The sequence below is a fragment of the Membranihabitans maritimus genome, assembly GCF_021729145.1.
Classification (GTDB): Bacteria; Bacteroidota; Bacteroidia; order Chitinophagales; family Saprospiraceae; genus Membranihabitans; species Membranihabitans maritimus.
On the sequence record NZ_JAJSLW010000015.1, the window covers coordinates 71829 to 128559 of the forward strand.

The following is a 56731-nucleotide window of genomic DNA, read 5'->3' on the forward strand; positions in this document are numbered from 1 at the left end:
TACCGCCAATGCATTTGATGCCTGGACTCCTGAGCAGTACGAACAATATATACGGGATATGATTGTTTTCGGTGCAAATAGTATGGAGAATATTCCTTTTTCGGAAGATAGTCCTATTCATTTCACCCTTTCAAACTGGGAAATGAATTTGAGAGTAAGTGAAATTTGTGATAAATACAATATGGATTATTGGATTTGGTCGCCAATAACATTTGACCTAAATGACAAAGGGAAAGCAAACGATTATCTCAAAGAATGCGAAAGGTTTTACAGTGAAATATCCAGATTGGATGCTGTATTTGTTCCCGGGGGTGATCCGGGTAATAATCCACCGGAATTAGTGTTGCCAATGATGGAAAAAATGGCTGCATTGCTTCGTGAATACCATCCTGAATCTACAATGTGGTTATCACTTCAGGGGTTTACCGATGAAGCCAGTAAATATGTCTATGATTATATGGAAGCTCAGGACCGAAAATGGATGGGTGGATTGGTTTCCGGACCAAGTAGCCCTCCTATGGAAGAAACACGAAAGGCCTTACCTGACTCCTATCAGTTACGGCATTATCCCGATATTACCCATACGGTTCGATGTCAATATCCGAACCGTTGGTGGGATCCTGCGTTTAATTTTGTATTGGGGCGTGAGCCAATCAATCCCCAACCGCTTCGCTACCATAATATTTATTTACATACTCAGCAATGGACGGATGGATTTATTACATATTCTGATGGAATTCACGATGATTTAAATAAAATGATCTGGTCACAATTGGGTGTTGATCCGACATTGGATATCCGGGTTATAGTTAAAGATTATGCCAACTATTTCCTTGATTCCGAAGCTTCAGAGGAAATAGCTGACGCCCTGTTTGCATTGGAAAGGAACTGGGATGGTGCTATAAAATACAATGGTGCAATTGACGCCACTTTGGAACGTTGGCAATCTATCAATGAAAGAAGGCAATTGGATAAGGTTTGGGAACATTGGCGATGGAAAATGTATCTTACCCGGGCGCTTCTGGATTCATATGTGAGAGATCGTTTTATATATGAAGAGCAATTGGAAAATCAGGCCAATAAAGTGATGAGGGAAAGTAATGAATGGGGTGCTGCTAAAACAATGGATTCAGTTCGGTTGATTTTGGCCAGAAGCAAGGAGCTTTTTGATAAAGATGTACGGAGAAACCGCATTTTTCATCTATCAGACGATTTATTTGAGGTTATTGGATTTCAGCCAAGTGTACCTCTTTACCGAGCTCGAAATCCGGAAAGAGGAGCTTATATTGATTTTATAGACCGTCCATTGAACAATAAGTGGTGGATAGAAAAGGAGTTTGAAAACATGGAAGGTTGGAACGAGGACCGAAAACAGGAAAGATTAAAGGAAATAGGTTTATGGGAAAATCCCGGGGAGGGAAGTTACTATGACGATATTGGGAATGTGTATAAGAGCCCACACGTCGTAAAATTGAATGCGCCACAAAACGATTATTTATTTGAATTAAGTGATAACCCAGGATTTGACTGGTGGGATTCAGGGTATAATAAATCCCGACTTTCATGGATGATAAATATGAGGTGGCCACATGCTGTACAATATAATAACCTGGATCCGGAAGCTACCTATAAGTTGGTATATACCGGTGTCGGAAGGTCATATATCCAGGCTGATGGTGTAGACCTTAGGGGAATAACAGAACCTAAAGTAACGGGGGAGAAGGTCACGCTTGAAATTCCGGCAAAAGTGACCCAAGATGGAAAATTGAAAATTACATGGAAAGGTATAGACGAGAGCCACCTCAATTGGAGACAACATTCAAGAGTGAATGAATTGTGGCTAATTAAAAACAATTAAATTTCTTTATAATATGCGTGATTTAAAATGGTTATTATTTGTGTGTCTGGCAGTAGGTTTAAACACGGTTAGTGCACAAAGTTTTGTTGATGAAGAATATTTGCAACCTATTTCTATCAAGTATCCGTTGAAAGGATCTAATGAAGAAATGGAGTTGCAAAAGATTTTAATAGATCGTGATGATAATGTTTATGCGCTTTCGGAAGAAGCTATGTATGTGATTTTAGATGGGCAATTGGTGAAAGATGACAGGTACTTACCATTACAGGGCATGGTTCCGAAGGATTTGACGATACAAAGTGAAACGGGAAATTTGTATTATTTATTTGATGATCATTATTTGTCAAATGCCCATGCAGGTGTGCCTTATGGTGATTTTGACAGTGGAAAGTTTGAACAAATTGCTGTAAGTAGTTCCGGTAAAGTTCTCGTAACCGGAGGACATGAATTTCAATTATTTTCGGAAGAATTTGCTACTTCCGGGCGTGAGCCCGATGCAATACTCGAGGTGAAAGCACATGGTGATGACTTTTTTATACGTACGGAGTTTGGTATTTCTAAATATGAGGACGGAAGGTTTACTCCGGTCGTAAGCAAAGGTGGTATCCTTAGTTGGGAATTTGGTGAAAACCAGCTATTTGTATCCACCCATGAAGGTATATTTTCTGTTTCTACTGATAATTGGAAAGAAACAATGGGAGCGGTCTCCAGATTGCCGGTTTTGGAAGTTACATGTATGGATTTTTCCAACGGTAAATTGTGGGCGGGCACGGAGATTGGTGCATTTTCTACTTCTGACTTTGAGAAATTCAATTATTTTCAATCAGGACGCTGGCTGCTCCAGGACGGGGTGATAGATATAGCTATTGACTCGAAAGGAAATACTTATGCTTTGACAGAGGGAGGTATTTCTGAAATCAAGTATAAATCTATGACGCTCGGAAAGAAGGCGGAATATTTCCATGACAAAGTACGAAAACGGCATCTGCGGTTGGGATTGATAGGTGAAACCAGGTTGAGAAAAAGGGGAGATTTGACTACAGCAGAATTAATCGATACGGATAACGATGGTTTGTGGACTTGTTTTTATCTTGGAAGTGAAGTATTTAAATATGCTACAACCGGAGATCCCCAGGCAAAGAAAAATGCACTGGAATCCTTTGAGTCATTCGAGCGTCTTATATCAATCAATCAATTAGATGGATTTCCATCAAGAACTTTTGCACGTAAAGGTTTTAAGGTCTCTGACCATGAGAGGTGGAGGGATAGTCCACAAGACGGGTGGGAATGGAAAGGTCATACCAGTAGTGATGAATTTGTAGCCTACCTGTGGGTGGCGGGTATTTTACACAGACACCTCGATTTGACGAAAGAAGAGGAAGAACGAGTAACTATTTTTATAGATGATATTATGACCCACATTATCGAAAATGACTATTATTTTGTTGATGTGGATGGAGAACCTACCCTGTGGGGAAGATGGAATCCAGAATATCTAAATATGTATCCGGAAACAGTAGTTGATAGGAAATTGGGTAGTATAACTCTTACGGCGGGATTACAATTGGCCTATGAATTAACCGGGAAGGAAATTTATAAAGAAGAGGCCTTCCGTTTGTTCGAGGACCATGGTTATCTGGATAATATCAAGATCCCATATGATAAAATCGATTATACACCGGATGTCATATACCAGGGGCACAATATGGGAATGGGTGGATGGAATCATTCCGATGATGAAATGTCTTTTCTTACCTATTGGGTTTTATACCATTATGCATTTAATGAAGATTTGAAATCAATTTACAGTGATGTAATCGACGACCACTTTGAAATTGAAAAACCCGAGCGAAATTCTCTTTGGAGTTTGATTACCTATGGAACTACCGGGAAGATTGATTTACCCTCTGTTAAATGGCATTTGAGGGAATTTCAAATGGATATGATACGCTGGAATTCGAAAAATTCACATCGTAAAGATCTTGATTTTTTAGAGCCGAATTTCAGAGAACAATCAATTAAAGAGGTTTTGTCTCCGGCTGAGCGAAAGACAATGCGATATAATGGTAATCCTTTCGATCTCGATGGGGGAAGTAATGGAAAGAGAGAATTGGCTGGAGACGAATATTTATTACCTTACTGGATGGGAAGATATTTAGATGTTATTATTCCTGAAAAGAATTAAACCAATACATTATGTCACAAACTTCAAAAAGGCTGATATCCCTCGATTTTTTTAGAGGATTAACTATTGCGGGAATGATAATAGTTAATACTCCAGGATCCTGGGATTTTGTTTATCATCCATTACATCATGCAGAGTGGAATGGAATAACGCCTACTGATTTTGTATTTCCGTTTTTTGTATTTATTGTAGGTGTTTCAATTGTGCTGGCCTATACCAAACAATTGTCAAAAGGAAGGGAGCCGAAGGAAATGGTCCCTAAAATTTTCAAGCGGTCCATTATCATATTCGCATTAGGTGTATTTTTAAATTTATTCCCCGAATTTGATTTTGCTAATGTTCGTATCCCCGGTGTGTTGCAGCGGATATCAATTGTATTTTTAGTTTGTGCCCTATTATTCCTTTTTACATCGAAGCGAACCCATTGGATTGTGGGAATAGTTTCTCTTATATTTTATTGGTTGGTAATGGTATTGATACCTCATCCGGATTATGGAGAGGTATTGCTCGAACCGGGCAAGAACATAGCTGCATGGATCGACAGTAAACTTGTTCCCGGAAGTATGTACCAGGGTACCTGGGATCCGGAAGGCATCTTAAGTACTATTCCTGCGATAGTAAGTGGTATAACCGGTATGTTGGCCGGACACCTTATTGTAAGTGACCGTACAGATGATCGAAAGGTGATATGGCTAATGACAGGTGGTTTTGTGGCATTTACCCTTGGCTCAATATGGAATTGGTTTTTTCCTATTAACAAGAATTTGTGGACAAGTTCCTATGTTTTATATACATCAGGATTGGCTTCATTAGCCCTGGGTATATCCTACTTCTGGATCGATACACTTAATCAAAAAAAAGGGACTTTCCCTGGCGTTGTTTTTGGTTCAAATGCTATTACTGCATATGTTATTTCAGGAGTGCTTCCGATTTTAACACATTCAACAATGTTTGGGGAAGAAAGCATACGTTCATTGTTTATGAGTGGAGGAACAGGGTTGGGCTTAGGCCCGTATTTTGTATCTTTCCTATGGGCATTATTGTTTTGTTTTCTTTGTTATATCCCCGTTTATTATTTGTATAAAAATAAGATATTCATAAAGGTGTAAAAATTGTAAGTTTACATACTTTTATCACCAAAAAATTGTAAAATGAAATCGCTGTTGTTATTTAAAGTAATACTATTTAGTCTTTGTTCCTTTTTATGTTTCAATTCATCGAATGCCCAACAAACGGATAGCCGTGCTGAAAAGCCAAAATTAATTGTCGGAGTAGTTGTTGATCAAATGAGGTGGGATTTTTTATACCGTTATCAGGACCGTTATACTGAAGGTGGATTCAAAAGAATGTTGCGAGAAGGATTTACCTGTGAAAACACTCATATTGATTATGCACCCACTGTGACGGCGTGTGGCCATACTTGTGTATATACGGGAAGTGTTCCATCTGTGCATGGAATAGCCGGTAATAATTGGTATGATAAAGCTTTGGGAAGAGATGTATATTGCGCAGAAGATACGGTAGCCCAAACTTTGGGTGTACCACATTCGGGTTATTCAAGATCCCCGGTTAACTTATTAACGACTACCATTGGCGATGAACTAAAGTTAGCCAATAATTTTAGAAGTAAAGTTGTAGGTGTTTCATTTAAAGACCGTGGTGCTATTTTCCCTTCCGGTCACTTATCGGATGGAGCTTATTGGTTCGATAATGAATCGGGAAATTTTGTATCCAGTACATATTATTTCGATGATCTACCGGAATGGGTTAAAGAATTTAATGCGCAAAAGTTACCGGAAAAATACCTTAGTCAAACATGGGAGACATTATACCCTATTGATACTTATAAACAAAGTACTGAAGATAACAAAGATTATGAGAACCGTTTAGGTGGTAAGGAAACTCCGACTTTTCCCTATGATCTGGAGACTTTAAAAGGGGATGAGTATGGTTTATTGAAAAATACACCTTTTGGAAATACTATAACATTTGACATAGCCAGGGCTGCAATAGAAGCTGAAAATCTTGGAGGCGGTGAATTTACAGATATGCTGACTATAAGTTTTTCTACTCCCGATGGTTTGGGTCATACAGTAGGCCCTAATGCTATTGAAATAGAAGATACATATTTAAGGATGGATAAAGAATTTGAAGCTTTTTTTGAATACTTGGATGAAAAGTATGGTAGGGACGGGTATCTATTTTTTATAACGGCTGATCACGGAGTTTCTCAATCGCCAGGATTTTTGAAAGAAAAAGGACTGCCTACTGGCGTATACGGAAGTGAGGTTGTAGAACAGATAAATGAGAAGGTATCCGAAAAATACAATATTGAAAAAGTAATCGAAAGTTCAGCAAATTACCATTTGTACCTTAATTGGAAAAATGTTTATAATTCTGATGTCGATATTGATGAACTCTACGAATTTATTTGTCACTTGGTACGGCAACATCCCGGAATCGCAGATGCTGTACCCATGAAGGATTTGGGTGAGGCAGCATTGCCGAGACCTGTCCGGGAGAAATTTGTCAACGGTTATAATGCAAAGCGGAGTGGTGATATTGCCATATTGTTTCAACCCAACTGGAAAGGAGGCAGATGGAGTGGGGCTACTCATGGCTTGTGGCATCCTTATGATTCTCATATTCCGTTGGTTTGGATGGGGTGGAATATCAAGCAGGGGCATACTAATAGACAAATAGGTATGACTGATATAAGTCCTACATTGGCTGCTATGTTGAAAATTCAAATGCCAAGTGGAAGCATTGGTCACCCCATTCTTGAAATTACCGATTGACCAATATTTTAGTTGGGGTTTTAATGAGGGGTTCCATGAAATCTATTGCGGTGTATTGCCTGGAATAATGGTAATACAAAACTTTCTGTATTTGATATTTTCGCTCCAATGCATAGTCAATATACTATTAGTAATGGTGAGAATTTGCAAATGCATAAATGATAAATTTTTAGATTTTTACTTCAGGTAATTTTGAATTAGCAATGGATTTTAAAATAAACAGTGGATTAGGTTGTTTACTATGTATTGGATTGATATTTGGATGTGCCGAACCGGAAGATCCCGATATAGAACCGGCAGTCCAGGAGGCGCCGGATCTCGTCAGGGTAATGTATAATAATCCGGACATTACTACAGATTTAGGTGTAGGATTATGGGCATGGCCATTACCTATGGATTATGATGATGATGGGGATTATGACATGGTTGTTTCCTGTCCGGATGCGCCATTCAACGGTATTTATTTTTTTGAGAATACTACGGGTGATGTAGATATGCCGGTGTTTGAAAAACCGGTAAAGATTCACGAGGAAGGGGATAAAAACATCGATGTTTCTTTCATAGATGGACAACCCAGGATTTTAATCCCCGGAAAGGAAGTGTTGGGATTTAAGCAAGGTGAATTAAAAATGGTGGATTTGTTTCCCAAGGAAGAAATCCACAAAGAATTAAAAAAGGATCGTCCCAGATTTGATCAATGGAAGTATGTAGATTATGAAAATGATGGGGATTACGATATAATCGTTGGGGTTGATGACTGGGGGGATTATGGTTGGGATAATGCTTTTGATGATGAAGGCCATTGGACAAATGGTCCTTTGCACGGTTATGTGTACCTCTTGGAAAATAAAAATGGTGAATTTACGAATGCCGGTAGGATTCAGGCCGGGGGAAAAGATATAGACGTCTACGGGGCCCCTGCACCAAATTTTGCGGATTTTGACGGGGATGGAGACCTGGATATAATATGTGGTGAATTCCTGGATCGAATGACCTGGTTTGAGAATACGGGGTCACGGGAGAAGCCAGTTTATGCGGAAGGGCGATTTCTTGAAAATGCAAATGGGGTGATACGTATGGATCTTGAGATGATCGTTCCTGTAGCCATTGATTGGAATAAGGATGGATTTACAGATCTTATAGTGGGAGAAGAAGATGGACGTGTTTCTTTCCTGAAGAACACCGGTGCCGTTGAAAATAATATGCCTGTTTTTGCTGATCCCGAGTTTTTTCAGCAAAAACCGGGTTATTTAAAATTTGGAGCCCTTGTAACTCCTTTTAGTGTCGATTGGGATGGTGATGGGGACGAAGATATTATCGCCGGGAATACAGCTGGTTACATAGGTTTTATAGAAAATCTAAGTGGTGGAATTTCTCCTAAGTGGGCAAAGCCAGAGTATTTAAAAGCAGACGATGAAGTGATCAGGATAATGGCAGGTGAAAATGGATCCATCCAGGGGCCTTGTGAGGCAAAATGGGGGTATACAACATTATCTGTAGCCGACTGGAACGGAGATGGATTATTAGATGTTTTGGTCAATTCCATTTGGGGAGAAATTTTGTGGTATGAGAATATTGGGACCAAAACGGCCCCCAGATTAACAATTGCAAAGCCCATCCAGGTGGATTGGAAGGGTGGTCAAACTCCCAAACCCGATTGGTTTTGGTGGGATCCGGAGCCTGGAACCCTGGCTACACAATGGAGAACAACACCCTATGCAATAGATTGGAATGAAGATGGGCTTATGGATTTGGTTATGATGGACCATGAAGGGTATTTATGCCTTTTTGAACGAAAGGAGATGAATGGTGATTTAATATTGGAACCAGGTAGCCGAATTTTTTATGATGATAAATACAGCGCATATAACCAAAAGAATGAAGTCATGGATAGTACGGCAGGTGCGCTGCAATTCAATCGCCGTTTACACGGGGGAAGTGGTCGTCGGAAGTTTGCCATTACTGATTGGAATGGAGATGGAAGAAAAGATTTAATCGTAAATAGCTTCCTCAATGTGGATTTAATGCTCAATACTGGACAAAATGATGGTAGTATTATCATATCGAACCAGGGCAAAATGGCAGAAAGGGACCTCGTGGGTCATACTACGAGTCCTACTGTAGTTGATTGGGATAATAATGGAATCCCGGATTTACTCATAGGAGCAGAAGACGGATTGTTCTATTACATGGAGAATAAAGATTATAAAAAACCTCAATAAATAATATTTTACAATGACATTACAAAAGAGTAATATCAATAGAATTTTAGAAGTAAAAACTGTTTTTTTGCTTTTTCTCTTTACAATTATATCGATGACGAAGGTTCAAGCCCAGGAGACATATGCTGAGAAACTCGGATATCCCAAGGGTGCCAGGATAATAATTCTTCATGTGGATGATGCCGGTATGTCCTGGGATTCAAATAAAGGAACGCGAGATGCCATCGACAGAGGTATGGCTAATTCTTTTAGTGTAATGATGCCTTGTCCCTGGGTCCCGGCCATTGTAAGGTATATCAAACAAACTCCTACTTCTGACGCGGGACTACACCTGACCCTGACATCGGAATGGCATGATTATCGATGGGGACCTTTGATGGGGAAACCTGCTGTGCCCGGGTTAGTAGATCCGGAAGGTTGCCTTTGGCGTTCCGTCGATCAGGTCGTAAAAAATGCCAGTCCTGATGAAGTGGAAGCAGAAATTCGAGCGCAAATAGACCGGGCATTGACCATGGGATTCGAACCTACTCATCTGGATTCACATATGGGGACATTATTTGCGGATCCTGATTTTTTACAGAGATATATCAAAGTTGGTGCCGAGTATGAAATTCCGGTGATGTTTCCCGGTGGCCATAATACGGTTTTGCGGGAAGAATACCGAATGGAAGTTATGCATGAGTTGAAAAAAAGTGGAAAATGGAAGGATGGCATGGATGTTCCTGTTCCGGAAATTTTGGATCAGGCACCTGGAGTAGGTCAGAAAGTCTGGTCAATGGGGCTACCTGTATTGGATGACCTACACAATATAAGTTACGGTTGGGGTTTTCCTTCTGAACTCGAGCCAACTGACGAAAATATTCAGAAATTTTATACGGGAAAATATTTGGAATCCTTTAAAATGCTACAGCCTGGATTGACTCTTGTTCTTATGCATTGTACCCACCCGTCTGAAATATTCGATAGTATATCTTCTTCAGGGGTACGAAGAAAGGGTGATCTATTGGCAATGATGGATCCTAAGTTGAAGAATTATATTGAAAAAGAGGGAATTATCCTCACTACCTGGAAGGAAGTTATGGAAAGAAGGAAAGCAATTAAATAACGAGTAACGAATTATTCCCATCTTCAATATTTGCCTCAATTAACTATAAAATAATCATACTACAACTATAGAATAAAATAAAAAATTATGGAAAGCAAACAAACAAATCAGGTATATCAGTTGTACGCAATTGTATTATTGCCACTACTTCTGTTCCTCACATCAATTTCAATCTCTTGTAATCGTAGTGAATCTGAATCTGAATCGGGAACAACACCCGGAACAGAGGAATTAGATGGACCCACCAGGGACTTTGTATTTAATGAAGGAAATAAAGATTTTGCTCAATGCCACGCTTCCACCGTAGCACAATTAAATAATGGAAGTTATATAGTCGCCTGGTTTGGGGGAAGCCATGAAAAACACGATGATGTAGGAATATGGATATCAAAGGGTGAGCCGGGCAATTGGAGTGATCCGATTGAACTTGAAAAATTGAGAGAGGATCCGCATTGGAATCCTGTTTTATTTACTGCGCCGGACGGAAAAGTTATTTTGTATTTCAAGGTAGGTAAAGAAATACCTACATGGGAGACCTGGTATACCGTTTCCGATGATAATGGAACTACCTGGTCAGAAGCTAAGGAACTTGTTCCCGGAGATCGGGGAGGAAGAGGTCCTGTGAAAAATAAACCCATTATTCTTTCTAATGGGGATTGGTTGGCTCCGGCTTCCCATGAAGAAGGACAATGGGATTCTTTTGTGGACATAAGTAAGGATGGTGGTAAAACATGGAAAGCCAGTGAATATATTCCGATGGACCGTAAGAAATACGAGGGAAAAGGATCTATCCAACCAACATTGTGGGAGTCTGAACCCGGTCACGTTCATATGTTAGTCCGGACTTCAGAAGGCTTTATTGGAAGAAGTGATTCCGATGATTATGGAGTTACCTGGTCTGAATTATATGAGACATCTCTTCCTAATCCCAATAGCGGAATTGATTTAGTGAAATTGGAAGATGGTGCCCTGGTCCTGGCTTATAATCCCGATGACAAAAATTGGGGAGACCGTGCTCCTTTGACCCTTGCAGTATCAGAAGATAATGGAAAAACATGGCCGTATAAACACGATATAGAAACAGGTGTGCCTGATGATGAATTTTCATATCCTTCTATTATCTCTGCCGGTCGCGACAAGGTTGCTGCTGTCTACACTTGGCAACGTGAAAAAGTAGCTTTCTGGGAAGGTACTGTTGATCAAATCAAAAACCTTTCTAAAGAGAATCAATAATGAAAAGTAATCGGCAGAAGTGGTTGGCGATTTTGATGACCATGCTTACCCTTGGAACAGCCTGGGCTATACGGGGAAGGTTTGGACATGAATGGGGAGCTGCCTGGGCGGGCTCTCTGGGAGTAGTGAGTATGGTCCTGGCATCAGGTAGAAAAGATTGGATAAAAAACTGGCCGTCCATAATGGCAATAGGTGCAATAGGTTGGGGAATGACGGGAATGATCAGCTATGGAGTGGTTGTAGGATATGGAAAAGGCACAGAGTTCTTCAATGTATCCTATGGACTTTTGGGATTGTTTGTAATAGGTGGTTTGTTTGGATTTCTCGGAGGTGGATTGACGGGAATGTTATTGGAAACATCAGAAAAGAAAAAGCCGGACTGGGCAATGTTGGTTACTCAAATGGTAGCCGGGGGCTATCTGGTCTGGGGAGGTCTTATTTATCAATTCGAGTTGTTGATGACGCCACCCCGTTCGGAATTATGGGCGGGCTGCCTGGGAGCGGCAGCGGCTTTAGCCTGGTATATGAAGCGCAATGGATACAATCGTTCCTGGAATGTTGCATTTTATTCGATGGTAGGCGGGGGTTTTGGTTTTGCCTTTGGTAATTTCCTGCAAACCATGGGATTCGTGAGTGGTATTTCCTTTAATTGGTGGAATGTTATGGAGTACTCTATTGGTTTTTTTGGTGGACTTGGAATGGCTTATGGAATTTTTAATCAAACCTGGCCTGAAATGCCAAAATTGTCAAATTCTGCTAATTGGTGGTCAGGGGCATTGATATTTTTATTTGTTCCTGCTTTGGTTATTAGCTTTGCCTTTAATCACGAGAAGTTAGCTGAGATGGCAGAACGGTTATCCATGTCGAATGTCGAATCCTATATTGTCAGTCAATGGATACAGGTAGCTATTCTTAGTCTTTTAGCATTATTCGTGATTGGAACCCAGTTTTATAAAATTATTAAGGGGAGTGCTAATTGGAAAAATGTATTTTATGTTTTAGTAGCTAGTTGGTTGTGGTATTTCTTGCTCCGAACCATATCATCAGGAACATTTTATGAATACCGTTTTACATCAGATGATTTGGGAATTCCCAATATTATTATTGTTCTTTTGGTATTATGGAAGACCCGTCCCTGGACGCCTTTTGTTAACCCGGTTTCAGATAGAAAACTTAAAACCCAATTAACAAAGGTCTGGGGCGGAGTTATAGCCGTTCTTCTTATTTTGGCTGCCATAGCAAGTTCAAGTCATGATGAAATGCATGGGGCCAATAAAAGATTCGGAGATCAAACAGAAAAAACAGAGTAAATTTATATGAAGTTATTATTCAAAGGGATTTGTTCAATTGCTTTTATATTATGTTTCTTGGAGCATTCGTATTGTCAAATGAATACCGAACCGACCCGGATAATGATCAATCCATTGGAATCCGGTGCTGAAGGTGTGGCGGTAACATGGCGGGTCCCAATGCAGGTAGACGTAGGAAATATCCAATATGGAATTGCCACTCCCCATCCTGTTGAAGGTTTATCTGCATTTAATAAGGCAGAAGCCCAAGGCAGAATTGATACTGTTGATTACAATGGTGTGACGCTTGTATCCAAGAATTACCGGGTGAAAATCAACGACCTTTTACCGGGGAATAAATATATGTACAGAGTAGGAAGTGATCAATATGGTTGGAGTGAGTGGATCCAATTTAATTTACCTTCAGAAAATTCAGATTCTACTTTTACCTTTATTTATTTAGGGGATCCACAGAACGATTTGCATAGTCAATGGTCCAGGGTTATACGGCAAGCATATGCTACAGCCCCTGACGCTTACTTTATGCTATATGCAGGTGACCTGGTAAACAGGGGATACAATGATAAGGAATGGGGGGATTGGTATCGTGCAGGCAGTTTTATCCATCGAATGATCCCGTCGATTATGACTCCAGGGAATCACGAATATACCGATGTTATATTATCACCGTTGTGGAGAACCCATTTTACCCTTCCGGAAAATGGCCCAACAGGAGAGGAAGAATTGTACGGAGCTTGTTATTTTATCGATTATCCTTCTGTGAGAGTAATTTCACTGGATGGTGAACAAATTGATGAGGATCCTGAATTGCGTTTAAAACAGTTAGAATGGTTGGAAAATGTGCTTGAAAACACTATTCAGCCCTGGACAATATTGACACTGCATTACCCTTTCTATAGTACTAAACCCAACCGTGACAATCCCAAATTGCGAAAGGCTTTCAAACCTGTATTGGATAAGTACGGGGTGGATCTTGTATTGCAGGGACACGACCACGGATATGGAAGGGGGATGGTAAATGAAACAGGTCCGGGAAATAAGGGTACGATGTATGTAGTGTCAGTTAGTGGACCAAAGATGTACGACGTAGGAAATGAAGACTGGATGCAGGCCCGGGGAGATAATATTCAACTATTTCAGGTAATTAAGACCCAAAATGACCGCCTGATTTATAAAAGCTATTCAGCTACTGGTAAGTTATTCGATTCATTTATTTTGGAGAAGTCAACCGATGGCAACAAATTAATAGAGAATTAATTAAAAGAATATTTTATTTAACTACCATAGATTTTATATCTACCATATGAAGCCTCAAAAACCGATTTTATTATTTCTTTTGCTAATCCCTATTATATGTTTTGGACAATGGAAAGAGGACAGGCAGCCCGGATTTATGATTAAGCCCTATTTGCAGTTTTCGACACAGAACCAAATGAGTATCCTTTGGGAAACATCACATCCATCTACCTCCATAGTAGAATATGGGGCTGGCCGATTCAATGTTGAAAAGGCAATACTCGACCAACACGTTTCGAGTGATGAGTTCAATACTATGCATGAAGTTACCTTGGATGGATTAAAGGTTGAAACGAATTATTTTTACAAGGTTACTTCAGTGACTGCTGCTGGAGATACACTACAGTCAGAAGTTTTGCCCTTCAAAACTGCTGTTAAAGCCAATACACCCTTTGCCTTTACGGTTTTCAGCGATTCACAAAGTAATCCTGAAATATGGGGGAAAATCACCAATCAGGCATTGAGGGATCGACCGGATTTTGGTCTTCACGCCGGGGATCTCGTAGGGTTGGGCTATCGAAAACACGAGTGGGTTAATCACTTTTTCGCCCCGTCTAATCCCTATATGAAGCAAATTCCCCTGTTTACGATATTGGGTAACCACGAGCATGATGCTGCTTTTTACTATCAATACTTAAAAAATCCCGAGCCGGAACATTTTTACCAATTTACCTATGGGAATTCGGAGTTTTTTCTGATTGATACCGACCAATACCAGGAACCCGGTACTGAAATGTACCATTGGCTGGAGCATGCGTTGGCCTCCTCTGATGCTACCTGGAAATTCGTAATACAACATCATCCGCCCTATACTACGGAAGAAAATGACTTTGGGGATACAAATTACGAACTTTCGCTAAGAGGAGATGAAGAAGCACAGATGTTGATACCCTTGTATGAAAAATATGGCGTGGACATTGTTTTTTACGGTCACATACACATGTATGAAAGAACATGGCCGCTGTTGAATAATAAACCTGTTGAAAAAGGGGGTGTTTTATATCTGAATGTTGGAGGTGCAGGAGGAAAACTGGAACAAGCTTCTCCTACGAGAGCCTGGTTTACCAATAAAACCCGTACTACCCATCATTATGCCTATGTTGCCATTAATGGGCAGACACTACAATATCAGGCCATTGATGAAAAGGGGGATTTATTCGACTATTTTGAATTAAAAGAAAGCCGTAAAAAGATTTCTTCAAAAGAATTGCCCCCTGTTACGCCTTTTCCTGAAAGATCACGAAGGATTTTCAGGGATACGATGCATGTACATTTGAGAACGGTGAATGATGGAGATGTGATTTATTATACTACTGACGGCTCAGCTCCTTCAGAATCGAACGGAGATGCAATGAAAGACTTTATCCTTCTGGAGGATTCACGGACAATACGAGCAATGGCTAAGAATGATCATGGGCAAAGTGATGAAGTCAAGATAAGTTATACGAAAAGTCCTTTGATAACTGGTGAAAAATTAACTAATAATTTTGAACTGGGTTTGAACTTTGAATACTTTACGGGGGAAATGAGGGACGAGAAACAACATATTTCTCATCAGTTGACATTGGAAAATTCCGGGAAAGTAGAAGATTTTGATTTTGATAAAATACCACATAGAGGCAGACATTGGGGCGTGTCTTACAAAGGTTTTATTGAGGTTCCTGAATCGGGATATTACAAGTTTAATGGTCATGGGTATCACATTTTTCGTTTTTATCTTCATGATGAATTAAAAATAGAAGAGTATAAACGAGAAATTGACGGCACTACGGAAGTTTATCTGGAAAAGGGATTACATCCTTTTGAACTTGAGTACCAGACCCATCGATACTACAATTATATGCGATTTGAATATACAGGCCCCTATGGTATTCATCAACCTATTTCGAATTTGAATTTTTATCGTAAAAAATAGTCCTTGTGAGATCTCAACAGTTTATACTATTTTCGATTATATGTATTTTATTGTTTTTATCAGGATGTGTCTTGAAAAATAAGGTTAGTAATCCCGAAAAACAATGGGAAATACTAGTCACAGCTCATCGTGGTCTGCATGTAGACGTTCCTGAAAATTCTATTGCCTCGATTCAGCAGACTATTGAAAATAATATTGATATTATAGAGGTTGATGTAAGGATCAGTAAGGATGGAATACCTGTTTTGATGCACGACGAAACGGTAGATCGGACGACGAATAGGACTGGACCGGTTGCTTCTTTTACGAAAGATGAGTTAAAGAAGATGCGCTTATTATATAAGGGGAAGGAAACGGAATACCAGATTTTGACTTTTGAAGAAGCATTAAATTATGGCAAAGGCAAGATCTTGTTTGATATAGATATTAAGACAGAGCAAATTGGGAAAATCATTCAAGTTGTTGAGAAAACAAATGCCTCAGCAAGTGTTTTTTTCTTTGATAGCGATTGGGATGTATTGGAGAAAGTCTATGCAGCCCACTCGGATTGGAAAATTATGCCGCGTTCGTATAATAAAAAGGAAGCATTGGAAGCATATGAAAAATTTAATCCCTGGGCTATTCACGTTGACCCTTCTTTTGCGACTCCCGAATTGTCGGATCTTTTACATAGTAAAGGTGTCCGGGTATGGATCAACTCACTGGGAGAGGTAGATGATGATTTGAGATTGGGGAAAGAAGACAGTTTTTATGAATTATTAAAGACCAGGGCGGATATTATTCAAACAGATTTGCCAGTGGAGGTTAAAAAGTTAACTGCGAGTAAAGTTATTGAAATTCCACGGAACTAAATATTTTCATAGCGGTAGCTTCGTTACGGCACATCCCGTATAGATTGAATCGGTTCATAGAATCCAATTCTATATACATACCAGTGATTTCCTGTCTTGGTTGATAAGGGATTACTATCAAGGCATCGTACCCGTCAATGGTTGTTTTTACGCGACTGTGGGTTTCTTCGGTTTCATTACTGAGTCCATAAGAATACCAACCATAATCAAATGTAAGGGTGTCCCGGCCGTTCGTAATCCCTCCGACGTACGAATCAATTCCCTGAACCTGGAACGGGTCCCAGTTGTTGGGTACTGTGAGTGAAAATTTTTCAAAATCTATTTCTTTGGGGATTAAAAGTACCTTCTCGCAGCTTAATGTAGAGACTAAAAGTAAAATTATTGAGTACTTGACGATTCGCATACTGTATATTTTATGGTAATAAGACGTAAAAAGACTGTGAAAGGTTGGCAAGAAGAGGGTACGTTTTACTGTTTTAGATTCAATTTTTTCCCAAAACCTGTTCTTGTCCACTATTGTCATTTAATTGATCAAGAGCTCAAGGAGAAGGTATAGGCTGAGGGAGTGTAAGGGGAATATACAAGGCTTCTTCCTGGAGCTTTATCGGGATAAAGCAAAGGGAGGGAACGCCGTTGATTGCTCTTGTCTATCCACGCTTGAGAATAGGTATTATGTAGTTCTCAGTTGAAAACAGCGATCCTTTTCCTAAAAGGAGCTCTAAATAGTCCTTTATGTATTTGCCACTTTTAGTAGAATCTTACTATTCTCATGTGATCTGAATCATAAAAATTCTTCAAATGAAGAATAATTTACCATCAATTATTACCGTAAACTTTGATACTAGAGAGGGCTTTATTAATTTGCCGCCATAATTAATGGTTTTGAAAGAAGTATGGCTATGGAAAGTCATTCACCAAAAACCTGTACGGACAAATAATTAGGGATTATGAAGAAATGTTTTTTAATGATTTTGGACGGTTGGGGAATAGGTCCTGAACCCAAAGTAAGTGCAATTGCCCAGGCGAATACCCCATATACGGATTCATTATATGAAAAATACCCCCATGCAGAATTAGTAACGTATGGCATGGACGTAGGATTACCTGAAGGACAAATGGGCAATTCAGAAGTTGGCCACCTTAATATAGGGGCAGGAAGGATAGTGTATCAGGAACTGGCTCGAATCAACAAAGCGATTCAGGAGAATACACTTAAGTCGGAAAAAGAAATAGGAGCCCTTATTGATTATTGTTTGAAGAATAATAAACCTGCCCATATACTTGGTTTATTATCTGATGGCGGTGTTCATTCACATATCGATCACGTGAAAGCTGTAGTTGATATATTGGTCGCGGAAGGTATTGAGGTGTTTTTACATTGTTTCCTGGATGGCAGGGATACTGATCCGGAAGGAGGAAAAGGATATTTAGCAGATTTGATTGGTCACATTGAAAATACCAGTGCTAAAATAGCATCCATTACCGGAAGGTATTATGCGATGGACCGGGACAACAGATGGGAGCGGACAGCTTTGGCGTATAATGCCATGGTGAAGGGGGAAGGTAAATTGACACATGACCCGTTGACTGAGGTACAGGCCAGTTATGATGAGGGGGTGACAGATGAATTTATAAAACCCTTGATATGTGCGGATGATCAGGATAATCCAATAGGATTGATCAGGGAGGAAGATGCCGTATTTTTTGTGAATTTCCGTACAGATCGCCCCAGACAGATTACGAAAGTACTTACCCAGGAATCATTTCCCGACTACAAAATGAAAGCCTTGGATTTGTACTTTGTAACGATGACGAATTACGACCAGACCTTTGAGAATTTACATGTGGTTTATAGCAAAGAAGATATTAAGAACACTCTGGGTGAATTTTTGTCTGCATCTGGGAAAACCCAGGTGAGAATTGCGGAAACGGAAAAATATCCTCATGTAACTTTTTTCTTTTCAGGGGGAAGAGAAAAACCTTTTGAGGGTGAGTCCAGAATCCTAATTAATTCTCCAAAGGTGGCTACCTATGACCTGAAACCGGAAATGAGCGCTTTTGAAATTACAGAAGCCATCGAAAATGAAATAGAAAACAATACGCCTGATTTTATTTGCCTGAATTATGCCAATGCAGATATGGTAGGACATACCGGGGATTTTGATGCTGCTGTGAAAGCTGCGGAGACGGTGGACGAATGCGTGAAAAGGGCTGTTGGAAAAGCATTGGAAAAGGAATATACCATAATTGTTATTGCAGATCATGGAAATTCGGATTATATGATCAATGAAGACGGTTCTCCGAACACAGCCCATACCAAAAACCCGGTACCTGTAATTTATATCGATGACCAAAAAATCTTTTCCAGGATAAAAGATGGAAAGTTAGGTGATTTGGCCCCAACTATTTTGACGATTATGGGTTTAGATATACCTGACGAAATGACTGGAAATGTATTGGTTGAAAATTAATTTGTTTATATTTTTTATTGGCTTTATCCTTTCACAGGGGTGTAACCCGGGCACAGAATCAATTATAACTGTAAAACCTGAAGAGACGTTCAGCCTTTCAAAAGCTGTAGTCGATATATTTGAAGCTGGTATAGAGGATAGTATTCAATCCTCTGTGACAAAAACGATAATGGTCAATGAGACAAATCCTGAGAAAAAGCAATTATCGGATTATAACATAAAAAGTGACCTGGCAGATATTAACGACTTTGATTTTTCATCACTTCGATGGTTTGAGGGATATGATTTGGTAACTACAGATAGCTCGGGATTTGAGATTCATACATATTCGACTGAAAATACAAAAGCACCGGCCGATAAGGTCAAGATTATTTATGGTGCTGATGGAGAAGTCGTTGAAATCAATATTCAGGAAGAGAAAAAGAGCCTGGTGTCAAGGCAAAATTTTGCCATAAATTGGAAAGTCGAGTCAGGGTATTCAATTTATAAGAAGTCATATTTGTTATTTAAGGATCCAGCTACCTTTGAAATGAAATTGGATTATTGAGATGATATTGAGGTATCTTCTTATGAGGTGTTAATATTTTATCTTGATTTTAAATAGTCAAAGTACAATCAATGGAGTTTTGTGTTAATTTTGCATATTTGTGAAACATCAACGTACAATAAATCTTAGTTATGAGCATCGTAGAAATGAAAGTGCCTGTCATAGGAGAATCGATATCTGAAGTTACTTTGTCGGAATGGTTGAAGGAAGACGGAGAATACGTATCAATGGATGAGCCAATTTGTGAATTTGAATCGGACAAAGCTACCCTTGAATTTCCGGCCGAAGCATCTGGGAAACTGATATATGTTGCCGGTGAAGGAGATGATTTGGAGATTGGAGCGCTGGTTGCCAAGATTGATACTTCTGTATCTTCTCCGGAAAATGGAGGTGCAGATTCTGTTAGTGATGAGACACAGGAAGAACCTGCTGCGGAGGAAAAGAAAGAAGAAACTAGTGAGGAAAAGCAAAAAGGATCTGACAGTTATGCCATGGGGCATCCTTCACCTGCTGCTGCTAAAATTTTATCCGAAAAAGGGATTGACCCAGCAGCTGTGAAAGGGACTGGGAAAGATGGAAGAATTACGAAGGAAGATGCTGAAAAGGCTAAGAAATCTGAAAAATCCCAACCGCAGGAAAAGAAAGAAGAATCCTATCCTGATTTTACACCTAAGGAAGCGTTTTCCCGAGAGGAACGTAAGGAGAAAATGTCTCGTATGCGACGCACAATAGCGAAGCGTTTGGTATCTGCCAAGAATGGAACGGCTATGCTTACTACATTTAACGAAGCAGATATGACGGAGATTATGAAATTGCGTAAAACTTACCAGGAAAAATTCGTTGACAAATACGGCATCAAATTGGGTTTTATGTCCATTTTTGCGAAGGCTTGTGCACAGGCATTAATGGAAATGCCGGATGTAAATGCCCGAATCGATGAGGATCATTTGGTATATCACGAATATGTAGATATCTCTGTAGCTGTTTCGACTCCCAACGGGTTGGTTGTCCCGCCTGTTCATAACGTTGAGTCGCTTCAATTTCATGAAATAGAATTCAAAATTAAAGAATTGGCAGAAAAGGCACGAGAAGGAAAACTCTCGTTGGATGAAATGACTGGTGGTACTTTTACCATTACGAATGGAGGAATTTTTGGTTCCATGATGAGTACGCCCATTCTCAACGAGCCACAATCTGCTATCCTTGGAATGCACAATATTGTCCAAAGACCTATTGCTGTGAACGGTGAGGTGCAAATTCGGCCAATGATGTATTTGGCCTTGTCGTATGACCATCGTGTTATTGATGGAAGTACTTCTGTTACATTTTTGGTAAGAGTTAAGGAATTACTTGAAAATCCAGTCCAATTGCTTATGGGATTGTAATTTTTCATTGAGCATATGGACATTGTGCCTTTTATGTAGGGATAGTAAAATTTACTATAATTTTTATACTTTTGGTCGCTTTATGGATTAAATTCATTCCATGGCTGATTTTACCTTCCCTTTGATGATTTCCGGTACCTGGTTGATTGCGACACTGGCATCTTTTATCCTGGGAATATCCAAGTCAGGTATTAAAGGAATATCGATTGTAATCGTGACACTCCTGGCACTTGCATTTGGAGCACGGGCCTCCACAGGAATTCTTTTACCCCTATTGGTAGTGGGTGATGCTTTTGCTGTTATTTATTACAACCGGCATACGCAGTGGAAATACATAGTTCGTATATTACCCTGGATGGTAATCGGGGTGATACTTGGTACGTTGATAGGTAATGAATTACCCCAAAATGCTTTTAAGCTGGTAATGGCTGGTATTATATTATTTACGGTGGGTATGATGTACTGGTGGGACCGGAAAAAATCAAAAAATGTTCCAACACACTGGGCTTTTGCGGGATTCATAGGTACTTTAGCAGGTATCACTACGATGATAGGAAATTTGGCAGGAGCATTCTCGAATATTTATTTTCTGGCGATGCGATTGCCTAAAAATGAATTTATAGGGACGGCCGCCTGGTTGTTTTTTATCGTAAATATCTTTAAGATTCCCTTTCATTATTTTGTTTGGGGGACAATAGATGCTGATTCATTAATGATTAGTGCCAGGCTTCTTCCCGGTATAATCATAGGATTGTTTTGCGGTGTCAAATTGGTTGAAATGATAAAGGATAATTTCTATCGAAAGATGATACTGGTTCTTACGGCTGTTGGTGCCTTATTGCTTTTTTTCCGATAAAATATTTCTATTAACTATGGATTTGCATTAAAACATATTCCAGTTATTTTGCAGAAACTGGCATTTCAACTACGAAGATACCCCTTATTTCATCAGGTCCGTACCCAAAGGCCTTGTCTTTTGGATAGTGCTTTTGTAAAGCATCCCAGGTTTCATTTGCTATTGTTTCATTTGGCTTTCCATGACACTGAAGGCAAAGCGGATTGGTAATAATTGGGTAATAACCTACCATTATATCATTTTGTCTTTGTATAGAAGGAAGTACTTTTTCGCCGGAAGAAAGTAAAGCTTTGGCTTGTGAAATGTACTTATTTTCGTGTTCGTTAGCCTGGTTTTCAGGATTTCTTGGACGGTCACTCACTCTATGAATATTTGCATTTACTTCATTGGATAAGCTATCTGTAATGGGAATAGCTTTGATGTTACAGAATTGAACGGCATAGGGCACCCCTCCTTTGCTTATAGCTTCGATTAATTGTCCTCCTAGTGCTTTTTGGGCTTTATTTGCCAAATCTTTTCCTCTGTCTAAATACGCCACCATACGCTTCTCCGACATTGTGGAGTCATCCTTTTTTTCACGGGAAGTGCAGCCCTGAAATAAAATAATTATAGAACTAATTAATAGAAAGAACTTTTTCATAATGAGCCGTTGAAGTATTTATAAAAATAAGGAAATTAATATATTTTTCTAATACAGGCCCGGATTCACTTGCAAATAATTCAGTGCTATCTACCGCTTCCGGGGAGCCTTTTTGCCCAGAAAGGATATGAATTCCAACGATTTTCTTTATTGTAAAATTGGTCACGAAGACTTACGTATTGATGGTAGTGTTCTTCTATATTCTTTTGATAGTGATTTGAGTCTGACGAGAAGTTATTGGATATAATATTTTTAATGTGCCTGGCTGCATGAAATGAGGAAGTCATCGCAAATCCTATACCCATAGATGAAATTGGATCGAAAGAAGATGCAGCATCTCCTACAGCAATAAAATTATTAATTTGAGAAGTGTTTGTAATACGGGAAGAAGCATCTTTTATCCACAGTTCTTCTTTAAGAGGCGGGTGATTGAGGGAATACCATTTTTTTATTTCCCGGGTTTTTGATAAATTTTTAGTCCAGTATCCGATTTCATTGAAATGATTATGGGCGATTATTTTTGCATCGGAAAAAAATACAATTATCCTTTTTCCTTTAGGCAGATGAGAGGTATACCACCAACCTGATTCTGTAGATTCTATGCATTGTACCTTAGGATTTTCAGTAGCTTTATTTTCATCAAAGAATATGCCCACTCCCATTAATGTGTCCAATCTTTGGGTAGGTACTTTCAAATGTTTGCATAGACTGGCCTTTCTCCCTGTAGCATCGACGAGAAATTTACATGCTATTTTTAATTTCCCCTTAGTAGCGTGACTTACGTCTATATTCCAACTGGAATTGTCAGGTCTGGAAATGTTTATATACCGGGTTCGGGGAAGTACGATTCCTCCTCTGTCAGCTATTGTTTGTAAAAGATGAAAATCCAACTTTTGCCTGTCAATTTGGTAGGAAGATCTCGACGAGGACAATAGTGGATCTATAGTTACAGGATATTCATTTCCCCAAAGGGATACAGTAGCATTAGTGGGACAAATCCAATCGGATTCCAGATCGTTTTTATCAATTTTGAGATAATCCAAAAGATTAAAAATAGATGCTGAAACATTTTCTCCTATGCGATGCCCTGACAAGTCTGACTGCTCGACCAATACTACCTTGAGATTTGAATAATTTAGTAAACTTAAGGCGGTGGAAGCTCCGGCTGGACCTCCACCGACTACAAGAACATCCGTTTCTAGTGTTTTCAAATTCGATTAATTATCTGCGTGACCTTGTTCCGGACCTGGGTATACCGAGTCCATCTTCGTGAACTTCTATCTCATTAAATGCACGGGATTCCAGGTAATTGACTAATTTTTTTGCCTTTTGACTTTTTTGAGCCACTTTTTTCATGCTTTCTTCAATATAAAACACTGGAATTGTTGTTTCATTATCCTGGTCATTACCACTAATGGTTCCCACAGGAACTTCTTTATAAGAGAATAATTCATTATTCCTTTCTGTTTCAGTGAAGTAAGGAAACCCTTCAGTTCCCGCATTGTTGTTTTTTATAAAGGCAAGTGCCGACCAGTGTTCTACCATTTGTACAAAACTGTTTATGCCGCGAGCATAGTTCATTTGTTGACCAGCAGGCAAATGGGAATGGGATTGGCCCTCTGCTGTTAGTTCGCCGGTAATCACATCCCATGGACTTTGAGGTGGCCACCAATACGAGTAATAAGTGGGAGGTTTGGGTGTATTATTGTCTTTGTTTATTTCCGGGTCAGTAAAATTGATATATTGAATCGTACATTGGAAGAAATCTGCCTGCCAGGGACATGCCATCCGCTTAGTTAGATCTCCCGGCTCACAACCTCCACCTTCACATTCATCGCGGTTGGGATTTAGTCCGGTTTCATTATATCCACCTATGCCAGCCTGGTCAGAAATTAAATAAGGTGCTTCATAGACATTGGGATTTTGCATACTCCAGGTGACTTCTATACCAGGACACATAGGAAGGCCTACACAATTTCCTACGCTATTTGCAGTGGTCTGATCAATTGCAAATGGTTGATAATTAGGACTGTTTTCAAAAAGACCTTTAGCCCATTGTCCGAGTAAAAAGTATTGGGTTTGATCCAGGGAGAGAAATTTTACAATTGTTTCATTGCTAACAGAATTGCTGCCGGAATTTAGCGGCATCATGGGTATGAAATTGTCATTTTCTTCCTTGAATAATACTTCCTGAGATTGATTGGGTGAAGGATTGGCTTTATTATTTGGTGGTCTGAAATACGAAAAATAAGTCTCCCTGTTTTTACGGTTCGTTTCACCAGGATCTGAAAAGTCAAAAATAAAGGAATTGAATGCTGACATGGATTGCACATTGGCTACCCATTGATAATTGCCTATGCGCTGGATAATTGGCAGAATATCACGATGAAAATTGGCTATATAATCATCATTGTATTTTTCATTTGAATACATTTCAGGTACAAGGTCAAAATTTCTCACTCCAACATCGAACATGGTATCACTAAGGGTGGAAATATTTACGATTTCAGGGGCAAAATCAGGTGATCCGACAATTACCCATGCCTGTAAGTGAATATCCGGGCTACCATCTGAGAATTTTACCGTGCAATACACGGGGCCGTCAGCAATGTCGTCATGCCAGGTATCTGAACCTCCATAACTGGTTAAGGGTTTGTCACCTCCTGCATGGCCGAAGGCACCTATGACGATCAGCCTTCCCTCATCATCTGTCTTTAATTCACCCAGTGTTTTGATCGGTGTGCCAAATTTTACAGAGGGGTTTGGGTAGGTAGCGGGATAATTTTCAGGTACATTGTCTTTGTCAAAACCAATAGATTTTCTGGGACCTGAAATATTTCTTGGACCTGGGTCGATAATTAAGTCTTTTCGGTCTTTCGCTGAAGCATTACGTAAAGGAACATTTCTGTTATTGTAGCTATTATCCTTTCCGTAAAGTAAATTTCCTTCCAACTCGCTATACTGGTACCAGGCAGCTTTTTTATTGGCCAAATGAACGGTCCAATTTATGGATTCTATATTGGGCGAATTCTCGGTAATCTCATTTTCATTCATATCAAAAATCCTAAAACGTTGCCCTTGCCTTTTTATCAGGCCGGCATCATCTTTAAAATGTTTAACTGCGCTTTTCATATTCCCGAATTCATCCGAATCATAGGGGAGACCGCCGAGTTTTTCGGGGGATAGACAAAAGGTATCAGGGCTATTGCCTAACCGTGCAATACCAATGGACGGAGAAATTTTCAATTCCATAGTTTTATTTATTTAAGGTTACATATTACTTTTTTCAGGCACTCAACGTTGCCGGAATATACGGATTATAATACTTTTGATTGGGAAGATTAGCTTGTGGATAAAAGGCTTAATGACCTTTTATAAAACACTGGATAAACTTACTAAATTGATTGCAATCTACCAATTCAGGAATGGGTGATTTGAAAAAATACTAAATGCTGATTCATGGTGTCGATGAGTAAGTTAAAAATGGCTTATGTGTATCATTGTGAAATTTTTTAGCTTAAATAGTGAAAAAAGTATTATAAAAAATATTTTTTTTACTACTTTTAAACTGGTGATAGATTAATTATATTTATAAGTTTAAATTTCTGATGGGTTTTCATGTAGATATTCTTAGAATCTATTCCATTACTCCAAAAGAATGATAGAAAATGCCTGGGCAAAGAATTTATTTTTGGCCTTTATATCATATTCTTAATGTTAGCAATTAGGATAGGCAGGATGAAAAAAATTTATTAATTTATTAATGGTTGATGTATGACTACATATAGTCTTATAGGATTATATAATTCTTATGAATTTATATCTATTCCCAAAAGGGATAGATTTTTTTTGAAGGTTTCGGCGATATTGGTATGCTGTTTTCTAAGTTCTATCAATGCGAGGGCCGTTAACGTACCCAATTACAACACATTAAATACCTTTAGTGAGATACTGGATATATCGGGGAAGGTCGTTGATAAGGATGGAAATCCGTTGATAGGTGTCAATATTCTGGTTAAGGGAAAGGAAAAGGGTACTTCAAGTGATTTTGAAGGGAATTTTTCCTTGCAGGAAATAAGTGATAATGATATCCTGGTGGTTTCTTACATTGGTTACCAAACACAGGAAGTGCCAGTAGAGGGTAGGAGTACGATTACAATAACTTTACTGGATGATTCGCAACTTTTGGACCAGGTAGTCGTTACAGCACTCGGAATTCAGAGGAATACCCGGGATGTAGGATATTCGGTTCAGCAGTTGGATGGCGGTAGCATTCAGGAAGCTAAAGAAGTGAATTATCTCAATTCTCTTCAGGGTAAATTGGCAGGGGTCCAGATCGGTGGTAATTCAGGTTCTATGGGTGGATCTTCAAAGGTTACTATACGTGGCCAGGCTTCAATTTCAGGTAATAATAATGCCTTGTTTATTATTGATGGAGTTCCAATGGCCAATATGAATCTTAATTCAGTAGGTACAACAGGTGGCCAGGGTACCGGTGGAGGAGGCTTTGATTGGGGAAATCCGGCTCAATTGATAAATCCTAATGACATTGCAAATATAGCGGTTTTAAAAGGCGCAGCTGCAACGGCATTATATGGAAGCCGAGGCCAAAATGGTGTAATCTATATAACTACAAAAACCGGTAAAGGGGCTGGTAAATTGCAAGTGAATTACGATATGAATTTGCAATTTGACGAGGTTTCTTACTTGCCGGAATACCAAAATTCATATGGTGGAGGAGGTAGTCAGGAGTTTATGAAGCTTTATGTCAATGAAAATCCGGAAGGATTTTTACCGGGAGGAGGAACGTATGATGATAATGACGGGAAAGGGCCTTATGATTTGGTGCCAAATTACGGGGTGGATGAATCATGGGGGCCTGCATTGGATGGAAGGGAAGTACGCCATTATTGGTCTTGGGACCCGGACAGGAACAATCCTAATTTTGGGAAGACAGCTCCCTGGGAGGCTCATCCTGACAATGCCCGAAACTTTTTTGAAACAGGGGTTACATTTACAAATAATCTTTCTATCGCCAGTAGTAATGAGAATGGTGCATTACGATTTTCTCTCGGACATACAAAACAGGACTTTATATATCCCGGAAGTAATTTGCAGCGGTTTTCCATGGGGTTGAATACCAATTATAATTTTAATGATAATTTGTCATTTAGTGGTGGTGTAAACTTCCTGGATGATGGATCGAAAGGCAGACCTGGGACCGGATTTCACGGGAACAATCCTATGTTGTTCTATGTAATGTATGGTCAAAGACAGATCAATGATGAGTATTTCAGGAATTATAAATATGCAGATGGTTCTGAGCAGGGGTGGAATCGAAGAGCTTGGAATATTCAGCAACCTGCTTTTACACAAAGTCCCTACTGGAATCAATATGAAAATTATGCCACTGATGATAATAAAAGGTATTATGGGAATGCGGGGTTAACTTACAAGTTCTCAGATTTTCTATCTGCTGATATACGAGTATTCTCAGATTTTTTCTCTCATGTCGATGAAAGAAGATCCGCTAAGGGCTTTTTTGTTGGTTCCTATCAAAAAAGACAACTTGAATATAATGAAAATAATTATCAATTGACTTTGAATTATTCCAACCAGCTTTCAAGTGCGATTTCATTGGATGTAGTGGGAGGTGGAAATATATTAAGTATAAATTCAACGGAAGACAGGGACAATACCAATGGGGGACTTCAAAGTCCGGGTGTATATGTAGTTCAGAATTCTGTATTGCCGCCTACTACGCGGACAACATTCAGTGATAAGCAGACGAATTCTGTTTTTGGGTCTGCTACACTTGGTGTTAATGATTATTTATTTTTGACAGTAACGGGAAGGAATGACTGGGCTTCTACACTTTATCAAACAGGGAATTATTCATACTTTTATCCTTCGGTAGCGGGTTCTTTTATTTTTACGGATTTACTGCCCAAACGAGATTGGTTGACATTTGGTAAATTAAGACTGTCTTTTGCTCAGGTGGGTAACGATGGTGATCCTTATACTGTTTCCAGATATTATGATTATGTTGAATCCTTTGGATCTTTCCCATTGCAGACTACAAGCAACTCTTTATTTAATTCTAATTTAAAACCTGAATTGACCTCTGAAGTGGAAGGTGGTCTGGATCTTCGTTTTTGGAAGGATCGTTTGTCCCTTAATTTTACATACTATGACCGGACAACCAAAAATCAGATCTGGAATGTACAAATACCGGCCGAAACAGGGTTTACCTCAAAGATTGTGAATGGGGGAAATGTACAAAACCGTGGAATTGAATTATCTGCTTCAGTTTATCTGGTACAATCGGACGATTTCTCCTGGAGAACCTCGATTAACTATTCAAAAAATAAAAATACCGTTTTGGATTTGAATAGTACCAGCGATGAAATTGGGGGGTTAGATAGATTTATTGTGGGTACAGAAAGAAGAACCAGGAAGGTGTCTATGGTTGCGGAAGTGGGGAAATCCCTGGGAACTATGTTGGGAACCGATTATATATATGATAACTCCGGTAATCCAATCGTGGGAGAAAATGGAATATATATGGTAACTCCAAGTCCAGTGATTATAGGAGATGCCAATCCTGATTTTGTAGGTGGGTTTTCAAACCGTTTTTCTTATCGTGATTTTTATTTATCAGCATTAATTGATTTTCAAAAAGGTGGGGACTTTTTCTCTTATACCAATTTATACGGTAATAAGTCGGGCATGTTGAAAGCTACAGCTGAAAATGGTATTAGGGAAAACGGCATTATTGTTGACGGAAACAAAGAAGACGGTACTCCAAATACTGTGGCAATTACAGCACAATCGCATTTTAATTCAAATGGAGGTAACCGGATTAGTAAAGCGAATTTGTACGATGGAAGTTACATTTATTTACGCGAAATTCGCCTGGGATGGAATAGCCCTTCTTCGTTTGTCCAAAAATTGGGACTTGAGGGTGCGAGAATTACATTGACTGGAAGAAATCTATGGTTAATGCATAGCAACTCCCCTAACGTGGATCCTGCTAATATAACTAATTCTAATGGAAACCAGATCGGGTTTGAGGGGGGGGCTCTACCGCCTGTGCGAAGTATAGGAATCAATTTAAACCTTACACTCTAAAATATAAACAATGAAGTTTTATCATTATATAATCGTACTTATATTTATTCAGTTTTCTTGTAGTAATTTCGAAGAAATAAACACTGATCCTGCCCGGGCAAGTGAGACTTTGCCTGAGTATTTATTAGCTAATGCGGAAAAGTCCGCAACGGACTTGATATATCACCAGTATTACAATGCACGGCAGGGAATGCAATTGGCGCAATACTGGATGGGAACAGACAAAACTTCTGACGGAAGATATCTATTTACGGATGATGGAATTTGGTCTAGTTTGTATTCGGGCCCGCTTGCTGACCTCAGAGAGATCCACAATTATTATGACGATAATCCTGAGGTGGAAGGAGAAGCCACCAAAGCAGCTGCTGAAATTCTAGAAGCCTGGATATTCCATATATTATCAGATTTGTATGTAGATGTTCCCTATTCCCAATCATTGATGGGTGAAGAATATATCCAACCCCAATTTGATACCGGTGAGAGTATTTATACTTCTATTCTCAATTCATTATCGGACCAAATAGAAATACTAAATAATACCTCAACATTTATCATTGGAGATATTATTGCCGGAGGTGATAAAGATACCTGGATCAAGTTTGCCAATGCTCTTCGGTTGAGGATTGCAATGCGGATGATTGATGTCAGGGAAAGTGAGGCCAGGGAAATTATCGAAGAAGCAGCTCAAAATACGATTTCCAGTTCAGAGGAAAATGTTTTTTTCCCTTATAATGAATCTACCGTTTCCAATAGATTTCCATTTAATGATGTAGAAAGACCAATTATTCAATTTGCAGTTACGACTACTATGATTGATTATTTAAAAGAAGTGAATGATCCGCGTTTGAGTATTTATGCCAGTGTGGACGAGACGAACGGTGAATATATAGGTAAAGATTATGGACAGGAAGCTAACGATCCTACTGTTATAGAGTTGTCAAAACCCGGATCTGCTGCTTTTAGCGGTTCAGCGAAGGGGTATATTATTACCTATGCCGAGGTAGCATTTACACTGGCTGAAGCTGCAGCCAGAGGAATGAATGTTGGCCAAACTGCTGAAGAGTGGTATCAGGAAGGGATAGAAGCTTCTATGGTGCAATGGGGAATAGAGGACCAGGAGACTATTGACCAATATATCGAAGGGGTACCATATGATTCTGGATCCTGGAACAACGTAATTGGTACTCAAAAATGGCTGGCAATGTATATGCAGGGATTGCAGGCCTGGTTTGAAAGATTGCGAATGGACTTTAAGAAACCAAATGGTGAAGATCTGTTTGTAGCGCCTGTGTCAGGCAGTCTGGATCCCGATGTCGAATACCTTCCCGGTAGATTATTATATCCTACCTCTACAAAAGCTAATAACACCCAAAATAGTGAAGAAGCTTCACAACGAATAGGAGGTGATTCCCAGGCGACAAAGAATTGGTGGGATGTGAAATAAGTAGTAAAATCTTTGGAGGTTTTGATGTGGATAAGAGCTTGTCTAAATTTAACAAATTCTCTGCACAGCTCTGTGTATTGTGTATTCCACCTGAATGTGGAATCTCAGCATTCTTTGCGCCTGCCTGTCTTCGACTGGAGACAGGTAAGAGCTAAAAATTACATAAAGAACCGCTGAGTAACGCCGAAGCTCTCAGTCGAATGCTCGCAATGTTCTGAGTCTAAACAGCAATTTCTACTGAAAATTTTTCTTCGTTAAAACTCCATTTGGCCTGTTGTTGTTATTTTTTTTTGTTGCGACAGGATCCCGAAAGGGCCTGTTCCGACCCCCGAGGGGTCGGATTCTATTAGTGATTCGCCAAAACGATTGTTTCGACCTCAGAGAGGTCGGATAAGTTCCCATTCTTCTAAAATCATCCCTTCCAATTCTGGGGTTGGATTTAACGTCAAATAGTAAAAACAGGTAATCCGACACCCTCCGGGGTCACCTATCCTGTTTTACGCGTCCTTCTAACATAATCAGACCCCCAAGGGGGCTTTTATCATAGCTTGGAAGCATTAAAACCAGGTGCATCCTGGTGAACAAAAACGATATAAAACAGGCGCTTATCAGGTTTTACTTTTCAGTAGAAATTGCTGGAGTCTAAAGGATCTTGAAGAAAATTGATATAGTTGTTGGAATAGAATTAAATTTTTAATATTTGTATTAATTTAATATTAAAATATATAATAATTATTTTTTCATATTTTTTATCGTTAAATTTTTCTGTTTGAGCTAAAAATCATGTGGTGTAAAAACGTTACTTTACATTTTAGGATGTTTGACCTTGTGTACTTCTTGCAAAACCATAAAAATTTCGGATTTTCAGACGGGGAAGGAAATGGGTGTATTGTTGCCGGTCCTTGAGCCCCGGATTCACGTGGCAGAAGAAATCGGAGCTTACGGATATAGGGGAGAAGCACCGACAGCTTCTATAGATCCCGAGACGTTTTTGCCAATTGCAAATAATAGAATTGCCGGGGATAACCGATTTCACGATGTGACAACGATTTTTGAGAGAGAGGTTAAGAACAGTATTACACAGTCCGTAGGTGAAAAAAAGGGTATATTGATCTGAAGATCCCGGCAATAATTACCAATACGGACCATGGGTGGATGGTTCTCTCCATTTTGACCCTATTTATTAGGAATGCCGATGAGCGGAATCAAGACGGCAATGGATATCGAAGTCGAAATCTATGACCTGGATGAGAATTTGATTGCCCGGTATAATGCTACTTGTGAAAGAAAATTACATGTGGCATTCTACCACGGATACAATAAGGACGATGCCCGGAGAAAGTCCAATTTGGATGCCTTTAAATGCGCGATGAATGATATCAAGAATCAAATTTTACAGGATGTTCATGCCATTAAGAAAAAACTGGGGGAGTAAGGAGTTTTCAAATATAAGAATAGAAACCTATGTTTTACGGGTTATATACTACCCGGGACGTTTTGGATTGACCGGTTCGATGTGCCGGGGAAAATGAAGTAGGAAAATATAATTCCTTACTCATACTATCGATGAGATCATTCAAATTCTAACCAACTAACTTTTTCCAAATCAGGACAAATGTTTAATAAACGGTTGATCATAAATCCGTTTACCTGTAGCTTTGTAAAGTGCATTAGCCAGTGCACCAATTACCGGAGGGTATGGTGGTTCTCCTAATCCCGTAGGGTCGATGTCATTCTTTACGAATTGTACTTCAATGGACTTAGGGGCTTCACTGTGACGTATGAGTTTGTATTTATCAAAATTTTTCTGTTGGGGAACCCCATCTATAAAAGTCAACTCACTGTAAAGGGCGTGACCAATACCGTCTATGGTACCTCCTTCAATCATATTGGTTGCGGCATCGGGATTAACAACAATTCCACAATCAACGGCACAATAAACTTTTTCTATTACAGGTTTATTCCCATCCATTACCAAATCTACAACATTAGCTACATACGAGTTGTGGCAATAATACGCAGCCATTCCCCGGTGCACATTTTCAGGGGGGGTATCCCAATTGCTCATCTCCCGGACTAGCTTAATGACCCCGGCATATCTTTCTGCGTCGTAATCATTATTCTCTCCGACTGGCTGATTTTTTGCTTTTTCGAATAATTCAAGGCGAAGGTCGATTGGGTCTTTTCCGGCTTCTTCAGCAAGTTCATCAAGGAAGGCTTGTTCTACTCCGGCTGAAAAATTAGAGCGAGGTGCACGGAAAGCACCATGTGTTATATTTGTATCAATAGACCAGTTTTCTGCCAGATAATGATCGAGGGCTCCAGCTGGAAAGCGATTGGCGAATAATGGGCTTTCCGACATTCCTCCCATTCGCACCTGGAAAGCAGTAATATTATTATCTGCATCCAATCCGGCACGATAGGTAGCTAAATAGGCTGGTCGATAGGTTCCAGCTGTCATGTCATCTTCGCGAGTGTATATCAATTTAATCGGGGCATTTACTTTTTTCGAAATAATAGCCGCTTCTATTAGAAAATTGCCATATAGCCTGCGACCAAATCCTCCTCCCATACGGGTCATTTGTATGTCTATTTTTTCCAATGGTAGACCTAATCGGTCGGATGCTGTTTCCTCCAGGAATTCAGGAGTTTGAATGGGCCCTTTTAATATTGCTTTATCCGAAGTTACATGAGCAAAGAAATTCATGGGCTCCATGCAATTGTGAGCCAGATGAGGGGCCGTGTATGTACGTTCAAGTATTTTAGTTGCTTTATCGAAATTTTCCCTGGGATTCCCATCTTCTCGAACGGTTTCCCCTCCCTGAGCATCTCTATCTTTCATTTTCTGCATATACATCTCAGTTGACTCCAAACCTGCAGGGAAATTGACGGACCATTCTCTGCCTGATCGGTGAAAAGGAACAGTCTGATCCCCGGTTTTTTCCCATTCTGCCTTTACAGCTTTTTTGGCCTGCATTACCTGCCAGGTAGACTCTCCTACTACAGCTATAAGATGAGGGAATGCGGAAATATCAAAACTACCTCTTTTTTCATCTGATCCAAAAGTCTCAAATGTGAAAACGTCTTTAATCCCAGCCATATTCTTGGCTTCAGAAGCATCTATAGATTTGAGACTCATTCCAAATGCGGGAGGATGAATAATCATAGCTACCAACATGCCTTCTTCATAGGTATCTATGCCATAAAGTGGCTGTCCTGTGACAATCTTATGGCCATCTACATTTTTTCTAGATGTACCTATTATCTTAAATTCCTTTTTTTCTTTAAGAGGTACGTTATCGGGTACCGGGATGTCAACGGCTGCTGATGCCATTTCTCCGTATCCTGCTTCCTTTCCGCTTCCACTGTGAACTAGTTTTCCATTTTCAGTAGTTATCTCTTCCGGAGGAACATCCCAGGTTTTAGCAGCTGCCAGGATCAGCATTTGGCGGGCTGTAGCCCCGGTTGTTCTCAAGCTTTCCCAGCTTTGTCGAATGGACTGACTTCCACCAGCTAATTGCCGTGTAAAAATATCGGTGTTCAAGGGTGCCTGCTCTACCATGACATCTTTCCAGTCCACGTCTAATTCTTCAGCAACAAGCATCGGCATTGATGTTTTTACATTTTGTCCTATTTCCGGGTTCGGAGACATAATAGTGACTAATCCATTATCTCCGATTTTTAGAAACCCGTTAATGTTATACCACTCTTCGGGCATTGATTTTACCTGTTCAGCGGAAGGGGTACATCCTAATAGCCAGTTGAATCCAATTAAAATCCCACCTCCGGCAGCAGCCGATACTTTTAAGAATGATCTCCTATCTTGAGTTGTAATTACCTTTGTCATAATTTGATCTTTTTCAATTACTGGGTTTTAGCAGCTGTTTTAATGGCAGATTTAATTCGGGTATAGGTTCCGCATCGACAAATATTGCCGTTCATTGCGGATTCAATATCTTTATCTGAAGGATTGGAATTGTTCAAAAGTAAGGCGGATGCACTCATTATTTGTCCCGCCTGGCAGTAACCGCACTGTGGGATATCGTGTTCTATCCAGGCTTTTTGCACCGGGTGGTCCCCTTTTTCAGATAATCCTTCGATGGTCGTTACCTTATCTTCACCAACGGAAGAAACGGGGAGACTACAAGAACGCACAGCCGTACCATTTAAGTGTATGGTACAAGCACCGCACTGGGCAATACCACACCCAAATTTGGTCCCTAGTAATTTAAGATGATCTCTCAGTACCCACAACATCGGTGTGCCAGGATCTACATCTACTTCCTTCTTTTGTCCGTTTATATTTAATGTGAAAACTGCCATAGGTCAAAATTTTGAATTAATATAATCATTTTCAATTCATTTTACGAAAGAGCGGAGATCATATTGAATAATAATAGTAATAATTTTCTAACGCCAAACAAGGATCTCTATTTTATAAAAGAGTAGTTCAGAATCGTTTTGAAAGGATTTGATCAGGAAGGTTGGTGAAAAGTATGTTTAAATCTTTATTTATTAATATATCAGCGCTTGCTGATCCATCCTTTATTTAGTATATTTTCTCACCATATATTTGGAAGGGAAGGATAGTAAGATATATAAACCATTCGATGTTACAATAAATCGTAAATGTGTACGCTTCTAAAATTTAATTATAGATTTCCTTTATGAGTGTATAGAAATCATAGATGGAGATTCTTAATTTATTATTATAATTTTGATTAGTAAGGAAAAAACAAAAAATGTATCTAATATGGAGAATAGAGGAAATGATATCAGTAAATGCCCGTTTCATGGAGGCACAGCACCAAAAGAAAGTGCCGGAGGAGGGACCAGAAACCGCGATTGGTGGCCGAATCGACTGCCGGTAAATATACTCCGCCAACATTCTTCTTTATCCAATCCAATGGGTGAAGATTTTGACTATGCCAAGGAGTTTAAAAGTCTAGATTTAGAAGCATTAAAAAAAGATCTCAATGACCTGATGACAGATTCTCAGGATTGGTGGCCTGCTGACTTTGGACATTATGGAGGGTTGTTTATTCGTATGGCATGGCACAGCGCTGGAACCTACCGAATTGGCGATGGCCGTGGTGGGGCAGGAGCCGGACAACAGCGATTTGCACCCCTGAATAGTTGGCCCGATAATGCAAGCCTGGATAAAGCAAGGAGACTACTTTGGCCAATCAAACAAAAATATGGAAAGAAAATTTCCTGGGCGGACCTTATGGTTCTGGCGGGAAATGTAGCTCTTGAATCCATGGGGTTTGAAACGTTTGGGTTTGCAGGCGGTCGAGAAGATGACTGGGAGCCGGAAGAAGATGTCTACTGGGGATCTGAAAAAGAATGGCTAGATGATAAAAGATACTCTGGAGAAAGGGATTTAGAAGACCCGTTAGCAGCGGTGGTTATGGGGCTGATTTATGTAGATCCTGAAGGTCCGAATGGAAATGGAGATCCCGTATCTGCTGCAATAGATATACGCGAGACCTTTAAACGAATGGCGATGAATGATGAAGAGACTGTCGCTTTGATTGCGGGAGGCCATTCTTTTGGGAAAACCCATGGCGCAGCAGATCCTGGAAAGTATGTAGGTCCTGAACCGGAAGCTGCACCAATCGAAGCACAAGGTTTTGGATGGGCCAATAGTTTCGGTACAGGAGTTGGAAAAGATGCTGTTACCGGGGGACCAGAAGTGACATGGACGCAAACGCCCACAAGATGGAGTAATTATTTCTTTGAGAATTTGTTTAAATATGAATGGGAATTGACCCATAGTCCTGCCGGGGCAAAACAATGGGTAGCAAAGGATGCTGGCGAGGTAATACCGGATGCTTTTGATGCGGATCAAAAACATAGACCTACTATGTTGACAACAGACTTGTCTTTGCGTTTTGACCCTGAGTATGAGAAAATATCCAGACGGTTTTATGAAAATCCGGATGAATTTGCCGACGCATTTGCACGTGCCTGGTATAAACTTACCCATCGGGATATGGGACCAAAAGAGCGATATCTTGGCCCCGAAGTTCCCGAGGAAGAACTCATTTGGCAAGATCCTATTCCAGCTGTAGATCACGAATTGATAAATGACGAAGACATTGCTTCGCTTAAATCAAAAGTCTTAGAATCCGGACTTTCTATTTCGGAGCTGGTTTCCACTGCCTGGGCATCGGCCTCTACTTTTAGGGGCTCTGATAAAAGGGGGGGAGCTAATGGTGCCCGTATTCGATTAGAACCACAAAAAAACTGGGAGGTGAATAATCCAGCTCAGCTTACAAGGGTATTGAATACTTTAGAAGGAATAAAAGATCATTTTAATAGCGCACAATCTGGAAATAAAAAGATTTCCACTGCAGATATTATTGTTTTGGCAGGTTGTGCTGCAGTAGAAAAGGCAGCTAAAAATGCCGGATATGATCTAACGGTTCCTTTTTCGGCCGGTCGAATGGATGCGTCATTGGAACAAACAGATGTTGACTCATTTAAGTATCTGGAGCCAGTAGCAGATGGCTTCCGTAATTACCGTAAAACAACTTTTAATGTTTCGACGGAAGAATTGCTTGTTGATAAAGCTCAGCTTCTGACATTGACTGCTCCGGAGTTAGCTGTGCTGGTAGGAGGTATGCGTGTTCTCGAAACTAATTATGATGGCTCTAAGCACGGTGTGTTTACCAACCAACCAGGAAATCTGACAAATGATTTCTTTGTTAACCTTCTCGATATGAGTACAGAGTGGAAGTCGGTATCTGAAGATGACGAATTGTTTGAAGGCAGGGATCGAAAGAGTGGTGAATTGAAATGGACAGGAACACGGGCTGATCTTATTTTTGGTTCCAATTCGGAATTAAGGGCTGTAGCTGAAGTATATGGATTTACAGATTCAAAAGATAAATTTGTAAAGGACTTTATCGCAGCATGGGACAAGGTTATGAATCTGGATCGTTTTGATCTGAAATAATTCTTGAGTCTTTCCTTTACGATGAAAATTTCCCCGGTGGAAGACATTCCTTCCGGGGTTTTTTTGTGTTATGAATTATGACTTTGTATCTGGTGAATTTTCAAAAATGATACATATGAATGAATAATGGAGAACTGGATACTTGATGATTTTTCTATAATACCGTCTACGTATCCCGCATTTTGGTACGATGTAAAATTTTTGTAGTGGTAGGTCAACCGCTGATCCACTTGAAGTACAATTTTTTAGTATAAAGTTTCAGGGCGGGAAAAACCACATATTAATACCGTTTTTGATATTTCCAGCTTTTTGTTGACCAGGCAAATGACATCATGAATCAGAATAACGTGCAGAAACAAACTGGCAATAGAAATAGTGTAACGCTCTGGAGTTCCAAACTTCTGATTCTGCATTTGACATTGAAAATTCAAATTGGAAATACCATTTATATTTTGATTGTTTTGGGCTTGGGTGATTACTTTTTTTGAGCAACCGATGTCCAGTCCAGAATGAATAATCGGCGAAAGTTTAAAAAGGGAGATCCCCGGCGCCACATCCGAATTCAATGACTCTAGAGTGAGGGGGGTACTAATTTCGCTAATTGAGTCCTTACAGAGGCTAGTGCATCAACTACTAAATTCATATGAGTACCAAGTCTTGATCTTTATGGGCATCTTTCCGCTCCGCAGACATGCGGAATTCGGGATTGTGCTTCAGTCAGAGAACCCCAGCTATCTTCCTTCAACGCCGCCTTGATTTGTACAAAAATATCTGCGACTTATAGCATAGCAACTTAGTGTTGGACCCACTAGATTGTCGAAAGCTTTAAACCTCATGCAGTTTCGGAAATTATTTTTTCACTAATATAGCACTCCATCCCCCGCCATTTTGCAAATTCATCGTCAAAGAAGTAGATGAATTAACTGCTTTTTCTTCGATTGTGAAATCTTCCGGGTATTTTTTAGCATTGATACCGTCCCTGTAAATCGTGGCGTTATATTCCCCGGATGGTAAAAAAGAAAGATCAAGTTCAAGATGCCGGGATTCATTATTAGTAATAGCACCCACATACCATTTTGTATCTTTTCGACGGGCGATTACTACATATTCGCCGGTTTCTCCCTGAAGGGCGATGGTCTCATCCCATATAGTGGGAATTTGACTTATATATTCGATCGTTTCTTTATTCTTATAGTAAGCGGAAGGTGTATCACAAAGCATTTGAAGTGCAGATTCAAAAATAGTATACAGTGCTATCTGGTGGGCTCGGGTTCCCATGCTCATGGGGCGGTCAAAATTGATGAAATGGTTTTCTATGGTAGTGTTGTGCATCGCACCCGGGGTGTAATCCATCGGTCCGACTGCCATTCTTACAAAGGGTAAAATCGTATTGTGAGTGGGGGTGATGTCATGAGACCATTTGTGGTGCTCATTACCTTTTACCCCTTCATAACTGATAATATTAGGAAACGCTTTTCGCAGGCCCCCGGGTTTAAACGCCCCATGGAAGTCAACCAACAATTTTCTTTCTGCGCATTCCCGGGCAATGATTTCGTACGATTTTGTCATGTATTGGTCCCCTCGTTGCATAAAATCTACTTTGATCCCCGCAGCGCCCCATTTGGCATACGTGTCGAGAATTTCTTCCATATTCTCATCCAGTGGTTTCCAAAGGCACCAAAGAATGATCCGTACATTTTTTTCATTGCCGTACCGAATCAGTTCCTGAACTTCTATATCGGGATTGAAAGCCAAAATTTCTGTAGTAGATTTAGTCCATCCTTCGTCCAGGATAACGTATTCTAGACCGTATTCCGAAGCGAAATCAATATAGTACTTATAGGTTTCTGTATTGAGTCCTGATTCAAAATCCACGTCGAAAACATTGTTGGCATTCCACCAATCCCACGCTACTTTCCCGGGACGTATCCAGGAAATATCTTTCAATTGGCTTTCACGGGAGAGTTGTAACACCAGATTCTGTTCTATAAACTCAGTGTCGTCATCAGTGATAACGAAAAATCGCCAGGGAAAATTTCGTGTGCCTTCCGTCCTGGCAATGTATGGATGTTCTTCTGTAATGATGACATTCCTGTCGCCACCGCTCCCTTCCTGTGGAATGGTTTCAGCTACTGCTTTGGGGTGCATAGCTGACAAATGATTGCCAGCAGATCCTTTGAGAAATAGCTGGGGATAATCAAAAACATCGGCTTCGGAGAATAATATTTTTACATCGTTTTGTTCGTCAAACAATATAGGCAATGAGCCAAATTGATTGTTTTTTAATGTATCTATTTTGGTAGTGATATAGCTTCGTTCATAATGGGAGTAGGTCGATTCTTCCAGGGGAAAAAAAGAGGTTGTCCCATTGGGAAAATGTACGTTCATCACTTCTTCGTCTACCTCAATAGTTCGGTCAAAAGAAGTGGAAAACCTGTATGCAACGGCATTATTATATACTCGAAAATCCAGTCGAAAATTATTTTCGAAAGTTAATTGTAATTCTTTAAAGTGATTTAGTACTGTACTGCTTTTTAGGGGCAGGAAGGCAGGAAACTCTTCCTCAACTACTACTGTATTTTCTCTTCCGATTTTGAGGTTTTTACTCAGAAGATGGCCATTGACTTTTAGATCAATATTTACCTCCGGCAAAACGGCTTTTCCGTATTTCTCTACTTTCCAGGTGATAAAATCGTCAATAGATATGGATACTTTTGTTTTTCCGTCAATAGAGGTCAGGGAGAAATTCTGTGAATAAATTGTATGAGCGAAAAAAGCCAGAATGAAAAGAAGGAGCGGTTTTTTCATGGTTGTGGTTTTAATGTAATTTGAGCTGTTTATATCCGAAGTTAATGATATATATAAGTATTTTGTACTAAAATTCAGTAAGAAAAAGATCTAATTTCAATCAATGAATAGTATATGGCTTTGAGCAGCCATATAGTGAGGATAAATATGGGGCGAGAATAATGAATATTATGCCTCAATTTATCTGTTATAGGGTCTTTCATTTATCCAATTGAATCCTCTATTGATTAATTCAAAATCTCTGCGAGTCATATAAATTTTCACGGAATCTCCCGATATCAATTTGCCGGATAAATGTAGTCTGTTGGAATCGGGAATCGTATACTTGAAGGAATATTCCATCGGTGAATCATCTCCGGAAGTTAATTCTATTGTACCCGGATCACCAGTATCAATTATTTGGGATCGGAAGGGGATTTGTCGCTTATTCATATAAATGATTCTTGCTGCACTTCCCTTATCGATAATAAATTGATCCCACCTTTTAAGATCGGTCTTTAATGGAGGTAAAGTGTCGTTATTTATAATGAATGTATCGACATCGTAAAGTCCGTATAACTTTGGTATTGGAACCTTTTTCTGGTTATTTGAATATATTACGATTCCTGAAATTAAGTAATAACCTATCACTACGGTTTTAATGCCTAATTTTGTGGTTTTTATCCATTTCTTTCTAATTTCCGGGGCCTTAATAATTGGTAGTGATACAGCATTGCCGGTAAAAAAGAATTTGAACAAATGTCTTGCATCGTTTAACAAAAGGAATAAAGTCATAACGACCAAAGCGGTAGAAACCATTTTAACCGGGACATCATAGAAGTAGTTTATCGCCATGATATTAGCTGTAGTCATAAGTGTAATAATTGCCCCGAACGTCATAGTCCGCCTAAATAATAAAAAGACAGCTGCTATCTCGGCAATTCCCATAAAAATATTATACCCTTTTGAGAATCCCAAAAAAGTCCATGCTAATCCCATAGGGGAAGAGTCTCCATAATTTTGGATTAACCTGTGCATGGCAGGATCGGGGAATTGGAACTTAATAATTTTTGCAAATCCATAATTAATTAGCATTAATCCTACATAGAATCGGACAACGACGGTGAGCCAGTAATATAGTTTATCGTAATTTTCCCGACTTTTATCCAACACCGACCACAGGACCGTTCCCAAAAGTGAAATTATCAAAATGGTAATAAGTATAACGTAATCGTATGTTGTATCACCACTGCCATTCGTAAAGACGGTAATATCGTATGGAAGATGAAGAATGTGTTTGCCTATCCAGGGGATGATTGTATGCAGCAGTTCCGTTGGATACTTTATTATTATATACCAGAAAGGAAATGCACCATTGTTTTGAATAGCAATAAATAATACAAAGAAAATAAACACAAATCTGAAAGCTATTTTCTTAGTCAACCCCCAGTGCGAAGTTATTGCCGATGAATCCATTTTTATTGTTTGATCAAATTTAATAAAAATGGATCTATATTCGAATTGTGATTTTTATTATTTTCGATGAAAAATTGATACAGATTCCGTCTGGGTATAAGAAAAGAATCCAAATACAGATAAAGAATCGTACTTAGTAAGTTAAAAGAATACTATTTAATATTACATTGAATCTTCTATAGCATTGTAATATCCTACACATTCTGCTATTCCCGCTAGTGGATCCGTATTGTCTTTTTCAAATTCGATACTGCATTTTCCGGCATATCCGGTCTTGGCGATAGCAGCGAACAGGGAGGGGAAATCAATCACACCACGTCCCATTTCACAAGACCTGCCTTTGGCTGTTGGTTCTGTTACATCTTTGATATGCATATCATATATGCGGTCCCCATATGCCATTGTCATGGCCACAGGGTCTTTGCCATATCTGCGGGTATGACCTACGTCGTGGCAAATGCCAATTCTGCGGTCAAATTTTTTTACTTTTTCATAAATGACTTCCGGGGTGGGGTATAGGTCGTCCCCAGGACCGTGATTGTGGATGGCAACCTGGAAGCCGTATTCTTTTACCTTTTCATCTACTAAGGGAAGTAGGTCATAGTTTGGTACTCCTATAATAAGTTGCACTCCTACTTTTTGAGCATAGTCAAATGCCTTGTTAACTTCCTCTTCGGACTTCATGTATATTGGTCCTACGGCATAGCCTTTAATATTGTGCTTTTCGCACTTGGCATGGAAATCGGCTATTTGTTTATCTGAACTATCCATAGGGAGGTGAAAATCTTTGATGCATAGATAGTTGATACCGACCCGTTGAGTCATTTCCAACGCATCATTCAGGGGGAATTTTACAAAGGTATACCCAGCCATACCCAGTTCATAAGATATTTTCCTGTTTTGGGAAGGTTTTTTAGAACTTGCAATTTGTGAAGGTAAAAGGTAAGGGGTTGCTGCCAGAGCTGTTATCTTCCATCCTGATTTTTTAAAGAAATCTCGTCGGTTGTTTTCCATGTTATTTTAATTTTGAATCGGAATTTACGAAAATACTTACAATTTGATTATTAATACTTAGGTAAATACAACTCATTAATATAAAACTATCTCAATAAAGTAATGTCTCCGGATAATACTTTAATACTCCCATCATATAAAATCAAATCAAGTAGATAGCCATATACCCCACTTTCCATTTGTTTCCCATTATTCGTTCCATTCCAGTTGACAGGTTGTGTCTCGTCTTGTTGATAAACCCTGTTGCCCCACCGGTCAAAAATGCGCATTGATTGAACTTTGATTAAAGCATCATTACCGTAAATTGTAAAAGTATCATTTAACCCATCTCCGTTAGGAGAAAAAGCATTGGGAATATAAATGTCGTATTCATCTAAAATCAAATGTACGAGGCTATCACATCCGATAGAAGATACAAGAGGAAAGGTAGAAGCTGTAGGTGAATTGAACCTATATGGGCCCATTTCAAACGTTTCTCCTTTAAAAAAATATTCTTGTACCGTATCGACGGATTCGGTCAACACTGTGAGATCCATGTGCACAGTGCTATCACAGCCATCACGGGTGGTAAAAGTATGAGTATATGAGCCGGATCTATTGAGATCCATTTCGCCGAATGCGAAAGTAGCGTCAGGACAAATTATTTTACGGGTCTGAGTTTCAAATGTAGGAATGATATAGTCATAGGGGGCAGAAAGTACACAGTTTCCCCCAGTCATAATCATGACCTGATACTTCCCTTCCCGCTGGTCAAACTGTAAAAATCTATCTGTTGCACCTACTATTGCTATCCCGTCACGGTACCATTGGTAATCAACGTTTTGACGTTCGGATGCGAGTAAGCCAAATTCCGGGTTACAGGGGTGTCCTATTTTTTCAATTGTAGGACCAAATAATTGGGAATTAGCCAGTATGAGGTTATCTAGAAAATAATATGGATTCACAGAAAGGTCCAATTCAATACAGTCAGGACCTATAGCTATTGCTGCGATATCTTCCGCAGGTGTTGTGGTGATTTCATATCGTCTCCATTCCTGACTCCCGCTTACATATACTTTTCCCAACACTTTCCATCCTGATCCGTTCGTAGGGCATCCATAGGAACGATCACCTACGCCAAAAGGTAAATTTTTGCAATCTGTAGTTCCATACAAAACCACATCCATTGGAGGGGATATATTCCTGTCGACAAATCCGATATGAAATTGAAAGGTATATTGTGTGCCTGCTTCCAATGGGGAGTTGAGGCAGGCGCCGGTATATTCTTTCCAATTAGGCTCCGGATTCCTCGTAAATCGACCATTGCGAAACCCGATATAGGCATCCCCGTCCGGGATGGGTTTGGGAAGGGGGAATTGATCTCTTTCAAAATATCCACATCGATTCATATAATCCGTGGTGGCTTCAGAAGCCTGAATCCAGGTTTTTGCACAATTCAGTTGAGAATTACCAGATGGACAACAATCGATTTCTTCGAAAGATGGATTAGGAATATGGGATGGGGGTACAGACGTCTGACAATCACAATCCGGATCATTGAGGTCGATGAGGCCGTCTTCATTATCGTCGATACCGTTATCGCATATTTCTCCTGTATTGACCTGACCCCACGAATGAACCGGGGCATTCAAAAATATAAAAAACAGGAATATATGAATGATTTTACACCACATTTTTCGGGTATTGCGATGATGATCAAAATTGAAAAGCTAAATGGCAGGGTCATTCATTTAGCAAGCATATAATATACGAAGATTCATCGATATTTAAATTGAAAAATTACAGGGGCTTTAAAAAAAGTAAATTTATTTATTGCAACATTGTTGCATTTGATCAAATTGTTGCTATCTTTGTATTGGTAATGACCATAATGAGGAGTCGCAAATAGAAAGCCTAAAAGACCAATTAAGTAAAATCACTATTGGACACATTGGTTAGCATAAGGGAGCATATCGTTTATAGTCAAAAAGCTCCCTTATTTTTTAATATTAAATTTTGACCTATGATCCCCAGGACATTTGAAGATTGGAAATATTGTATCACTGAGAAATGTAAAATTGAATTAACCCCGGATTTTGCTCGTAAAAGATTAGAAACCTTGAAAGACGCATCACAACAAGAAGCAAAAGTATTTATACAACATTACGGTATTATCCATTGGCGAAATGTCGTGCGATGGTATAGCCGGGTAGTGAAAAATGCTTAATTCTTTAATTAATTATCTACTTGATTCCTGAGGATATTGATCGGATATTTCCTGAGGAATTAAATCATAAAGAAATGTAAATTATGAAAAAATTACCTGTAACCGTGCTTAGTGGATTCCTGGGAGCAGGAAAAACCACTCTTCTCAATCATATACTTCACAATAAATCAGGTATGAAAGTTGCCGTGATCGTGAATGATATGAGCGAGGTCAATATAGACGCGCAGTTTGTCGAAAATGAAAATGTGCTTTCCCGTACCGAAGAAAAGCTCGTGGAATTAAGTAATGGTTGCATTTGTTGCACACTGAGGGAAGATCTTATTATCGAAGTGCAACGATTGGCCGAAGAAAGGAGGTTTGATTATTTACTAATCGAAAGTACCGGAATTTCAGAGCCCATCCCTGTAGCTCAAACTTTTACATATCAGGATGACCTTTTGGGGGTTGACCTGAGCCAAATGAGTTATATTGATTGCATGGTTACGGTTGTGGATTCCTATAATTTTTTCAAAGATTTTGGAAGTGCGGACACCCTTACCGACCGCAGTCTGAATGATGTAGAAGGCGATTTCCGTACTATCGTCAATTTGCTGACCGACCAGATCGAATTCGCTAATGTCATTGTAATTAATAAAACGGACTTAACTAGCCCCGGAAAACTCAATTTACTAAAATCAGCACTACAAAAGCTCAATCCCGGAGCCAGACTCATAGAGACATCGTACGGGAGAATTGACCCCGGGGAAATCATGGGAACGGGACTTTTTGACTTCTATGAAGCCGAACAAAGCGCGGGATGGCTGGCTGAACTGGAAAAAGAAGAACATAACCCTGAAACGGAAGAATATGGTATCGGTTCATTTGTATTCCGTGACTCCCGTCCATTCCATGTCGATCGGTTTTGGAAGTATATACAAACCGGCTTTCCGGTGAATATTATTCGAAGTAAAGGGTTATTCTGGGTCTCATCCCGACCAGACCAGGCCCTGGTATGGAGCCAGGCCGGAGGTTCATTGCGAGCTGATAGTGCCGGATTGTGGTGGGGTAGCATGCAGATGGATGAAAGAATGAAATATCCGGTGTTTTTACAAAATAGAGAACGCATTGAGGAAAATTGGGATTCCACCTTTGGGGACCGTAAAAACGAATTGGTTTTCATCGGACAGGATATGAATGTTGATGAAATCAAAACCCAATTGGAAAGATGTCTTTGCCGACCCTATGAAATTGATTCCATTGAATGGGAAACCGGTCAACCCGACCCTTGGCCGGTCCAACGAATATATCCCTTGAAACAGAAAATCAATTAGCACTTTTGAAGCCAGGGTTTGTAGGGTAAAAAAACGAAAATAATTAATCAATTGAAAATCAATTCACTTAGTAAAATGTAAAGGCATGGAGCTAATATTCAAAGGTAAATCTGATTTTATAGGTATTGTTGCCAGTGGCCTATGTGCTATACACTGCGCAGCTACGCCATTTTTATTTGCCATCACCCCTTTTTTTGGAAAGGCGATCGCCGAAACTCAGCATAGCCACGGCCCTTGGTATTGGCATGCATTGGATTTAATATTTCTAATTTCAGGATTGATAGCAGTGTGGTTATCATCCCGTTGCCAAACCAATAGAAATATAAAAGTATTTCTTTGGGCTACCTGGATTCTTTTGGCCATTGGACTGATTATGGAACACTATCACGTAAGTCCCGGGAGCTTTATTATGTATACGGGATCACTGGGATTGATTGTCGCCCATGTATTCAATTTCCGCAACAAAATTCATAACCACAATGCAGATGAAAAGTGAAATGAACCATTCCGCATTACGGGTAGAAGGTTTGTTTTTTGCTTACCCGGGGGAAGAACAATTGAACTTCCCGGACCTGGAAGTAACTTCGGACAATCCCCTTCTTATTCTCGGCGACTCCGGGTGTGGTAAAACGACATTCTTACATCTGTTGTCCGGCTTACTTAATCCGGATGGCGGATCAGTAGTATTAGACGGAAAGAATATTTCTACGCTCAATCCCGCAGCATGCGATCGATTTCGCGGACAGAATATTGGTATGATATTCCAGCAGCCACATTTTATAGAAGCGTTGACTGTTTATGAAAATTTAAGAATATCTCCGTACCTCTCCCATATGAAGCAACCCCTTTCGGCATTGGAATCATCCATTCAGGAATTGAACCTGTCCGGGTTACTTAATAAATTACCTTCCCGGTTGAGTTCGGGAGAACAACAGCGTGTAAGTATTATCCGGGCACTGATGAACCGCCCTAAACTCATTTTGGCCGATGAACCTACCAGTGCTTTGGACAATAAAAACTGTGCGGCAGTGATAGAACTACTGATCCGAAAAGCACGACAACTAAATGCCGTCCTAATCATTTGCACGCATGATGAACGTATTCGAAAAGAAGTCGAAAATGAATTGGATCTTTCCGATATGACCTTGAATGTTACAGAGAAACCATGATACGAAAAATTGCTTTAAAAAATATTGGATACAAACCTTTGAATACCGTATTATGCCTGGCATTATTGACCTTTAGTGTAAGCATTATTACCCTGATTGTCATTTTGCAAAAGGATATCGAAGAAAAGTTTCAGAATGACCTGCGGGACATTGATTTGGTAATGGGGGCCAAGGGAAGCCCGTTACAACTGGTTTTATCCGCTCTCTATCATGTAGATGCACCTACGGGTAATATAAAGCTGGCAGAGGCAAAGAAAATTATGAATAGTCCCATTGTAGAACAGGCTATCCCGCTGGCTTATGGCGACTCCTACAATGGTTACCGTATCCTGGGCACAGAACAAGCCTATTTGCAAAAATATGATGCGGAACTGGAGGCCGGTAATTGGTTTGACAAAGACATGGAAGCCATATTAGGTGCGAATGTGGCTGTGGCTTCAGGATTGAAAATTGGTGATACGTTTGTGGGGACACACGGTGATGTGGAAGGCGGCCACCTCCACGAGGATCACAAATACACCGTAGAGGGTATTCTCCGGTCCAACCATAGTGTGATAGATAATCTTGTCCTTACCAATATTCCCAGTGTATGGAGGGTCCATTCTTCACAACAGGATGGAGGGTCAAAGGAGCCTTCACATGAAGAACACCACCATGATGAAGAACATCATGAAAGTCATCAGCACGATCATCCTGAAAGCCATGAACCCGGTCACGATAATCACGAAGAGAAGATCATTGCGGATAGCATGGATATTACGGCCGTTCTTATGAATTTCAAAACCAAAATGGCCTTGCTCAATATGCCCCGAACCATAAATGAGCAGACTTCCATGCAAGCCGTCAATCCTGGCATGGAGATCAACCGGTTATTTTCCTTAATTGGTATCGGAGCTACTACTCTCCGCATGATAGCCGGTGGGATAATGCTTATTTCCGGATTTAGTATTTTCTTTATTCTCTACAATCGCATGGAGGACCGGAAATATGAATTGGCATTGCTTCGGGCAGTAGGATATCGTCCGGTACGTTTGTTATACTTGTTACTTTGGGAAGGTATAATCCTTTCGATTTCCGGGTATTTCCTGGGGGTATTCCTGTCACGGGCCGGCTTGTGGTTTATTAATAAAAAGGCGTCGGCTGACTTTCATATGGTATTCTCTTCATATTACCATAGCAGCGAGGCCTGGATTTTTTTACTGACGATAGGGGTGGGGATATTAGCTACATTGCTCCCGGCCATACGTGCTATGAGAATGAATGTATCCCGTGTCCTGGCAGAAAATTAATTCATGAAAATTATTGAAAATATATGATACCCATTTTAAATTTTGGACTGGTAGGTACCCTGATAATGTGGCAGATTGTGGTATTTATAGTTCCTTTCCGGTTTCATGCAGGGGATTACAGCACTAATCAGAATATTCCAGCTGATGAGATCCGGGAAATAGTCAAAGTACCCTGGACTACCTTAATGTTTATCGATTATGAAGAAAAATACTTCGAAGAAACCGATATGGAAATGTTGGCACCTGTATTCACAGAAGAGCTTAAAAAACTCGACGGAAAACGAGTAGAAGTGGAAGGATTTGTCATCCCGTTGGATGAAATGGGAACGGCAATTGCCTTATCTGCCAATCCCTACGCTTCTTGCTTTTTTTGTGGTCAGGCCAGTCCTGCTTCCGTTATGAGTATTTATTTCAAAGACCAGAAAAGGAAATACGAAATTGATGAATATCTCTATTTTGAAGGGGAATTAAAGTTGAATTACGACGATCCTTTAGAGTTTTACTATATATTGAAAGAGGCAAAAGAAGTAGAAGAATATTAAATATAGTGATATTCAAAAGAAAGGTTAGCGATTCCAAATAACACCTATAAATTGTAGTCAATTAATTGTGCCGGTTTTTTTTCTTACTTTAAATCTCAGTCTTAATTGATCTAGTTTTCCAGTTAGGGAGAGCGTAAAGGGTTAAAGGACTTTTACCAATAGGCAATTGGATAAGCTTCAAAAGAACGCAGAATGGGGACAATCCGGAATAAGTTGATTATGTGCAGAAAGATTTTGAAGACAACCGAATTGGACTTTCAATCATCAGGTCGATTTCTTATATTTACGTCAGTTCGATGGGAAAGTTGAAAGCTCTGAAGGAGCGAAATATTTCTAACCCTGGGGAGGAACCCAGGGTAGAAAACAAGCAGAAACCATTATTCGTCGAACACGCGTTATAGTTAGAATTTTAATAACGTTGGATTACGCAAGTTTGGAGACTGAGGACTGTATCAACTTCATCTGGCTCGTTGTTCAACAATTATTCAGGTAAATATGTCCATGATTGACCGTCGAAAATTTATTCAGATTTCTGCTAGCGCAGGAGTTGGTGCACTGACCTGGTCCGATTTGATTCAGAAAGCTTTAGCTGTAAAGGCGCATAATGTCAAAGGATCTATTGAAGACGTGGAGCACATAGTGATTCTCATGCAGGAGAACCGTTCTTTTGATCATTACTTTGGCACAATGAGAGGTATGCGGGGGTATGGGGACAGATTTCCTATACCGCTGGAAAGTGGAGAAAGGGCTTTTCATCAGTCGGATGGGGAAAAAATCATTCCCCCGTACCACGCAGACAAAAATTCTTCCAATGCGGGTTTTATAAAAGGGACTCCACATAATTTTCCCGATATGCAAGCTGCCTGGAATCAGGGGAAATACGGTTATTGGCCATTGTATAAGACCCCGTATTCGATGGCTTATTATACCCGGGAAGAAATTCCATTCCAATATGCCTTGGCGGAAGCATTCACAGCGTCGGATGCTCATCATTGTTCGGTTGCTACGGGAACCGACCCCAACCGAATCATGTTTTGGTCCGGTTCCAATTTTGATCCTGTAAAACGGGCAGCAGGAATCAATTGTACCGATGTGGATTCCGAACCTGTGAATTTGCGTTGCTGGATAAAAGGCACAATGCCGGAACCGGGTTATACTTACCAGGGGAATCCGCTCACCTGGCCTACCATCCCGGATGTATTGGAAGAGGCCGGCATCAGCTGGAGGATTTACCAGGATCCCAACAACAATTGGACAGGTGCAATGCACGGATGTCTGGCGTTTGAGAGTTTTCGTAACGCCAAACCGGGGTCGCCAATTTATGAGAACGGTATGAAAGAATGGTCATTGGACGACCTGAGAAGTCATGTGGAAAACAATTCCCTGCCCGCAGTGAGTTGGGTATTACCTTCTCAGGACGATTCTGAACATCCTGGAGCCCCTTCCAGCCCCTACAGGGGAGGTGATTTTACACATCAGGTGTTGGATGCATTGGCTTCCAATCCGGAAGTGTGGAGTAAAACGGTATTTTTTCTGACTTTTGACGAGAACGATGGATTATTCGACCATATTCCTGCTCCGGCAGTCCCGTCTTACGATGCGGAAGGCAGACTGATGGGTAAATCGACTATCGATCTGAAGGGGATGTATTTTAATTCGGACCAATCTGACAGTGAGGTAGCCCGGAAGAAACTTCGTGAAGGGGAAGATGTTCCTTCCCGACAGTATCTCGACGAACGGGATACGATTTCCGGATCTATCCGGCCCTGGGGGTTTGGTCCAAGGGTCCCATTGTACATTGTATCCCCCTGGTCCAAAGGGGGATGGGTACATTCTGAAGTAGCGGATCATACCTCAGTGGGGCAGTTTATCGAAAAAAGATTCGGTATAACGCTTCCGGCTATCAGTCCATGGCACCGGTCTGTTGCCAGCGACCTGGTTTCAGCTTTTGATTTTAAAACACCTAATGATCCTCATTTCCCGGCCATGCCCGACACGAGCGATCACGCCTCAAAGGATGAGGCTTCCCGCTCACTCCCTATTGCCGGACCGCCAGATCAACCTGCCCCGTTATATCAGGAATTGGGAAGTCGATATTCCCGTGCACTGCCCTATAAATTGCAAGTAGATTATGCATTTACGGAGGATAATTCGATCCGGCTCAGATTTATCAATGCCGGAACAGCCGGTGTGGTTTTTCATGTGTACGATCTGCACCGGCTTGATCAGATCCCTAAGCGCTATACCGTAGAAGCGGGTAAAGAATTGTTTGATGATTGGTTGGGGTATGGAGAGAAGGGCGATTTTGACCTGGAAGTTTTTGGTCCAAATGGTTTTTTCCGCAAATACAAAGGTCAGATTACTGATCCGCACCTACGGACAACAATCGTCTACGAGGAGGATAATGGGAAGCTTGTCCTGAAAACAACCAATGAAAGTGATGTGAAACTGGAAGTTAATCTTAAGGACAACGCTTATCAATACGATACTTTTGGCACCAAAACCTTACCACCTTCAGGATCATTTTCTATGGATTGGAGTCTGGAGAAAAGTGGTAATTGGTATGATTTTTCTTTAGAATCCGGGGATAGATACTTGTTTCGGTTCGCAGGACGTATGGAAACGGGAAAAGACAGTATCAGTGATCCTGCGATGGGGGTATGATATGTTCAGACACTCAGATTTGTTTTCATTACGCACCAGGTCCGGATGGCGGGATTTCAATGTAATGTAGTTTAATTTATAACCGCTATTCCTCATCGGTCTTCGATGTTTTTTCTCTAAGTAACTCTCCTCCCAAATGATATTGCACTGTAAGGGAAAATCTGTGGGAATCCGGTTTGTCATTGTAGTAGTAATTTGTAATACGGCTTTGTGATGCACCTTGAAAATTGAAACTATTAAAAAGATCGGAAATTGAAAATACTACGTCCAGTTTGTCTTTGGGAAAAAACAAAGGATACTATAAATTCTTAAATACTTCTACCTTTTATTCCGGAAGCCCTTATTATTTTGCATTGATAATATATTGATAGGGCAACAAATCAACATTGACTTCAAATTGTGAATAGCCTGCATTTTTAAGTTCTGATATTACAACATCCATAGATACTTTATGATCTACGGGTGGACCTACGGGTATATCGGTTTTAAAAAAATCAATAATGAGCAATTTACCATCCTGTTTTATCCCTTTTCTTACTTTTGAAAAATATTCACTTCGGTTTTCTATATGGTGATATGTGTTTACAATGAATACCATATCCACTTCTGCATCCTTCAGGTTTGGGCTGTCATAGGGGATTTTCCGAAGCGTTATATTTTTTAGTTTATTATTTTCAATGCGTTTTTTTAGCGCCGTTTGGAATTCATCATTTACATCGGCGGCAATTACGTGTGCTCCTTTTTCTGCCAGTTTAACAGAAAAGTATCCCGAGCCCGCTCCAATATCCATTATCTTTTTTCCCTTTATATTGCCAAGATATTCAAGAACTTTTTCAGGCTTTTGGTATGCATCGCGTTGTGGTGATTCAAACCGTTTTATCAAATTATCGACAGATGACCGGTGCATATGTTCATTAGCTGAATTGGACTTATGTTCTTTCCTGTGCTTTTGGCCGTGTTCTTGTTGAGAAAATGCCAAAACCGAAACCATTAAGCTTGCTATTATAAACAGAATTTTAGTTGTCATTTTATTTAGCTTTTTGATTGTTATTGTATAAGCGTTCACTCAATAAATAGGTTATGAATCCTAGGAGAATATTGAGGAAACCGACAATGATTTCATACGGGCTATTGATAAATGCATAAATAATCATCCATAAGGATAAGATAATAAATACTATCTGGAAAAAGGGAAATAGAGGACTTTTATATCTATCGGATGGTGTGTCTTTTCGTTGGTATCGCAATTTAAAAACTCCTAAAACGGTAGTCATAGAAGATATGGTTAAAAGAATGCCACAATAGATTAATATTTGTTCAAATGTGCCAGTTGTAATCAATAAGGCACTTATGGCAAATTGCAGCCATAGCGCTTTTTGAGGGATATTGTTTTTTTGGACTTTAAAGTAATTCCAAAACCTGTGGTCTTTAGCGATGCTCGAAGTAACCCTTGACCCTACCCACACCATAGCACTTATCCCTGATATTAATAATATAGATATGGCCAGCCCCAATAATTTCCCATAATTTACTCCAAGCATCCTGTTTATTGCTATTGTTCCTACATTTAATTGCCCTTTTAATTCATCAATGGGTACGTGTTTTAAAAAGACATACTGCAATAAAGTATACAGTATTGTTACCAATATAGTGCCTCCTATCAAAGCAATGGGTAAAGATTTCTTTGGGTTTTTGAATTCTTCGGTTATGTATGCGGCGGCATTCCAACCGGAATAGGAATAACTGACATAAATAAGTGCCACAGCAAATGCTGGTGAAATTATGTATGAATAGTTGGAATTATTTACGAATCCACTATTTTGAAAGGTAGGTTCTTGCCAAATACCAATTAAGATAAGACAAACAATCAAAGCAATTTTTAGAAAAGTACTAATATTCTGAAACTTAGAACTTACATCCAGGCTTTTGGTATGGATTAGAGTAATTAATCCAACTAAGACTATACTTGTCAATTTTGGATGGAGATGGTAATAGGGAAAATAAGCAACAAAGGCCATAGCTGACAAAGCAATCGGTGCAGCAAAACCAACGGTTATGGAAATCCATCCGGATAAATACCCAATAAGAGGATGAAATAGCTTGGTTAAAAAAGCATACTCACCGCCTGATCTTTTGATATGGGTACCAATTTCAGCATAACTAAATGCTCCCGATAAGGCTATGATACCACCCAATATCCACAGTATGAGAATAATGGTGGGATTGTGTAAATCTTTTATCTGAAATCCTAAACTCGTAAATGCACCTGTTCCAATCATATTGGCTACTACCAATGCAATCCCTGTTAGTGTAGTTACTTTATATTTCTCAAAATTGTTTGACATTGAATTGAAAACATTATTTCTAGATAAATCTCCGTGTACTTTCCATATAATTTTTATACTCGGGAAATTTTTGAAGAAGCAACTTCTCTTCAAATTTTGATTTGAAATAAAACAAAATAAACAATAAAATGGCAATCAAAGCCTTAAATAACGATTCCTTATATAGTCCATAACCAAAGCCCGAAAAAATTAAAGCGGTATATATAGGATGCCTTGATATTTTAAAGGCTCCGGTGGTAATCAACTTCCCGTTTGAAACGGGCGAGGGGAAAGGGGAGAGCCTGGTATTTAGTTGGGCCAATGCCATCAATCCCAGAAATATACTCAATCCTAAAATTACTAATCCGGCATAGCCAGGCCAATCAGGAAAGTTGATAGAATGAATACCTACGGGCAAACCATAAGCCACAAATAGGGTTAATTGAATAAATACAAAGGCATAATCCTTATATGTTAGTTTCCTTTCACTCAAGATTTTAAAATTAAAGAAGGTGAATAATATGGAGCCCAATAGTATCCATACAATACCCCATATTTATTGATCATAACCAAAGTAGGTATTTAATAAAATCATTTTTTCTTCCTCACGTTTAATGCTGAAGCCCAATAGGGCTAAAAAGTATGACTCGTTCTCTAATGAACCTGTATCGTGAAATATACAAATTATTGGTCCCATTATATAGCAGTATTATTTGATAGTTTTGATAGAAGTTTATATTGCTAATGTCATTGTGTTCTTTTTTGCCTATAAGGTGTATAAAATAGTTGTTTCCCAAATGTGATTCTGTATTGTTCTGGTATCTGATGGTATGGAAATGTGGTGATATCCGGATTTAATAGAAAGGTGTTCGCTTTTCCGATATATTAGTCCGATAAATATCCAGTTTTGGTTGAGTCGTTTAGGTTGAAACGTACGCTCAAAATCAAGAAAGACTTCGTCATAAAGAAATGCTGAAATTTGTTTTTCCTGAAATATTGGAATGGCAGCAATAAAGCGATACCTTAATCTACCGGTGTATTTTGCACTTGTGATCGATGGAATATGATTTTCTATGGATACTTTTTCTCCATAGCGTTCTTCAAACCGTATTCTGTGGGAAATATCAAAATATTTGAAATTTTGATTTATAAATAATTGTTGCCAAATATTATTTTCTCGTGTGTCCAGTGGCGAGAGATGGTCTGAGTAGCTATAGTTTTGAATAAATGAATATCCTATAGTACTTTTTATCGAAGGGAGTATTTGGTATTGAATGGATGGTCGCAATACAATTTGTTCCCAATCTTTTAAGAAATTGGTCCTTCTGAAATTAAATTCAGATTTTACAGATAGCTTTTCGTTTACATTAAATTTTAGAGTAAGTGTATTCCAGCTACTAAAATGAGTGTAGTCCTTATTTTGTGCAACAAGGGAGTAGTTTCCAATAAATATAAGAAAAACAATAATACGCGACATCTCAGCTATTTACGCATTTAAATGTAGGTATTCAATAAAGGAAGGGTTGTGACCATTGTTACATATGGACCAATTATTTACGATAACTATTGTATTAATTGGGATAGAGTTAATACATAATTATTGAAATGAGGACGTTTCTGCCATTATTGTCGAACGAGTGTAAAAAATGTATAATCCGGTCGTACTGACCCCCTAGTTCCGATTTATACTGACCCCGTCAATCCGGAGTATTGACCCCCTCAAGCGGGAGAAAATGTTAATA

Annotated in this window: 41 protein-coding genes (1 of these 41 running past the window's edge); 27 read left to right on the forward strand and 14 right to left on the reverse strand. The window is 39.6% G+C overall.

The window, feature by feature from the left end; translation table 11 throughout:
* From LVD47_RS16995 to LVD47_RS17045, 11 genes are all read left to right on the forward strand, one after another.
* Window positions 1–1858, forward strand: the 3' portion of a protein-coding gene (locus LVD47_RS16995) for a hypothetical protein (protein ID WP_236979068.1). 482 nt of this gene lie to the left of the window's left edge; the window shows 1858 of its 2340 coding nt (coding positions 483–2340); its start codon lies beyond the left edge, outside the window; the stop codon is at window positions 1856–1858.
* Between the two features lie 13 nt (window positions 1859–1871).
* Window positions 1872–4043 (forward strand): hypothetical protein, encoded by a 2172-nt coding sequence (locus tag LVD47_RS17000; RefSeq protein WP_236979070.1) that lies wholly within the window; start codon window positions 1872–1874, stop codon window positions 4041–4043.
* 11 nt (window positions 4044–4054) lie between these two features.
* Window positions 4055–5152, forward strand: a complete 1098-nt coding sequence (locus LVD47_RS17005; protein WP_236979072.1) for an acyltransferase family protein — start codon at window positions 4055–4057, stop codon at window positions 5150–5152.
* 42 nt (window positions 5153–5194) lie between these two features.
* On the forward strand, window positions 5195–6841 hold the full coding sequence (pafA, locus tag LVD47_RS17010) for an alkaline phosphatase PafA (RefSeq protein ID WP_236979074.1): 1647 nt from the start codon (window positions 5195–5197) through the stop codon (window positions 6839–6841).
* A 203-nt stretch (window positions 6842–7044) separates the two neighbouring features.
* The gene (locus LVD47_RS17015; protein WP_236979076.1) at window positions 7045–9063 is read left to right on the forward strand and encodes an FG-GAP repeat domain-containing protein; all 2019 of its coding nucleotides are present in this window, start codon (window positions 7045–7047) and stop codon (window positions 9061–9063) included.
* Window positions 9064–9157: 94 nt separating this feature from the next.
* Complete coding sequence (locus tag LVD47_RS17020) at window positions 9158–10168, forward strand: polysaccharide deacetylase family protein (RefSeq protein ID WP_236979078.1); 1011 nt, start codon at window positions 9158–9160, stop codon at window positions 10166–10168.
* An 87-nt stretch (window positions 10169–10255) separates the two neighbouring features.
* Window positions 10256–11401 carry a sialidase family protein gene (locus tag LVD47_RS17025; protein ID WP_236979080.1) on the forward strand — a complete coding sequence of 382 codons (1146 nt, stop codon included), beginning with the start codon at window positions 10256–10258 and terminating at the stop codon, window positions 11399–11401.
* Window positions 11401–12711 (forward strand): hypothetical protein, encoded by a 1311-nt coding sequence (locus LVD47_RS17030; protein WP_236979082.1) that lies wholly within the window; start codon window positions 11401–11403, stop codon window positions 12709–12711. The genes LVD47_RS17025 and LVD47_RS17030 overlap by 1 nt, the downstream gene beginning before the upstream one ends.
* Before the next feature lie 78 nt (window positions 12712–12789).
* Window positions 12790–13968, forward strand: coding sequence for a purple acid phosphatase family protein (locus LVD47_RS17035; protein ID WP_236979084.1), 1179 nt, complete (start codon window positions 12790–12792; stop codon window positions 13966–13968).
* Window positions 13969–14014: 46 nt separating this feature from the next.
* On the forward strand, window positions 14015–15922 hold the full coding sequence (locus LVD47_RS17040) for a metallophosphoesterase (RefSeq protein WP_236979086.1): 1908 nt from the start codon (window positions 14015–14017) through the stop codon (window positions 15920–15922).
* A gap of 71 nt (window positions 15923–15993) precedes the next feature.
* Window positions 15994–16773 (forward strand): glycerophosphodiester phosphodiesterase family protein, encoded by a 780-nt coding sequence (locus LVD47_RS17045; RefSeq protein WP_236979088.1) that lies wholly within the window; start codon window positions 15994–15996, stop codon window positions 16771–16773.
* Here LVD47_RS17045 and LVD47_RS17050 read toward each other — a convergent pair.
* Window positions 16751–17176 (reverse strand): hypothetical protein, encoded by a 426-nt coding sequence (locus tag LVD47_RS17050; protein ID WP_236979090.1) that lies wholly within the window; start codon window positions 17174–17176, stop codon window positions 16751–16753. The two genes, LVD47_RS17045 and LVD47_RS17050, sit on opposite strands and share 23 nt — an antisense overlap.
* Before the next feature lie 544 nt (window positions 17177–17720).
* Here LVD47_RS17050 and gpmI point away from each other — a divergent pair.
* From gpmI to LVD47_RS17070, 4 genes are all read left to right on the forward strand, one after another.
* On the forward strand, window positions 17721–19244 hold the full coding sequence (gene gpmI, locus LVD47_RS17055) for a 2,3-bisphosphoglycerate-independent phosphoglycerate mutase (protein ID WP_236979092.1): 1524 nt from the start codon (window positions 17721–17723) through the stop codon (window positions 19242–19244).
* The gene (locus tag LVD47_RS17060; RefSeq protein ID WP_236979094.1) at window positions 19225–19791 is read left to right on the forward strand and encodes a hypothetical protein; all 567 of its coding nucleotides are present in this window, start codon (window positions 19225–19227) and stop codon (window positions 19789–19791) included. Before gpmI ends, LVD47_RS17060 begins: the two co-directional genes overlap by 20 nt.
* Before the next feature lie 131 nt (window positions 19792–19922).
* A complete protein-coding gene (odhB, locus tag LVD47_RS17065) occupies window positions 19923–21176 on the forward strand; it encodes a 2-oxoglutarate dehydrogenase complex dihydrolipoyllysine-residue succinyltransferase (RefSeq protein ID WP_236979096.1) in 1254 nt (417 codons plus the stop codon).
* Between the two features lie 100 nt (window positions 21177–21276).
* Window positions 21277–22032: a sulfite exporter TauE/SafE family protein gene (locus LVD47_RS17070; RefSeq protein ID WP_236979098.1), complete on the forward strand. Its 756-nt coding sequence runs from the start codon at window positions 21277–21279 to the stop codon at window positions 22030–22032.
* 43 nt (window positions 22033–22075) lie between these two features.
* Here the strand turns inward: LVD47_RS17070 and LVD47_RS17075 are convergent, their stop codons facing one another.
* The 3 genes from LVD47_RS17075 to lodA all read right to left on the reverse strand — a co-directional run bounded on the left by LVD47_RS17075 (window position 22076) and on the right by lodA (window position 25924).
* Window positions 22076–22672 carry a Tll0287-like domain-containing protein gene (locus LVD47_RS17075; protein ID WP_236979100.1) on the reverse strand — a complete coding sequence of 199 codons (597 nt, stop codon included), beginning with the start codon at window positions 22670–22672 and terminating at the stop codon, window positions 22076–22078.
* An 86-nt stretch (window positions 22673–22758) separates the two neighbouring features.
* Window positions 22759–23883, reverse strand: a complete 1125-nt coding sequence (gene lodB, locus LVD47_RS17080) for a lysine-epsilon-oxidase maturase LodB (RefSeq protein WP_236979102.1) — start codon at window positions 23881–23883, stop codon at window positions 22759–22761.
* A gap of 10 nt (window positions 23884–23893) precedes the next feature.
* Window positions 23894–25924: a CTQ-dependent lysine 6-oxidase LodA gene (lodA, locus tag LVD47_RS17085; RefSeq protein ID WP_236979104.1), complete on the reverse strand. Its 2031-nt coding sequence runs from the start codon at window positions 25922–25924 to the stop codon at window positions 23894–23896.
* 522 nt (window positions 25925–26446) lie between these two features.
* Here lodA and LVD47_RS17090 point away from each other — a divergent pair.
* The 4 genes from LVD47_RS17090 (at window position 26447) to LVD47_RS17105 (ending at window position 32682) form a co-directional block, all read left to right on the forward strand.
* Window positions 26447–29803, forward strand: coding sequence for a SusC/RagA family TonB-linked outer membrane protein (locus LVD47_RS17090; protein ID WP_236979106.1), 3357 nt, complete (start codon window positions 26447–26449; stop codon window positions 29801–29803).
* A gap of 10 nt (window positions 29804–29813) precedes the next feature.
* Window positions 29814–31247, forward strand: a complete 1434-nt coding sequence (locus LVD47_RS17095) for a SusD/RagB family nutrient-binding outer membrane lipoprotein (protein WP_236979108.1) — start codon at window positions 29814–29816, stop codon at window positions 31245–31247.
* 820 nt (window positions 31248–32067) lie between these two features.
* Entirely contained in the window at window positions 32068–32364 is a 297-nt protein-coding gene (locus LVD47_RS17100) for a hypothetical protein (protein WP_236979110.1), read from the forward strand.
* A 78-nt stretch (window positions 32365–32442) separates the two neighbouring features.
* Window positions 32443–32682 carry a hypothetical protein gene (locus LVD47_RS17105; RefSeq protein ID WP_236979112.1) on the forward strand — a complete coding sequence of 80 codons (240 nt, stop codon included), beginning with the start codon at window positions 32443–32445 and terminating at the stop codon, window positions 32680–32682.
* A gap of 171 nt (window positions 32683–32853) precedes the next feature.
* Here LVD47_RS17105 and LVD47_RS17110 read toward each other — a convergent pair whose 3' ends face one another.
* Entirely contained in the window at window positions 32854–35094 is a 2241-nt protein-coding gene (locus LVD47_RS17110; protein WP_236979114.1) for a xanthine dehydrogenase family protein molybdopterin-binding subunit, read from the reverse strand.
* Window positions 35095–35111: 17 nt separating this feature from the next.
* Window positions 35112–35570, reverse strand: a complete 459-nt coding sequence (locus tag LVD47_RS17115; protein ID WP_236979115.1) for a (2Fe-2S)-binding protein — start codon at window positions 35568–35570, stop codon at window positions 35112–35114.
* A 430-nt stretch (window positions 35571–36000) separates the two neighbouring features.
* On the opposite strand from LVD47_RS17115, the gene katG reads away from it, so the two are divergent.
* The gene (gene katG / locus LVD47_RS17120) at window positions 36001–38208 is read left to right on the forward strand and encodes a catalase/peroxidase HPI (protein WP_236979116.1); all 2208 of its coding nucleotides are present in this window, start codon (window positions 36001–36003) and stop codon (window positions 38206–38208) included.
* 849 nt (window positions 38209–39057) lie between these two features.
* On the opposite strand, the gene LVD47_RS17125 is transcribed toward katG, so the two are convergent.
* From LVD47_RS17125 to LVD47_RS17140, 4 genes are all read right to left on the reverse strand, one after another.
* A complete protein-coding gene (locus LVD47_RS17125; protein ID WP_236979117.1) occupies window positions 39058–41016 on the reverse strand; it encodes a glycoside hydrolase family 97 protein in 1959 nt (652 codons plus the stop codon).
* Between the two features lie 180 nt (window positions 41017–41196).
* The gene (locus LVD47_RS17130; RefSeq protein WP_236979118.1) at window positions 41197–42471 is read right to left on the reverse strand and encodes a hypothetical protein; all 1275 of its coding nucleotides are present in this window, start codon (window positions 42469–42471) and stop codon (window positions 41197–41199) included.
* A gap of 162 nt (window positions 42472–42633) precedes the next feature.
* Window positions 42634–43485 (reverse strand): sugar phosphate isomerase/epimerase family protein, encoded by an 852-nt coding sequence (locus tag LVD47_RS17135; protein WP_236979119.1) that lies wholly within the window; start codon window positions 43483–43485, stop codon window positions 42634–42636.
* Window positions 43486–43571: 86 nt separating this feature from the next.
* On the reverse strand, window positions 43572–45158 hold the full coding sequence (locus LVD47_RS17140) for a T9SS type B sorting domain-containing protein (protein WP_236979121.1): 1587 nt from the start codon (window positions 45156–45158) through the stop codon (window positions 43572–43574).
* Between the two features lie 329 nt (window positions 45159–45487).
* Here LVD47_RS17140 and LVD47_RS17145 point away from each other — a divergent pair, with 329 nt between their 5' ends.
* From LVD47_RS17145 to LVD47_RS17175, 7 genes are all read left to right on the forward strand, one after another.
* Entirely contained in the window at window positions 45488–45691 is a 204-nt protein-coding gene (locus LVD47_RS17145; protein WP_236979123.1) for a hypothetical protein, read from the forward strand.
* Between the two features lie 83 nt (window positions 45692–45774).
* On the forward strand, window positions 45775–47001 hold the full coding sequence (locus LVD47_RS17150; RefSeq protein WP_236979125.1) for a GTP-binding protein: 1227 nt from the start codon (window positions 45775–45777) through the stop codon (window positions 46999–47001).
* 85 nt (window positions 47002–47086) lie between these two features.
* On the forward strand, window positions 47087–47497 hold the full coding sequence (locus tag LVD47_RS17155; protein ID WP_236979127.1) for a MerC domain-containing protein: 411 nt from the start codon (window positions 47087–47089) through the stop codon (window positions 47495–47497).
* Window positions 47481–48170, forward strand: coding sequence for an ABC transporter ATP-binding protein (locus LVD47_RS17160; RefSeq protein WP_236979130.1), 690 nt, complete (start codon window positions 47481–47483; stop codon window positions 48168–48170). The genes LVD47_RS17155 and LVD47_RS17160 overlap by 17 nt, the downstream gene beginning before the upstream one ends.
* Entirely contained in the window at window positions 48167–49459 is a 1293-nt protein-coding gene (locus LVD47_RS17165; RefSeq protein ID WP_236979132.1) for an ABC transporter permease, read from the forward strand. The genes LVD47_RS17160 and LVD47_RS17165 overlap by 4 nt, the downstream gene beginning before the upstream one ends.
* Before the next feature lie 23 nt (window positions 49460–49482).
* A complete protein-coding gene (locus LVD47_RS17170; RefSeq protein ID WP_236979134.1) occupies window positions 49483–50001 on the forward strand; it encodes a hypothetical protein in 519 nt (172 codons plus the stop codon).
* Window positions 50002–50496: 495 nt separating this feature from the next.
* Entirely contained in the window at window positions 50497–52665 is a 2169-nt protein-coding gene (locus tag LVD47_RS17175; protein ID WP_439652029.1) for a phosphocholine-specific phospholipase C, read from the forward strand.
* Window positions 52666–53008: 343 nt separating this feature from the next.
* Here the strand turns inward: LVD47_RS17175 and LVD47_RS17180 are convergent, their stop codons facing one another.
* The 4 genes from LVD47_RS17180 to LVD47_RS17195 form a co-directional block, all read right to left on the reverse strand.
* Entirely contained in the window at window positions 53009–53692 is a 684-nt protein-coding gene (locus LVD47_RS17180) for a class I SAM-dependent methyltransferase (protein WP_236979138.1), read from the reverse strand.
* A gap of 1 nt (window position 53693) precedes the next feature.
* The gene (locus tag LVD47_RS17185) at window positions 53694–55010 is read right to left on the reverse strand and encodes an APC family permease (protein WP_236979140.1); all 1317 of its coding nucleotides are present in this window, start codon (window positions 55008–55010) and stop codon (window positions 53694–53696) included.
* Window positions 55011–55029: 19 nt separating this feature from the next.
* Window positions 55030–55482 (reverse strand): methyltransferase family protein, encoded by a 453-nt coding sequence (locus LVD47_RS17190; RefSeq protein ID WP_236979143.1) that lies wholly within the window; start codon window positions 55480–55482, stop codon window positions 55030–55032.
* 273 nt (window positions 55483–55755) lie between these two features.
* The gene (locus LVD47_RS17195) at window positions 55756–56466 is read right to left on the reverse strand and encodes a DUF2490 domain-containing protein (RefSeq protein WP_236979145.1); all 711 of its coding nucleotides are present in this window, start codon (window positions 56464–56466) and stop codon (window positions 55756–55758) included.
* Window positions 56467–56731 lie beyond the last annotated feature (265 nt).

Excerpts from the sequence above, each read along its gene's own strand:
- pafA (WP_236979074.1), top strand. The coding sequence starts at position 5,195 with ATGAAATCGCTGTTGTTATTTAAAGTAATACTATTTAGTCTTTGTTCC.
- LVD47_RS17070 (WP_236979098.1), top strand. The coding sequence starts at position 21,277 with ATGGCTGATTTTACCTTCCCTTTGATGATTTCCGGTACCTGGTTGATT.
- LVD47_RS17195 (WP_236979145.1), bottom strand. The coding sequence starts at position 56,466 with ATGTCGCGTATTATTGTTTTTCTTATATTTATTGGAAACTACTCCCTT.
- LVD47_RS17015 (WP_236979076.1), top strand. The coding sequence starts at position 7,045 with ATGGATTTTAAAATAAACAGTGGATTAGGTTGTTTACTATGTATTGGA.
- lodA (WP_236979104.1), bottom strand. The coding sequence starts at position 25,924 with ATGGAATTGAAAATTTCTCCGTCCATTGGTATTGCACGGTTAGGCAAT.
- LVD47_RS17165 (WP_236979132.1), top strand. The coding sequence starts at position 48,167 with ATGATACGAAAAATTGCTTTAAAAAATATTGGATACAAACCTTTGAAT.
- LVD47_RS17105 (WP_236979112.1), top strand. The coding sequence starts at position 32,443 with ATGAGCGGAATCAAGACGGCAATGGATATCGAAGTCGAAATCTATGAC.
- LVD47_RS17075 (WP_236979100.1), bottom strand. The coding sequence starts at position 22,672 with ATGAAAAAGTTCTTTCTATTAATTAGTTCTATAATTATTTTATTTCAG.
- katG (WP_236979116.1), top strand. The coding sequence starts at position 36,001 with ATGGAGAATAGAGGAAATGATATCAGTAAATGCCCGTTTCATGGAGGC.
- LVD47_RS17025 (WP_236979080.1), top strand. The coding sequence starts at position 10,256 with ATGGAAAGCAAACAAACAAATCAGGTATATCAGTTGTACGCAATTGTA.
- LVD47_RS17155 (WP_236979127.1), top strand. The coding sequence starts at position 47,087 with ATGGAGCTAATATTCAAAGGTAAATCTGATTTTATAGGTATTGTTGCC.
- LVD47_RS17140 (WP_236979121.1), bottom strand. The coding sequence starts at position 45,158 with ATGTGGTGTAAAATCATTCATATATTCCTGTTTTTTATATTTTTGAAT.
- LVD47_RS17160 (WP_236979130.1), top strand. The coding sequence starts at position 47,481 with ATGCAGATGAAAAGTGAAATGAACCATTCCGCATTACGGGTAGAAGGT.
- LVD47_RS17050 (WP_236979090.1), bottom strand. The coding sequence starts at position 17,176 with ATGCGAATCGTCAAGTACTCAATAATTTTACTTTTAGTCTCTACATTA.
- gpmI (WP_236979092.1), top strand. The coding sequence starts at position 17,721 with ATGAAGAAATGTTTTTTAATGATTTTGGACGGTTGGGGAATAGGTCCT.
- odhB (WP_236979096.1), top strand. The coding sequence starts at position 19,923 with ATGAGCATCGTAGAAATGAAAGTGCCTGTCATAGGAGAATCGATATCT.
- LVD47_RS17185 (WP_236979140.1), bottom strand. The coding sequence starts at position 55,010 with ATGTCAAACAATTTTGAGAAATATAAAGTAACTACACTAACAGGGATT.
- LVD47_RS17115 (WP_236979115.1), bottom strand. The coding sequence starts at position 35,570 with ATGGCAGTTTTCACATTAAATATAAACGGACAAAAGAAGGAAGTAGAT.
- LVD47_RS17005 (WP_236979072.1), top strand. The coding sequence starts at position 4,055 with ATGTCACAAACTTCAAAAAGGCTGATATCCCTCGATTTTTTTAGAGGA.
- LVD47_RS17040 (WP_236979086.1), top strand. The coding sequence starts at position 14,015 with ATGAAGCCTCAAAAACCGATTTTATTATTTCTTTTGCTAATCCCTATT.
- LVD47_RS17170 (WP_236979134.1), top strand. The coding sequence starts at position 49,483 with ATGATACCCATTTTAAATTTTGGACTGGTAGGTACCCTGATAATGTGG.
- LVD47_RS17095 (WP_236979108.1), top strand. The coding sequence starts at position 29,814 with ATGAAGTTTTATCATTATATAATCGTACTTATATTTATTCAGTTTTCT.
- LVD47_RS17060 (WP_236979094.1), top strand. The coding sequence starts at position 19,225 with ATGTATTGGTTGAAAATTAATTTGTTTATATTTTTTATTGGCTTTATC.
- LVD47_RS17035 (WP_236979084.1), top strand. The coding sequence starts at position 12,790 with ATGAATACCGAACCGACCCGGATAATGATCAATCCATTGGAATCCGGT.
- LVD47_RS17090 (WP_236979106.1), top strand. The coding sequence starts at position 26,447 with ATGACTACATATAGTCTTATAGGATTATATAATTCTTATGAATTTATA.
- LVD47_RS17030 (WP_236979082.1), top strand. The coding sequence starts at position 11,401 with ATGAAAAGTAATCGGCAGAAGTGGTTGGCGATTTTGATGACCATGCTT.
- LVD47_RS17110 (WP_236979114.1), bottom strand. The coding sequence starts at position 35,094 with ATGACAAAGGTAATTACAACTCAAGATAGGAGATCATTCTTAAAAGTA.
- LVD47_RS17150 (WP_236979125.1), top strand. The coding sequence starts at position 45,775 with ATGAAAAAATTACCTGTAACCGTGCTTAGTGGATTCCTGGGAGCAGGA.
- LVD47_RS17000 (WP_236979070.1), top strand. The coding sequence starts at position 1,872 with ATGCGTGATTTAAAATGGTTATTATTTGTGTGTCTGGCAGTAGGTTTA.
- LVD47_RS17130 (WP_236979118.1), bottom strand. The coding sequence starts at position 42,471 with ATGGATTCATCGGCAATAACTTCGCACTGGGGGTTGACTAAGAAAATA.
- LVD47_RS17020 (WP_236979078.1), top strand. The coding sequence starts at position 9,158 with ATGACGAAGGTTCAAGCCCAGGAGACATATGCTGAGAAACTCGGATAT.
- LVD47_RS17175 (WP_439652029.1), top strand. The coding sequence starts at position 50,497 with ATGTCCATGATTGACCGTCGAAAATTTATTCAGATTTCTGCTAGCGCA.
- LVD47_RS17145 (WP_236979123.1), top strand. The coding sequence starts at position 45,488 with ATGATCCCCAGGACATTTGAAGATTGGAAATATTGTATCACTGAGAAA.
- LVD47_RS17180 (WP_236979138.1), bottom strand. The coding sequence starts at position 53,692 with ATGACAACTAAAATTCTGTTTATAATAGCAAGCTTAATGGTTTCGGTT.
- LVD47_RS17125 (WP_236979117.1), bottom strand. The coding sequence starts at position 41,016 with ATGAAAAAACCGCTCCTTCTTTTCATTCTGGCTTTTTTCGCTCATACA.
- LVD47_RS17135 (WP_236979119.1), bottom strand. The coding sequence starts at position 43,485 with ATGGAAAACAACCGACGAGATTTCTTTAAAAAATCAGGATGGAAGATA.